This window comes from Rhodococcus sp. NPDC056960 (assembly GCF_042674125.1).
GTDB lineage: Bacteria > Actinomycetota > Actinomycetes > Mycobacteriales > Mycobacteriaceae > Rhodococcus_F.
The window spans coordinates 305,670-361,938 of sequence record NZ_JBHURF010000006.1; the positions used below are offsets into that span (position 1 = coordinate 305,670).

Genomic DNA, 56,269 nt, shown 5'->3' on the forward strand with positions numbered 1-56,269 from the left:
GCCGCCCCCCCCCGCCCCGACGACAACCCCGCCGGCGGCGCCCCTCCCGACCTGCCACCCGCGGGGCCCTGCCGTGGTTGCTCGGGGGGGCCGCGCGCGGACTCCACGAGTCCGCGCGCGTCCCGTTGGGTGGGCTCAGCCGCCCACGACGGTCGAGCAGGCGAACGTGATGTCGAACTTCGACGCATTCGGCGCGGTCGGGTTGCTCATGTCGGGGGCGCCCACCCCTTCACCGGTGACCGTGTACGTGTCGCCGTCCTTCACGACCTTTGCGGAACCGCCCGGCATCCCCTGCCCGAAGCCCAGCGCGTACGGCAGGCCGTTCGACCCGCCCTTGCTGCCCGCGATCTCGACCGCCTGCACGGTGTCGGTACCGGTGATGGTGGCGGAGACGGCCAGGTCGCCGTACGTCACGTTGCCGGTGTCGGCCAGCGCCAACGCCAGGGTGTCGCCCTGCTTGGCGCAGGTTGCGTCGAAGTCGGCGTCCAGGGGCGTGCCGTCGACCGACGCCGAGGACGCGCCCGCCGGAGCCGCGGAGGCCGGCGACTGCTCGGAGCCTCCCCCGCCGGAACCGTTGTCGCTGCAGCCCGAGACGAGCAGGGCGACCGCGGCGGCCGCGACGATGCCGCCGGTGTAGATGCGCTTGCGAGTCCGAATGACCTTGTTCATGATCCGTCCTTCACGTTTCGTGAGGGGCGCTCGGCGCCCGTCGTCGATTCCTTCGGCTCGCGTTCCGGAGCCGATGTGAGAAAGGTAGGAACTCCTCGCGCCCTACCGATCCCAGACTTCTCGTCGCGTCGACGCGGCGTCACTGCGGTAGCCTGCTCGAATGCAGACGGGAGCGGCGGGGGCGGAGGCTGCTCGGCGACCCCGCGCCATGGTTCTCGACGAGGTCTGGCGACAGCTCGACGGCGTGGAACCGCTCAGCGGGCGCGACGGCGGTCCACTGAGCCGCACCGTGAAACTGATCCTCGATCCGCTGGTCATCCGTCCGGTGCAGAACCCACTGTGCGCCGGACCGCTCGTCACGGCCGACGGCGCGCAGCTGCTCGCCGCCCGCGTGTACGCCTGCGCCGACGTGCTCCGGGCCACCGCGGCCTGGTTCACTCTGCTCAAGCGGGTTCGCCGGACGCTGCGCATCACCGACGGCAACCCGCAGGATCTCTACTTCCAGCGATGCTACGAACTCGCGACCGGGTCCGGCCTGCCCGATCCACTCCGCGACGAGTCCGTCGCCGAGGACACCCTGCGCGACGTGCACGAATTCGCGGCCGGTCGCACCACGCAGGCACTGAAGGCCCACGTCACCGACCCGGCGCGGGCACGGGAACTGACCGCCCTGATCGCCGTCGCGTGGGGACGGCGACCGTTGTCGGCCGGGTCCGCGGGCACCCACGCCGGTGCGATCGGCGAAGTCCTCGACGCCTGCCCCGGCGCACGCCTCGCGCAGGACGGCGACGGCGGACAGTCGGCGCTCGGCAGTCTGATCGCCGGGCACGCGGGAACGCACCACGGAATCGCGCTCTGGACCACCGAGGTGTCGGCCCGCAGCCTCGGCCTGACGGCGCATCCGGTGCCCGGACCGCCGCCTCTGGGGGCGTCGGCATCCACCACGGCCCTCGGGCTGCCGTTCGACCGGTCCGTCCACGAACGCGTCTTCACGGTGCTCCGCGCGTCCACCGACCGTGCGGAACTGTCGCCGATTCACGAACTGGTCACCACGGAGATAGCCCGAAGTTGCTCGCCCTGGGCCCTTCTCGACGAATCGCTCCGGGTCGCGGCGACGACGGGTGCCGCGCTCGCGACCGGTCTCCGTCCGATCGGGGTGGCTGCCGCGCCCGCGGACACGGACACGGCCGCCGCCCGGGTGATCAACGGCCGCTGGCAACGTGAGGCGTACGTCCTGCAGGCACGCCGCCTCACGGTGAGCCCCGACGCGGCGTCCCTGCCCGGAACGAATCCGCTGGCGGTCCTCGCCGCCGAACTCGTCGAGCCGTGGCGGCCGTATCTCCGCCGCCTGTGGGTCCGCCTGCACGGCCGGGACGTGCGCGAGTTCTCCGTGCACGAACCGGACGAACTCTGGGACCTTCTCGACGGAGTGGCACGGTCGGTCATCCTCGACCACCGGATGCGGGTCAAGCAGGCGCTCAGCACGATTCCGCTCGTGGACGCGTCGGATGCTCCCGAATCGAGGGCAAGTTGACGACCGGCACGGTGCGGATTCAGCGCGCGCCCGACGGGGTGTGGATCATCGCCCCCGACAGCGCACCGAGCGTTCTCGACGCCGCGGCGGGGATCGACGTCGCGGTGCTCGAGGTCGTCGGTGGGCATCTGTCGTGGAGTGTGCTCGCGGACTCGGCGGTTCCGGCGGCCGTGATCGACGACGTCGACTCCGCGCAGAACTGGGTGTGGGCGGTGTTCGGCGAGGAGGTGGCCCTCGCCCTGGCCTCCGGTTCCGGGCGCGACGTCACGCCGGCACCGGCGCGGCCGCGGATCGCCGCCGCTGCTCGTCGGCTTGCGTTCGCGCAGTGGGCGACGCGGTGGTGGCCGGCCTCCGCGGTCGATGCCATCCCGGCACTCGACGCCGGATTGCTGAACCGCGAGATCGGTACGCTCGCCGAGGACTGCGACCTCCTCGTCGACGGCGACGACGCACTCGTCCCGGCCGGCCTCCCGGTCTCCGGCCTGCCCGCACGGGCGGACGACTACGCCCTCGCGGCCGGCGCCGCGACCGCGGCCGTGCCGAGCAGGCTCGTGCTGGCGCGCGGTACCGGCGGAACCGACTGGCGCCGGTACCCTCCCGGGCTCGTCGACGCGTCCGAGCGTGCGGTGTTCTGGGAGGTGGTGCGCGCTGCCGGGATCACCACCGTGCGGGTGAGTGTCGTTGCGGCACCCGGTCTCTCCGCGCCCGTTCCGGACCATCTGCAACCACGGGCGACGATCGGCGCCGCGACCGGGACCGTCGACGTCGCGCTGGAATTGTCGGGCGACGTGTGGTCCGGCGAGGCGGCCGCGCCGCAGGGCTCGGAAGCGGGGGTGTCCGTGCGCGTGTATGTGCCCGGGTTCGGCGTGAACGGTTCCCCGGACGGCGGCGACCCGGAGGCCCGCGAGCGGGTTCGGAACCTGGTCCGGCAGCGGCTCCGCCGGGCCGCGGAGCCGACGCCGGACGGGCCCGATGCGCCGCTGCTCGCGGAGATCGACGCCGCTGCCTCGGATTCGGATTTCTGAGGTGGACGATCAGAAGGCGCGTGACCTCCTCGCGGCCGGCGCGGCGGCCTATGCCCGCGGAGACGTCGCCGGGGCGCTCGGCGTGTTCGAACAGGCCGCCCGGGAGGCCACCGGTGACGTCCGGACGAGCGCGATCATCAACGCGGCGAGCATGTCCGACGAACTGGGCGATCACACGCGGGCCATCGGCCTCTACCGCGACGCTCTCGCGCTGCTACCCGCCGACGCGGTGCGGATGCGTCCCGCCGCCCTGGTCAATCTGTCGCAGGCGTTGCAACATCTCGGCGACCTCGACGGCGCCCAGGACGCGCTCGAGCAGGCCCGGGAACTGCTCGCGGGCCGCGACGAGCACGGCGACGTGGCGGTGGCGTGCCTGGCGTCGCTGACGGCGGTCGCGATGCACCGGCAGCAGTGGGCGCACGCGGCCGTCGTCGCCACCGAGTCGCTCGACGCGGCGGTGCGTTTCGCGCCGTCGCTGGCCGGTCACCCGTTGATGAATCTCGCTGCCATCCATTTCGAGACCGGGAGATTCGATCTCTCGGACGATTTCGCCGGGCAGGCGCTCGCCGCGTTCGAGAGTGCAGGCGACATCAACGCGGTCGCCGAAACGCAGCAGAACCTGGGGATCATGCACGTCCGCTCGAACCGGCTCGACGCGGCCGAACCGCTGCTGCTGTCCAGTCAGGCGTATTTCGAGCGCGCAGGCATCGGCCACCGGGCGGGCATCGGATCGAAGGTGCTCGCGTTCCTCGCCGAGGGCCGGGGCGACACCGAGCGCGCGGGAGTCCTCTACCGCCGCAGCCTCGACTACTTCCGGCAGTCCGGCGCGGTGCTCGACGTCGCGGATGTCGAGACCCGTCTCGCCACCGTCGCCTTCGCCGACGGGCGGTCCGACGAGGGCGAAAGCCTCCTCGGCGCCGCTTTCGCCACGTACCGCGACCTGGGGCTCGGCCTGCAGTGCGCGCAGGTCGACTTCTGGCACGCGACACTCCTCGACTCCACGCTCACCTCCGCCGACCCACCCGACAGCGCGGTGCGGGTACGCGCCACCACGCTCGCGGTGCCCGCGGCCGTCGCCATCGACGCCGTCCGCTACACGCTCCCGAACGGGCGGCAACGCGAGCAGTGGAATCGCGAAATTGCCGACCCGGCCATGCACTTGGCGTTCCGTCTCGCCTACTCGACCGGCGACGCGCGGCTGGTGGCCGATCTCGTCGAGACGCGGTGTGCGGGAACCGCGGTGGACGTCGGCCGCGCCGGACACGGCACCCCGGCGCGCCTGCCCCTGCAGTTGCCCGACCCTCCCCCGGCGGGCGCGTCCGACACTCCGGGCTCGTTCCACCTCGGCGCCGCACTGGCCGGAATCGCGGCCGGCGCCGGTCTGCCGGTACCCCTGCCGCCGCGGCTCGCCGTGACGACGGACGGCCGGATCGTCCTGGGCGCGTCGATCACGGCCGCCGAGCAACGCTATGGGCGCGAGGTCCGCGACACCCGCACGGTGCCGGCATGGTGAGCGCACCCGAGCAGCCGACCGCGATCGTGCGGATGGCCGACGCCGGCGACCTGTACACGTCGTGGCGGTGGACCCACGACGTCCTGCCCGGCGGAGTGGGCACGGCACCCGCGGCGCAGGTCGACGAGGCCGTGGCCGCGTTGGGGCGGTCCCTGCCCGACCTCACGGATCCGCAGGGTCTGCCCCGCGCACTGACGACGGGCGGATTCTCCTCCTACGAGTCCGAACACGAACTGGCGCAGCATCTGTCGCGCACGCTTCTGCCGTTCGGCCTGGCGCGGCAATTACACGGCCTGTTCACCCGCGGTGTGCGCCCGCATCTGCGGATACAGCCGTCGCCCCGGGTTGCGCAGGTGCCGTGGGAGTTGATCGCACCCGACCCGGGACTGCGGCTCGTCGACATCGCGGACGTCAGCCTGCTCGCGCCCCTCGGCATCGTCCATGCGCCCGACCGCGAGGCCCGGACCTGGGCTCAATCCCGGCACCTGCCCGTCGTCGCGGTGCTCGACCCCCGGGTGCCGGGGTTCCGGGCGGACTCGGCACTCGGTTCCGTCCTGGGGCGGATGAGCGCGGACAGTCCGCTGTCGCAGCGGGTCGCCGCGTACGCCGACGAGGGCAGGTTGCTTCCGGCAGTGGGCGGACCGACGGACTGTTTCCGCCGCGACGACCTCGACCGGGAGTGGCTCGGCACCGCGCTGCGGGCGGGAGCCGGCCGGCTGGTGTACGTCGGGCACGTCACCGCGGCCGCACCCGAATCCGGTGAGAGCGAGCATGCCGAACTGCACCTCGCCTGCACCGCGGAGTCCATCGGGTTCGCGGAGCCCACGCGTGCGCACCGGCCGTTGTCCGCGAAGGACCTGCTGCTCGGAACGCACACGCTGACCGCCGAACCGGTCCGCGGGTCGCAGCTGTGGCCGATCCCGAGCAGGGTGGCGCTGATCGCCTGCGAGAGCGGCGGTGACCTGCGGTTCAGCGAGGCACTCGGGCTGGTCTCCGCGATGATCGCGGGCGGCGCAGAACTCGTCACGGCCGGCCGGTGGGCGCTGCCCACCGATCTCGCGTTCCAGCGATTCGCCGGCGCCGCAGCGGACGCGCGTCCGCTGCAGGATGCGATCTGCTCGATCGACGCGGCACACGAACAGCCCGACGCGGTCGGTGCGCTGTGCGACTGGCAGCGACAACGGGTGGCCGCGTGGCGGGACGAGCGGACCATCGAGCAGTCACCGGTGCTGTGGGCGGCGTTCGCGACCGTCGCGGCCCACTGATCCGCCTCGCGTTCGACGTTCCCCCCATCGTGTCGGTCGGTCGTTGTACCGTCGTTCCTGTCGGTTCCGGCACGAAGAAGGAGCATGTCTCATGACCTCTCGTCTCAACCCTTACATCAGCTTCGACGGCAACGCGCGGCAGGCAATGGAGTTCTACAAGGACGTCTTCGGTGGCACCCTGGCGGTGAGCACGTTCGGCGAATTCGGCGCCCCGGATGCCGAGGGTTCCGACAAGATCATGCATGCCATGCTCGAATCCGACAACGGATTCACCCTCATGGCCGCCGACACACCGCCCGGGATGGAACACAACCCGGGAACCAATATCGCCGTGAGCCTGAGCGGGGACGACGGCGACGACCTCCGCGGCTACTGGGCCAAACTGTCGGACGGCGGCACCGTGTCGGTGCCCCTGGAGAAGCAGATGTGGGGAGACGAATTCGGTGCCTGTACAGACCGGTTCGGCATTTCATGGATGGTCAACATTGCCGGGACGCCGAGCTGACAACAGCGCCGGGTAGTCCTGCAGGTCGATGTCGGTGGCGAAGGAGTCGGTCAGCTTCATCATCAGACCGAACAGGATCCTTTTCTTGAACGTCGCGTTGCGCAACCTGATTCGAGCACGCGACTTCGGCGCGAGAAAAGGTCCGGCGTTGCCCTTGCGCGCGATCTTCGCGTACCGGTGCATCTGCTCGTTGTAGCGTCCGAACGCCACCCGGTGGTCGCCGTCGGCGGCGGCGAGTTCGCCCGCCAGCACGTACGCACCGACGAGGGCGAGTCCAGTCCCGAAGCCGCCCAGCGTGTTTCCGTACGCGGCATCGCCGAGTAGGGCCACGCGGCCGGCGGTGTAGGTGCCGGTCTCGACCCTCGCGATCGAGTCGAGGTAGAAGTCGGCCGCGTGGTCCAGGCCTGCGAGCAACCCGGGCACACGCCACCCCGCATCGGCGTACGCGGCGGTCAGGATTCGTTTCTGCCGGGTGGTGTCGGCGCGGTCGTACTCGATCTTGCCGGAGGCGAAGACGAACAACTCCGGCGCCTTCGGTCCCCCGACCACGGCCATCCGCCCAGGTTCGTTGTACATCAGCCCCGTCGCGCGTGCCCTGTCCGTCGAGGCGTCGGTCGCCGAGTCGGTGGTCCCGACGACGGCGTAGTAATACCCGAGGAAGCGGACGAACTCCTCCTCCGGCCCGAACCGGTGGCGGCGCACGGCCGAGTGGATGCCGTCGGCGCCGAACACCAGGTCGAAGCGGCGTGCGTCCGATTTCTCGAACGTGACGTCGACACCCGACTCCGTGTCGACCAGCGCGGCGACGGAATCCCCGAAGAGGTACTCGCACGACTCCGCGGTCCGCTCGTACAGGATCTCGGTGAGGTCGCCGCGCAGGATCTCGACGTCGCCGCCGATGAATTCGCCGGGGATCGTCGCCAGGTGCCTGTCGCGTTCGTCGACGATCAGGAGGTCGGTCTTCCCCGTCTGCCTGCGGTACACCTCGTCGAGGATTCCCATCCGCTCCAGTACTTTTCGGTGCACCTGCCCCTTGAAGTCGACGGCCTGGCCGCCGAGCCGGAGGTCCGGTGCGCGCTCGACGACGGTGACGGCGTAGCCGCAGCGATCGAGCCAGTACGCCAGGGCGGGCCCGGCGATGCTTGCACCCGAGATCAGGACGGTTCTGTTCGGCACGATGACCTCCGCGATTCGAATTGTATCCGCCGGACACAGTTCAGTGTATGGTAGACACTGTTCCGGAGCAAGAGTCGTCCGGAGGAGCGCAGATGGTCACCCAGCCCCGTACCGCCGAACTGTTGTGGGGGTCGTCGGCGAGACCGAAGCGGGGGCCGAAACCGGCCCTGAGTCTCGAGCAGATCGTCGCGACCGCGATCGCGATGGCGGATGCCGACGGCCTCGCCACGTTGTCGATGCAGCGCCTCGCGGAAGATCTCGGGTTCACCAAGATGTCGCTGTACCGCTACACCCCAGGCAAGACCGAACTCGTCGCCCTGATGCTCGACGCCGCGCTCGGACCCGCGCCCGACCTGTCCGACGTCGACGAGAACTGGCGTGCCGCACTTCACGAGTGGGCTCTCCGCATGTCGGCCGGCCTCCGACGTCACCCGTGGGTCGTGGATGTCGCCGTCGGTCCGCGGGTGCTGGGCCCGAACGAATTGGGCTGGCTCGAAACCGGCCTCGCGGCACTGAGCGGCACGGGACTGACCGGTGGAGAGCGTCTGGACGCGATCGTCCTGATCACCGGCCACGTGCGCAGCCTCGCTCAGCAGACGACCGCACCCGGCGCCGCCACCGACACACCCGAGAAGTTCCTGAACGACATCATGACCGGAATCCTCACCGCCCACGCCGACCGCTACCCCGAGGCGGCGGCCGCCTTCGCCTCGGCCAGTTCCACGTCCGGGCAGGACGACGCACTGGAATTCGGGCTGGCCCGGATCTTCGACGGCCTGGCGGCGCTCGTCGCCGCGCGAACTGCGAGCTGATCACCCCGCACTGAGCACGGGTCAGATGGCGCTCGTCTGGGCTGCGTGACCGGTCACGTGTTCGGAGTGACCGGCGCCGAGAGGGTCGGGCCATTGCGTCCACGCGTCAGAGCCGAGCTCGATTTCCTCGGTGGTGAGTAGACAGGCGTCGAGTTGGTTCCGGAGTGTGCCGGCGTCGATCCCCTGGCCGATGAACACGAGTTCCTGCCGGCAGTCACCGACCGGTTCTTCCCATTTGTCGAGAATGCCCTGACGGCGGTAATCGTCCTCCGGCCAATAGCCGTCGGGAAGGAACTTCCACCATCGACCGACGTACCCGTGCCGGATCACGTGACCGGCCTGCGAGATACTGCCGATCTCGGTGAACCGGCCGGCATTCCAGAAGTAGCCCTTGGCGCGGAGAAGCCGGCCGTTCGTCCACTCGCTGGTGAGGAACTGATGTAGCCGTCGGGGATGGAAGGGTGCCCGTTCTCGGTAGACGACCGACCCGATTCCGTATTCCTCGGTCTCGGGGGTGTGCTCTCCCTGGAGTTCCTGCAGCCAGCCGGGTGCCTGGGCGGCCCGTTCGAGGGAGAACAGGCCGGTGTCCATGATGGTGTCGAGCGGAACGTGTCCGTGAGATACCGGGAGAATGCGCGCGGTCTTGTTGAGTGATCGAATCAGCTCGGTGAGTTCGGTGAGTTGCCCGGTGGAGACGAGGTCGGCCTTGCTGATCAGGATGACGTCGGCGAACTCGATTTGATCGACGAGCAGATCGGAGAGGTCGCGTTCGTCCTCGGGCGCGTCGGCTTCGACGGGGCCACCGGACCGATAGTCGCGCAGGAAGCTGTGGCCGTCGACGACGGTCACCATGGTGTCCAGCCGGGCCAGGTCGGACAGCGCGTGTCCGTCGCTGTCGATGAAGGTGAACGTTTCGGCGACGGGCAGGGGTTCGGAGATGCCGGACGATTCGATCAGGAGGTAGTCGAATCGACCGTCCGCTGCCAGGGTCCTGATCTCGTCGAGAAGATCCTCCCGCAGGGTGCAGCAGATGCAGCCGTTGGTCATCTCGACCAGCTTTTCCTGCGACCGGCTCAGCGTGACCTCTCGTTCGACTTCGGCACTGTCGATGTTGATCTCGCTCATGTCGTTGACGATCACCGCCACGCGCCGGCCCTCGCGGTTGCGCAGGATCTGATTCAGGAGTGTCGTCTTTCCTGCACCGAGAAATCCCGACAGCACGGTGACAGGCAGGCGCATGTCGTTCATGGGTCAATTCCTTCCAGGAAATCTGTGCGTACTCGGCAGCAGACCGGCGGCGGCCGCACGGCAACTCCGGGCGAGATGCCCGCCGCCGGTCTGTGTTCATCGTGTCGGAATCGTTCAGACGGCTGCTTTTTCGAGGTATCCCTCGAACAGGTCGACCACGACGCTGCGGGCGTCGGTGTCGTCACCGAAGAGTTCCTCTGCCGCGAATTCGACGTGATAGGTCGGTTCCTCGCCGGCGTCGTTGCGCCCGTGGCCTATCGCGTCGGGAAACGGCCACTTTTCGGTGGTGCGATGGGTGATCGTTCCGACACGACCGCGGCAGTATGCCGGCACGCGGATGTGTCCGGGCACGCGCTCGTCGCGAACCCGGACACGCTGCCCGACCTCGAAGGTGACGTGATCGCTGCGCGCCGGCCGGCCTTCCGACTCGGCAGGAAGCGACAACGGGAACGGGCCTCCGGCGAGCGTCTCGAGTTCGTCGTGGGTGAGAATTCCCTTCTCTACCATGAGGGTTGCGACGCCGATCACGTATCTCTCGTAGTACGGCGTCATCATGTAGTGACGGGGTTCCATGCGTTCGACGACGTGCCGGACTTCATCGACGCTGAACGCCCCCAGGTCCGCGGCGCCGAGGAACAGCAGACTGTAGGGCAGGTGTTCCCACTCTGCGTGGAACGGCCCGCCGACGTCGGCGTCGACGGTGTGAGGGACCTTACCGAACCCCTGTACGCCGGCGAGATCGTGTACTCCATCCATGGATCTGATTCCTTTCTCGGGGTGGTCAGACGGTCGGAACCTGCGGGATCGCAACCCCGATCAGGCAGTCTTTGGTCACGAGCTGCTGGAGCTGCTCGCGGCTCCATCCTTCGGTGCCCGCCGGCCGCTGGGGAAGCACGATGTAGCGCGTTTCCGCGGTGGTGTCGTAGACGCGGATATCGACGCCCTCGGGAACATCGGTGCCCATCTCGGACAACACCTTTCTCGGTTCGCGAACGACACGGGCGCGGTACTCGAAGCTCTTGTACCACGTCGGCGGCAGGCCCAGGATGGGCCAGGCGGTGCACGAGCACAGAGAGCACACGATCACGTTCTTGAGCGTGGGGGTGTCCTCGAGCGCCACGATGTACTCGCCCTGCGGTCCCAGGTAACCGTATCGGCCGACGGCCGCAGTACCGTCGGTGAGCAGAAGTTCCCGGAACTCGTCGTCGGTCCAGGCCCGGGCGACCAGTTCCGCGCCGCGGCGGGGGCTGAAGTCCTCTTCGAAAGTCTTCTTCCAGCCTTCGGCGTATCCTTCGGGAACCAGTCCTTTTCCGTCCAGCGCCCGGAACAGCGCCCAGGCCCGGTCGGCGGCCGGGGCCTGTGCGGGCGCCGCGTTCTCCGGTGTGTGCTCGATCGCTATCGACATATCTTCACCTTTTCTGTGTGGGCTGAAAACTGCGAATAGATCTACTGCTGCGGCTGCGCGTCACGCAGCATGCCGGTCTGCGGATGACAATTGATGTACTCGTAATGCTGATCGCGGGCGTCGAAAACCGAGACCTCGTGGTAGAGCCGCAGCTTCGACAGGCTCTCGGCGACGCGGAAGAACGTGGTGAAAATCCGCAGATGGGTGGGATGAGACTCCGCCCAGCGTTCGAGCTTGTCCAGCGAACCCCAGTGTCCGATGTTGTAGCTCAGGTCGAGAAAGTTTCCGTCCAGATCGATGTTGCGGACAAATCTGTTGCTGTAGCAGCCGACGGACTGTCCGTTGTCCCGCAGGAAGTCCATGCCGCCCTGCAGGGTTGGCAGGATCTCGTCGAGGTACAAGCTCCGTTCGGACATGTCGGTGTCGGCCCAGTCCTGCCCGGAGCGAATCAGCGCGATGTTGTCGTGACCCTGTACCACTACGCGGCCACCCGCAGCGGGGTCGCCGCTGACCACCCGCAATTCACCCGATGGCTGTATCCAGTCGGTCTGGGAGACGGGAAAGCGCTCCCGCATCGAACCCCAGTAGCCGTGTTCGTTGATCTCGCCGCTGACACCGTCCATGACCGCACCGACACCCGGAAGGGCATCCCGGAAGGCGTACAGAGTTTCGAACTGCTCAGCCCGCGGGGCCACGATCTCACGGAAGTATCCCAGCCCCTCCGAGAGACGTTCATCCGATGCCCACCAGTCCGCCACCGCCGGCAGCCGGAGCCAACGGTCGTGGGCAGCGGAATCTTTCCAGTACCCCACGATCATCAGATTTTCGTGATCCCGATTGTCGACGTGATGGGTCACGTCGTAGTGCAGTGGGCCGTCGGGCAGGTCGAAACCAGCCACCATGTCGCGCATGGCCTTCAGCGCGACCGGGCGCTGCTCGTCACCACGGAACTGCACTCCGAGATATCCCATCACCACCTGCTGCACGTGTTCGTCGGCACGTCCCACCCACATGGGGAAGGGTGGTTGGTAGTTGTCCGGGACGCGACGGGTCAACGTGCGGGGGCAGGTGAGGTGGTCGCTGATTGCAGATTCCATGAGCGCTCCTGATCGTGGTTCAACTCGTGCGGGCTGCCTTGCCGGCAGAGGGAAGACCCGGCAAGAACGAAAGTTACCTCCCCGATCCGGGGCGAATCTGACCGAGAACGACAGGAATGTGGATGAGAGTGACAACTCGAATGGCGTGTCTACCGGAGGGGACGGTCAGGTCAGTGGCTGTACCGCCGACGCCCGGTACTGGCGCGGACTCATGCCGTACTCGTTCTTGAACGTTCGGCTGAACAACGAGGGATCGGCGAAACCCCAACGGCGAGAAATCTGGCCCACCGAGCGATCCCGAGTCGTGCTCTGCGACATCTCGCGGCGGCACTGCTCCAGGCGCCGCACGCGGATGGCGCGCGACACCGTCGTGTCCTGCTCGGCGAATACCCGGTGCAGCTGACGGGTAGAAATTCCGAGGGCTGCAGCGATGACAGACGGTGACAGCGAGGGATCTTCGAGATTCTCGTCGATCATCGTGACCGCGGTCCGGTAGGTGCTCGAGCGTGGAGTGCCGACCGGCCGGACAACGCTTCGCACGACCGCACCGACCAGGTCACCGACCTCGTCCACGATCGCGTTGCCTGCTCCGGCATCGGATGCGATCCGGCTCGTCACGATGTCGTGAAGAAACCGGCCCAGGAGCCCGCTGGCTCCGGCACGCCCGTCGAACGCTATTGCGGTGAGATCGTGAATCTCCGCCTCGGTGAACGAAAGTGAGGCTCTCGGCCATGTGAAGACCTCGAGCGCCCAGGAACCGTCGTCCGGATGTCCGTCGATCTGCCAATCGAACGGCCTCGTGGTGTCGTACAGGACGAAGTCGCCGTGGGTGAGCACACACTCTCGGTCGTCCTGGGTGACCACGGCCCGCCCGCGACGGATCCGCCCGATCTGGAGGTAGTCGGCGCGGTCGGCTCGGGCCAGGCTGCCGCTCCGGACAATTCGTTGATCGGTCGATTGGACTGTGGCGACCTTGAGATGAGCGAGTTCGGACGAGCGCACCGCACCGGTGAACCGGCGGCGGTCTTCGATGTCCGTGACGTCGAGGGCGACGAAGTGCTCGCGCAGCATGTCTTCCCAATCGCAGGCCCGTGTCGTCCGTGCGGGTAGCGCAAAACCTGATCTGACAAGCACGGGTACCTCACTTCGATCCGATGGTTCAGCGTTTCCCCGGGAACTGGGCGGCTACCTGCGCAGGTCCCGGTACTTGCTCGGGCTGACGCCGTATCTGGTCGCGAACGCTCGGCTGAACACCGACAGATCGATGAATCCGAACTCCGCGGCGATATCGGTCAGGGAACGGGAGGCGTTGCGCGGCGACAGCATCGCCTCACGGCAGACCTCGAGCCGGTGCGCCCGGATCGTGGCGGCCACAGTGTTTCCGAATCGAGCGAACACTCGGTGAACGGTTCTCGTGGAGACGAAGAAGGCGTGGGCGATGCGCTGCGGGGAGAGGTCGGGGTCGTCGAGATTCCGCTCGATGTACCGCAGCATGTTCGTGTAGAGCTCGCGTGCGGTCGCGTCGGGATCGTCCGGCTCAGCTTCCTCCTGTGCGGCCGTGACCGCCAGGTCGGCGATTCCGTCCGCCAGCCGCATCGCACCGCCCGGCGACGGTTCCTTCTCGACGGCGAGAAGTCCGGCCAGCATCGGCGAGAGCAGCTGCCCTACTGCAGAATTCGACCGAACGGTACGTGCCGTCAGTTTCCGAGACTCACCCTCTGTCAGTGAGACAGCGCTGCGCGGCCACGTGAAAACGCGGAGATGCCATTCCGGTCGCAGATTCCAGGTGAACGGGCGGGCGGTTTCGTAGATGGCGAAGTCTCCCGGCCTCAGAGAGCAGGTTCGCCCGTCTTGGACGAGTTGTCCCTCGCCGGCGACGACCAAGCCGATCTGCATCAAATCGAGCGGGTACCGGTCGGTGAGCTGCGCGGTCCGGTGAAAGCTTTGAGGTGTGGCCAGGACGTCGGCGGCCAGGAGATGCGCGAAACGCCGGGTGTGGACCGTTCCCGCGAAGAGATCGGAGTCGGCGGGGCTGATTTTCAACGCCACGAACGTGTCGCTGATAGCCTCCACCCAGTCGCCGAGGGCGGCTGTCCGGATCACTTCCTTGCGGTGGTGCTCGCGCGTATCCGCAGCGTTACGCACGGCCGGAGACTCGCCGTCGCGCGGAGTCGATCGATCGTCACCCGGTGCGAGAAACAACGGCATGAACAGCACCTTTCCCTCGCGTGCACACCACGCTATGAGCAGTCCGACATGCCTGTCAACGACGGCAGGCGTCAGCGGTGAGATTGGCGCGGAGCGCAAAGCGGGCTGTCGCTCCGAGACAAACGCCACGCGCCGGCTGCTCCTACGGTTCGTAGAACACCGGGAAAATTCCGGCTGGTCCTGTGCCGTTTCCGGCCCCGACCGCCGACCCTCGACCAGGTGCCCACGGGCGCCACATCACAGCTGAGGAGCGCACCTTCATGACGTCGTTGCCTGCACCCGATTCCGCCCGATTGGCGGCGTTGAACGAGCACTTCCGCTTCGGGCTGTCCGCTGCGGACCTCGAGGAGTTCGCTCCCGCCGTCGAGGCCACCCTCACCGCGTCGATCGCGGTCGAGCAGCTCTATCAGCGTGCGGTCCCGCCCGTCCCCGAACGGTCCTGGGCACCGCCGGCACCGGAACACGATCGCCTGGGAGCGTGGTACGTCACCACCGACATCGCCGGATCCACGGAGGGACCGCTGGCCGGCCGCACGGTGGCGGTCAAGGACAACGTCGCGGTCGCGGGTGTTCCGATGATGAACGGCTCACGCACAGTGGAGGGGTTCGTCCCGCGTCACGATGCGACGGTGGTCAGCAGACTGCTCGATGCCGGCGCCACGATCGCCGGAAAATCCGTCTGTGAGGATCTGTGCTTCTCGGGCGGGAGCTTCACTTCGCAGCCGGGACCGGTACGCAATCCGTGGGACCTCGCCCGCAATTCGGGTGGGTCGTCCAGTGGTTCCGGCGCCCTGGTCGCCGGCGGCGAGGTCGATCTGGCCGTCGGCGGAGATCAGGGTGGTTCCATCCGCATTCCCGCCGCGTTCTGCGGCATCGTCGGGCACAAACCGACACATGGCCTGGTCCCGTACACCGGGGCTTTTCCGATCGAGAGGACCATCGACCATCTCGGCCCGATGACCCGCACCGTCGCCGACGCGGCCACCATGCTGTCGGTGCTCGCGGGCACCGACGGGGCCGATCCGCGGCAATCGCACCCGGTCGAGCCGGTGGACTATGCGGCGGCGCTCGCCGAACCGGCGTCGGGGCTCCGGGTCGGTGTCGTCTCCGAAGGCTTCGGCACTGCAGTGTCCGATCCGGAGGTCGATGCAGCCGTCCGCGCCTCGGTCGAGGTTCTTCGGGGTGCCGGGCTCGCGGCCGAGCCGGTGTCGATTCCATGGCATCGCGACGCGATGCACGTGTGGAACGTGATCGCGACCGAGGGTGCCGCGTACCAGATGCTCGACGGCAACGCCTACGGCATGAACACCGACGGCTTCTACGACCCGGAACTGATCGCCCACTTCGCGCGCCGGCGTCTCGAGCGGGGTCACGAGTTGTCGAAGACGGTCAAGCTGGTGGGGCTGTCGGGCCGGTACACGTTCGAGGTCGGCGGCGGGAAGTACTACGCCATGGCGCGCCAACTCGTCCCCGAACTCCGCGCGGCCTACGACGCCGCGCTCGCCGACTTCGACGTGCTGGTCATGCCTACGGTCCCCTACACCGCGCGGCAGATCCCCCCGGCCGATGTGGCATTGGGCGACTACCTCGACGTCGCACTGTCGATGGTCGGCAACACCGCCCCGTTCGATGTCACCGGTCACCCCGCCTGCTCGGTTCCCGCCGGGCTGGTCGACGGCCTGCCGACCGGAATGATGATCATCGGCAAGCGTTTCGACGACGCGACGGTCCTGCGCGTGGCACACACCTATGAACTGGCCGTCGGCGGCTTCCCCACCCCACCGGTCACCGCGGCCGCCGGGAGTACCGCATGATCGGGGCGTTCGACTCGACGGTGCGCTCGATGCCACCGGCACGCATGTCCCTGAACGACGAGATCCTCGATCTCGCCGTCAGGTGGCTTCCCATCGGAGACCCACCCGCCCATAAGATCAAGCGAGACTTTGGAATCGAACCGCCCGAATACCGCATGCGCCTGGCCCATGCCATCGACCGCTACCTGAAATCATCCCCCGGAACAACCGCGCAGCCCGACCGATTCTTCGAGACGTCGCTACTGACCACTCTGCGAACGAAGAGGCGGTGACAACGGTGGCGCGTCAGCCATTCCGCTCGCGGCTCGACGCTCGTAGCGTCAGAGGTGATCGACGCCGGATTTCGATGAGGAGGAGACATCATGACGATCGACCGAGGGATTCTGGCACTGCTCGAGGCGAAGCCGGGCAAGGGCGAAGAACTGGCCGCGTTCCTGGAGCAGGGTCGCGCCCTGGCGGCGGCGGAGGGAGGCACCGTCACCTGGTATGCGTTCAAGGTCAGCGACACCACCTACGGCATCTTCGACACGTTTGCGAACGAGGACGGCCGGCAGGCGCACCTGAACGGAGCCATCCCGGCCGCCCTGGGCGAGGTCGCCCCCGACCTCCTCGCCGCGGACCCCGACATTCGGCCGGTGGACGTCATCGCGGTCAAGTAGGACGTCCGCGGATTTTCTACCGTACGGTCAGTCGAATACTGCCCGTAAACCTACCCGAACGGGTAGGTCCCCCGACGCTCGCGCCGCGGCATACTTGCCCGGCTCGGGGGTTTCCGCGAAACGATACGGAGAAACTGATGCTCGACCGGCTGTACGCCGCTGTTCTCGCCGTCGCCGGCCTCGGCTACGGGGGATACATCCTCCTCGACGAGCTGACCGGGCACTCCGACACCCCCGGCGAGGACGAACATCTCCGCGGAGACACCTTGGATCGGGTGTCGGCGCTGTAGCCCGACGGAGGTCAGGGAACAGTCCCCACGCCTCGTGCGCCTCCGCCTCCTGCCCGAGACCGATGACGTGGGCGGCGCGAGGATGTGGCCCTACCGGCCCGCGAGTGCGGTCGCCGCCGCCTCGATGGTCTCCTCGGACAGCAGGACCTCGAGTGCCGCGTCGCCGAGCGGGATGAAGCTGTCGTCGCTGGTCACCCGCGCGAGTCGTCCGGAAAACCCGTTGTCGACCAGTGCGGCGACGACACCCTCGGAGACACCGCCGGACTTCCGGGTCTCGTCGACGACGAGAACCCGGCCGGTGGCGTTCGCTTCACGCAGGATGTCGGGCACGGGTAGCGGTGCGAGCCACCGCATGTCCACCACCCGCACCGTGATGCGCGCCTGTTCCAGTCTGCGCGCCACGCGCAGGCTCATCCGCACGCCGTTGCCGAACGTGACGATGGTCAGGTCGGTGCCGTCGCCGTACGTGCGGGCCGAGCCGATCGGCACGTGGTGGTCGGGATCCGGGTAGGCGGTCAACCACTGCTCATCGCCGTCGTCGTACAGATCTCTGGTGTGGTACAACGCAATCGGCTCGAGATACACACACAGCGCACCCGCGGTGCGGGCGGCCGCGGCGCACGTCTGCATCATCGCCGCGGCGTCGTCGGGGCGCGCGGGCGACGCCACGACGATGCCGGGGATGTCGCGCAGTGCGGCGACGGCGTTGTCGTTGTGGAAGTGCCCGCCGAAGCCCTTCTGGTACCCGTAACCCGCGACCCGCACCACCATGGGGTTGCGGTACTGCCGGTCGGAGAAGAACTGCAGGGTCGCGCCCTCCCCGCGGATCTGGTCGGCGGCATTGTGCAGATAGGCCAGGTACTGGATCTCCGGGATCGGCAGCAGGCCGGACACCCCGGCGCCCAGCGCGAGGCCGAGGATCGCCTGCTCGTCGAGGAGTGTGTCGAAGACGCGCGCCGACCCGGCCTTCTTCATCAGACCCCGGGTCACCCCGTACACCCCGCCCTTGCGGGCGACGTCCTCACCGAACACCAGCGCCGCGGGGTATCGGGCGAGCACGTCGAGCAGGGCCCGGTTGATCGCGAGGCCGAGGGTCAGCCGGCCCTCCTGCTCGGGGAGCGGGGATCCGACCACCTGCGCGCGACGGTCCGGGTCGACGCGCTCGGGGACGAGGGCGGCGGCCTGCTCGGCGGTGTCGGTGAGCGGCCGCATCACCGCTGCGGAACTGTCCAGTTGGGGCAGCGCGCTGACCTGCTCGGCCAGCGCGAGGACCTCGGCGCGCGTCGTTTCGTACCGGTCGAGTGCCTCGCCCGGGCTGAGGTGACCACCGGCGACCAGCAGTTTTGCGGTACACAGCACGGGGTCGCGGTCGAAGTCGGCGACGATCTCGGCAGACGTCCGGTACGCGGACTCGACGTCGGACCCGGCGTGACCCATCAACCGGACCGTACGCAGATGCAGGAACGCGGGCTTACGGTTCCTGCGGACCCAGTCGGCGGCGCGTGTCGCGGTGGCGTATGTCGCAGGAAGGTCGGAGCCGTCCGCCTCGAAGTACTCGAGCCCCGCCCGGTTCCCGAAATTCGCGGCGATCCATCCCGCCGGCGTTTTCGTGCTGATGCCGATCCCGTTGTCCTCGCACACCAGCAGCAGCGGCAGCGGCAAACCCTGGAAGGCCGAGTGGATGGCCGTGTTGATCGCACCGACGGCCGTCGAATGGTTCGCGGACGCGTCCCCGAAACTGCACACCGCGACGGCGTCGGCCGGCCACGGCGAGTCGACGTGCACCTTCGCCGCCCTGGCGATCGAGAACGCGACACCGACCGCGCGCGGGAGATGTGAGGCGACGGTGGAGGTTTGGGGAATGATGTCGAGGTCGTGGCGACCGAACACCTTGTGACGGCCGCCCGCGATCGGTTCCTCCGTTGCCGCCACGAGTCCGAGCAGGACGTCGCGCAACGGATCACTGCCGTCGACCTGCCGTGCCCGCGCCAGAAAGAATCCGCCGGAACGGTAATGCAGCAGAGCGGGATCGGTGGGTCGCAGCGCCGCCGCGACCGCCGCGTTGCCCTCGTGCCCGGAGGAGCCGATCGTGTAGAACCCCTTGCCCCGCGACCGCAACCAGCGGGCCGCCAGATCGAGATGACGGCTGCCGAGCTGGGCGTCGAACAGGTCCAGCGCGCGCTGCACCGACAACGGCGACGGTGGCCGGATCGGATCCGCCGGCAGCCCTCCGGGGCGGCGCTCACCGGGCACCAGCGACGACACCACCGAGGTGAAGTAGTCGTCGATCTGCTCGGCCATCGGCCCCACCTCCTGACGTGCTGGCGATGTTAGTCGCCGGTCACGCCCCCCACTGGACGAACGGGACGCCCGTTCGATCTGACGCAACGAGCGTCCCGTTCGTCCGGGGGCCGCCCGCTGCCACTTCGCAGGAAACTCACAGCCGTCTCGATCCAGGCATTCAGGTCGGCCGCTGATCCTGGGTATTCGGGCGTGCAGGCCGCCGCGCTCTTGCTCACCCCACACCTCCGAGGACGCCCATGCGAACCGAACCGATTCCCCTCCACTCGCCCGCGGGGGCGGACACGAGGTACGCCTATCGGGAGGCCCCGAACAGTCGTCCCGCTGACCTCTTCACCGCGTCACGGTTCGACGCCGGCGTCCGATACGGCGCCGGCGTCGCGCTCTGGCTCAGCCTCCTGGTGGTCGGCTACTGGTGGGTCGCCGGCGGGGGCATCCAGGACCTCGTGGTACCCGAGACCGCGCTGATGTCCGCCGGTCGCCTCGCCGGGCTCGTGGCCGCCGACCTTCTACTCGTGCAGATCGTCCTCGTCGCGCGTGTCCCGGCGCTCGAGCGCGCCTTCGGCCAGGACCGGCTGATCGGGATACATCGCATCGTCGGATCGACGTCGTTCGGACTCATGGTCGGGCATATCGGCATCATCACCTGGGGATACGCCGACGGTTCCCTCGCCCGGACCCCGGCGATGCTGTGGGAACTGACCGTCGACTACCCCGGCATACTGCTGGCCGTCGCCGGCACCGCTGTCCTGCTGATGGTCGTGGTCACCAGCATCCGGCCGGTACGCGACCGGTTGCGTTACGAAAGTTGGCACCTGCTGCACCTCTACGCCTACCTCGGTGCGGGTCTGGCGTTGCCGCACCAACTCTGGACCGGTCAGGAGTTCCTGACGTCGCCGGCGGCGACGGTCTACTGGTGGACCCTGTGGGCACTGGCCGCTGCAGCCGTGCTCGTCTGGCGGATCGGTCTGCCCCTGTGGCGTACTGCCCGGCACCGACTCCGGGTCGCGGCGGTCGTTCCCGAAGGCGACGGAGTCGTCTCGATCCACCTGTCCGGGCGCAGACTCGACCGTTTGCCCGCAGCCGCGGGCCAGTTCTTTCACTGGCGTTTCCTGGACGGTCCCGGTTGGACCCGGGCCAATCCCTACTCGCTCTCCGCCGCCCCCGACGGACGCACTCTCCGGATTTCCGTGAAGGCGCTCGGCGACGGCAGCACCCGCACCCACGCGCTGGCACCGGGCACTCCCGTGCTGTTCGAAGGACCGTACGGCCGGTTGACGCACCGCGCACGCAGCACACGGCGGGTGGTCCTGATCGGGGCCGGGGTCGGCGCGACCCCGCTGCGGGCCTTGGCCGAAGGACTCGACTACGACCCCGGGGAGGCGATCATGCTGATGCGCTACACCTCCGAGCCACTGTTCGTCCGGGAACTCCAGAGCCTGGCCGACCGGCGGGGCCTGCAGATCCTGTGGCTTCCCGGACCGCGTCGGTCGCCCGGGTCGTGGCTCGGCAGCGGGATGGGCGAGGTGGACGACCTCACCGCACTGACTCACTGGATTCCGGACATCGCTCACCGCGACGTCTACATCTGCGGACCGCAGCCGTGGACCGACGCAGTACACCGCACAGCCCGCGCGGCCGGGGTCCCCGACGGCCGCGTCCACACCGAAAACTTCAGGTGGTGACCTCCTCGATGAAACGCATCGTCACATGGCTCCTCGGCACCATCTCGGCCGGTGTGCTGCTGTTCGGCTATCACACCTCCACCGAGGGACCGATGGATGCCATCCCGGACACCGTCGTCGCGTCCACCTCGCTGTCCGGCGACCCCCAATCGGCGGGGTCGTCCGAGCCGCCGCAACCGACCGAACCGGCTGCCGCGGACGGCGGCATCGCGGCACAGGCTTCGTCCACTTTCACCGGCTCCACATCCCAAACCCGTTGGGGACCGGTGCAAGTGCAGATCGTGGTGTCGGGCGGCACGATCACCGACGTGACCGTTCCCCAATATCCGAACGGCAACGGCAAGGATCAGCAGATCAACGCCCGCGCCCTGCCGGTCCTGATCGATCGGACCCTTGCCGCACAGAGCGCGGACATCGACATGGTCAGCGGCGCCACCGTCACGAGCGACGGCTACGTGCAATCGCTGCAATCCGCTCTCGACGAGGCGGGACTGTGAGCGTCGATGCCCCGGCCGGGGCCACACCCGATCCGCGGTTCCGTGACAGCACGCAGCGCTACGTCGAACACGTGATGGGCATGCCCATCAGCCTGGCCATGCGCGGGCGGCACGCCGCCGACCGCCGCGGCCGCCAGGCCTGGGCCGATGCACTCACTTCACTGCGTGCGGCGGATCAGCTCTTCAGCACGTATCGACCGGACTCCTTCCTGTCCAGGATGATTCGCCAGGAGAAGGGGACCGAGCAACTGCCGCCCGACGTGGCCGAGGTCTTCGCGCTCGGCCACCGCGCCGAACGGGAATCCGGTGGCGCCTTCTCCATCCGTCGTCCCGGGCCCGGCGGCGACGTCGTGCTCGATCCGAACGGAGTCGTGAAAGGGTGGGCGGTCGAGCGGGCCGCCGAGCACCTCCGGGCACTGGACGCCACCGACTTCTGTCTCTCCGCGGGCGGCGACATGACCTGCCGCACCCTCGACCCCACCACCGCGCCGTGGCGCATCGGGATCGAAAATCCCTTCGACACCCGGACTCTCATTGCAGTCGTACCCGTACACACGGGCGCCGTCGCCACGTCCGGCACCGCGCACCGCGGCAGCCACCTCGTCGACGGCCGCACCGGACAACCGCCCACCGGCGTCGCCTCGGTCACCGTCATCGCCGACACATTGACGTGGGCAGACATCGACGCCACCGCCGCCTACGCGATGGGCGAACGTGCCGCCGAGTGGCTGGCGGCACGGCCCGTCCGCTCCAGCCTGGTGGTATGGGCCGACGGAACCACGAGCCTCGACGAGCCGGAGAAGCCCGAGCGCGCTGCCGCGCGATGTTAGAATCGCTTCGACGACTGCGACGTCGACCACCGGTACCGCTCATCGGCGCGGCGCCGGATGCTCGGGGCGAAGGCGGTGATCCCGACGATGAGAATTGTCCGGGCGGAGAAGAGATTTGGCGCGCGCTGCGCCGCACTCGTGGCGTGCCTTGCCCTCGTGATCGTGAGCTGCTCCACCACCTCCGAACCGACCACCGAAATCAGTACCACACCAACGCAGTCCGCGTTGAACTCCATCGATCCGGCCGCATTCCAGGACGCCGTGGAGGGTGCCGCCGAGGAGCTACTCGTCCCCGGCGCGGTGGTCCTGGTGCATACCCCCCAAGGGAGCTTCACGGCATCGGTCGGCACCACCCAGCTGGGCACGCAATCGCCGCCGGCCGCCGATACCCATTACCGGATCGCCTCGAACACCAAGACCTTGACGGCGGCCCTGACCGTACTGCTCGCCCAGGACGGCAAGCTCCGGTTCGACGACCCGGTGTCCGATTACGTCCCAGATGTGCCGAACGGCAACAACATCACCATCGACCAGCTGTTGAAGATGCGCAGCGGACTCTACAACTACACGAGCGCTCCCGAACTCGCGGCAACCATGGATGCCGACCCTGCGAAGGCCTGGACACCGCAGGAAGCACTGGCGATCGCGTTCAGTCATCCTCCGGACTTCCCACCCGGCACGTCCTACGAGTACAACAACACCAACTACGTGCTGCTGGGCCTGGTGGCCGAGAAGGTCGGCGGCCGCCCGCTGGCCGAACAGTTCCAGGATCGGCTGCTCGGCCCGCTCGGTCTGCAGCAGACCAGCCTTCCCGCCGCCGACGACACCGCCATCCCGGACCCGTACTCGCACGGCTACATGTATGGGGGGTCGGCCTACGCACTCGTCGACGAACCGTATCCTCCCGACATCCAGGCGGCAGCGCGTGCGGGAACGCTGCAACCCATCGACTACACCAACCAGAACCCCTCCTACGCCACCGCCGCCGGCGGGGCCATCTCGACTGCCGACGACATGGCCACCTGGATGCAGGCCCTGGTGTCGGGCAAGGTGTTGAACTCCGACTATCAGCAGCAGTGGCTCCAGAGCCTGCAAGCCGAGGACCCAAGTGCGCCGGACGGCCAGCAGTACGGTTACGGCATCAGCTATCAGCGTTTCGGCCCGAACGCGTCGATGTACTACCACGGCGGTGAACTGCCGGGTTTCAACTCGTTCATGGGCCATGACAGCGACAACGACGTGACACTCGTGATCTGGACGAACCTGACCCTGTCGCCCGAGGGCAAGACGACGGCGAATGCCTTGCTGCCCACAGTTCTCGACCAGATCTACGCCGGGCTGTCGCTCCAGCCTGCGGCGCCGACCACCACGCGGTAGCCGCCCCTCGCGGTCAGTCGGCGAGGTCGAGGGCGGCGCGGACGATGCTGTCGGTGTCGATGCCGTGGTACCGGTACACGTCGTCGAGGGACCCGACCTGCCCGAACCTACTGACCCCGAGCGCCGCACCGCGGACGTGGTTGATGCCGGTCAGGAACGCCAGGGTGTGCGGGTGCCCGTCCAGAACCGTCACCATCGGCGCCGCCCGCTCCGCCGGAAACACCTGATCCAGGATCCAGGACGGACCGTCCGCCAGCCCGCGGCGGGCCTGCACCGCCTCGAACAACAGTCCGGGGCTGGTGACGCACACGACGTCCGCGGCGATACCCTGCTCGGCCAACCGGTCCGCGGCCGCCAGGGTCTCGGGCATCATCGCCCCCATCCCCACCACCGTCACCGCCGGGCTGTCCGCGTGCCGCAACGTGTACGCCCCGGCGACCACCTGACGGCGCCGACGCTCCCGCGCCGCCGGATCCGACGGCACATTCGCGAGGGTTTGATCGACCGGGCGGGTCGAGAGCCGCAGATACGACGACGACCCGTCCGGGCGACCCAACCGGGAAATGCTGTCCAGCAGGGCCCACTCCACGTCGATCGCGAACGCGGGTTCGAAACTCACACACCCGGGCTGCTCCAGCCCGATCGACGGCGTCTTGATCGACTGATGCGCCCCACCCTCCGCGGCCAGCGTCACCCCGGACGGGGTGCCGACCAGAATGGACTGCCCGCCCGCATAGATCCCGTACGACCACGGTTCCAGCGCCCGCTCGACGAACGGGTCGTACATCACCCCGATCGGGAACAGCGGCTGACCCCACCGACTCCACGTGGCCCCCAGCTCCCCCATCAACCCGACCAGGTTCGTCTCCGCGATCCCCAGTTCCATGTGCTGCCCGGTGGGCTTCTCCCGCCAGTGCATGATCGTCTCGGCGTCGTCGTCGAACCAGTTGCGGCGCTCGTGCGGCGACCACACCCCCACCTTGTTCAACCACCCCGCCAGGTTCGTCGTCGAGGACACGTCCGGCGACACGGTGACGACGCGTTTGGCGGCGTCCGGGGCCTGCCGGGACAGGTCCAGCAGCGCCCGGCCCAACGCGGCCTGCGTGGTCGACGTCCCCGACGGGGTGCGCCCGATGTCCGCGGGCACGGCGGGTGGGGTGGCCGGTTCGACCGGGTCACGCCGCAGCCACTCGGCGGAGGCGGCACAGACACGACCGGCGGTGCTATCGGCATCGAACCGCGCCCACGGATGATTCGGGTCCATCCCCAACTCCGCCGCCAACTGCTGATACTGCTCCACCGTGAGCAGCGAGGAGTGGTTCTGCGGATGCCCCTGCGTCGGCAGGCCGCGGCCCTTGATGGTGTAGGCGATGATCACCGTCGGCCGGGTGTCGTCGATCTGCGCATACGCCGCCCGCAGCGCGTCCAGGTCGTGACCGCCGAGGTTACGGATCGCCGCCAGCAACGTCTCGTCGTCCAACCCGGCGATCAGGGCCGCGATCGCCGCCGCATCGGGCCCGTCGCCGGGCAACCGGTCCCGGACCTGGGCGGCGGTACAGCGCAGCAGCCGCTGGTATTCGGGGTTGGGCATGTCCAGAATCCGCGACCGCAGCGCCGGTCCGCCCGCGCGGGTGAACAGCGACTCGAGCAAGGTCCCGAACTTCACCGTCAGCACCTGCCACCCGGCCGCGGAGAACATCGACTCGAGGCGGCCGGCGGCGATGTTCGGCACCACCCGGTCCAGGGACTGCCGGTTCAGGTCGACGATCCACACGATCTCCCCGAGTTCGGCGACGGAGTGATCGAGGATCGCCTCCCACACCGCGCCCTCGTCCAACTCCGCGTCCCCCACCAGGGAGTACTGCCGGCCCGTCCCCGCCGAACCGATCTGGGTGTTCACGTACCGGCGGGCGATCGCACCCCAGATCGGGGCCGTCGCCCCGATGCCGACCGACCCGGTCGAATAGTCCACCGGATCCGGGTCCTTGATCCGGGACGGGTACGACTGCAACCCACCGAACTCGCGCAGCGTCGTCAGGTACTTCTCGTCCAGTTCACCGAGCAGGTAGTTGATGCCGTGCAGCACCGGGGACGCGTGCGGTTTCACCGACACCCGATCCCCCGGGCGCAGCTGCTCGAACCACAGCGACGTCATGATCGACACCATCGACGCACACGACGCCTGATGCCCACCCACCTTCAGGCCCGACGGGTTCGGGCGAACCCGGTTGGCGTGGTGGATCATCGCGGTCGAGAGCCAGAGCACGCGCTGCTCGATCTCCACGAGCGTTTCCGGGGTGGTCGAACGCGGGGAGAGCTGTGTCGTGCGGGAGTCCGTCATCGTTCCGTCCTTGCCTGTGAATTCCTGGCACCGACTCGATCCTCCCCGGCCCAGGTCGTGGGCGGGGTGGATCGGCGGCGACGGGCAGGCGGACCTTCTGGAACCAGACCTACCGCGGGGTGGCGTCACTCCACCCTTCTATTGCGAGTTCTTGTGCAGATCTCTCGCACAGTCGACCACCGGCATACACTTCGAGCAATACCGGCCGCAGAATTTCAGCATTCTGCGAACCACCACGCCGTCGCCCCCGTTGGAGGTTGGCACAATGCCCAGCAGCAGCACCGTCGACTCGCTCGATGCCAAGATCCTCGGCGCGCTCACCGACGATCCACGCGCGACCGTGATCGCGCTCGCCGACAAGACCGGACTGTCCCGCAACACCGTGCAGGCCCGCCTCGGCAAGCTCGAGCGTCAGGGAGTGCTGCAGTCCTTCGAACGCCGCATCGACCCCGGTGCGCTGGGATATCCGCTGACCGCGTTCATCCTGACCAGCGTCACCCAGCGCAAACTGACCCCCGTCGCCGCCGCGCTCGACGGCATCCCCGAAGTGGTCGAGGTGCACGGACTCAGCGGCGCCACAGACCTTCTCATCCACGTCATCGCCCGCGATGCCGACGACCTCTATCGGATCGCCGGCCGCATCCTCGACATCGACGGCGTCGAGCAGACCACCACCTCACTGGTCATGCGCAAGCTGGTCGACTACCGCCTCACCCCGCTCCTGGATCGACTCGCCGACGGTGCCTGAACGTCGAGGTCAGGCACCGACATAGGTCGCGAGGTGCTCGGCAGTGAGGGTGGAGCGGGCGTCGACCAGATCTTCCGGTGTGCCCTCGAAGACGATCCGGCCACCGTCGTGACCGGCGCCGGGTCCGAGATCGATGATCCAGTCGGCGTGCGCCATGACGGCCTGGTGATGCTCGATGACGATGACCGACTTGCCGGAGTCGACGAGCCTGTCGAGCAGGCCGAGCAGCTGCTCGACGTCGGCGAGGTGCAGGCCGGTGGTCGGCTCGTCGAGGACGTAGACCTCACCCTTGTCGGCCATGGCCGTGGCCAGCTTGAGCCGCTGCCGCTCGCCGCCGGAGAGGGTGGTGAGCGGCTGACCGAGGCTGAGATACCCGATCCCGACGTCGGCGAGCCGCTGCAGAATCTTGTGCGCCGCCGGGATCCGCGCGTCGCCGTCGCCGAAGAACTCCTCCGCCTCCGTCACCGACATGGCGAGCACCTCGGCGATGTTCCGGCCACCGAGCGTGTACTCGAGCACAGACGCCTGGAACCGCTTGCCCTCGCACTCCTCGCACGGGGTTTCGACGGTGGCCATGACACCGAGGTCGGTGTAGATCACGCCGGCGCCGTTGCACGTGGGGCAGGCACCCTCGGAGTTGGAGCTGAAGAGTGCCGGCTTCACACCGTTGGCCTTCGCGAACGCCTTCCGGATCGGGTCGAGCAGTCCGGTGTACGTGGCCGGGTTGCTCCGCCGCGAGCCACGAATCGCGGTCTGATCGATCGACACCACTCCGTCGGTCCCGGAGATCGAGCCGTGAATCAGTGAGCTCTTGCCGGACCCGGCGACGCCGGTGACCACGCAGAGCACCCCGAGCGGGACATCGACGTCCACACCTTGGAGGTTGTGCGACGTCGCGCCCCGGATCTCCAGCGCCCCGGACGACGAACGCACCGACTCCTTCAGCGTGGCCCGGTCGTCGAAGTGGCGGCCGGTGATGGTGTCGCTGGCACGCAGTCCGTCGACGGTGCCCTCGAAGCAGACGGTGCCGCCCGCGGTGCCGGCACCGGGGCCGAGGTCGACGATGTGATCGGCGATCGCGATCGTCTCCGGCTTGTGCTCCACGACGAGCACCGTGTTGCCCTTGTCCCGCAGCCGCAGCAGCAGGTTGTTCATGCGCTGGATGTCATGGGGGTGGAGACCGATGGTGGGCTCGTCGAACACGTAGGTGACATCGGTGAGCGAGGAGCCGAGGTGTCGAATCATCTTGGTGCGCTGAGATTCACCGCCCGACAGTGTCCCGGACGGCCGGTCCAGGCTGAGGTAGCCGAGCCCGATCTCCACGAACGAGTCCAGGGTGTCGCCCAGCGACTCCAGCAGCGGCGCCGCCGACGGTTCCTTCAGGCCACGGACCCACACGGCGAGGTCGCTGATCTGCATCGCGCAGGCGTCGGCGATGTTGATGCCCTTGATCTTCGAGGACCGAGCGCCCTCGTTGAGCCGGGTGCCGTCGCAGTCGGGGCAGGTGGTGAACGTGATGGCCCGCTCCACGAACGCGCGGATGTGCGGCTGCATCGCGTCGACGTCCTTGGACAGGAACGACTTCTGGATCTGGGGGATCAGCCCGGTGTACGTCAGGTTGATGCCCTCGACCTTGATCTTGGTCGGCTCCCGGTAGAGGAGGTCGTCGAGTTCCTTCTTGGTGTACTTGCGGATCGGCTTGTCGGGGTCGAAGTAGCCGCAGCCGCGGTAGATGCGCCCGTACCAGCCGTCCATGCTGTAACCGGGGATCGTGAGCGCGCCCTCGTTGAGCGACTTGCTGTCGTCGTACAGCGCGGTGAGGTCGAAATCGGTGACCGAGCCCCGGCCCTCACAGCGCGGACACATGCCGCCGGTGATGCTGAAACTCCGCCGCTCCTTCGTCTGACGGCCACCCTTCTCGACGGTGACCGCGCCCGCGCCGGAAATCGACGCGACGTTGAAGGAGAACGCCTGGGGCGATCCGATGTGCGGCTTGCCGAGCCGGCTGAACAGGATGCGCAGCATCGCGTTGGCGTCGGTGGCGGTGCCGACGGTCGAACGCGGATCGGCGCCCATCCGCTGCTGGTCGACGATGATCGCGGTGGTCAGCCCGTCGAGCACGTCCACGTCGGGGCGGGCCAGCGTCGGCATGAAACCCTGCACGAAGGCGCTGTACGTCTCGTTGATCATCCGCTGCGATTCCGCGGCGATCGTGCTGAACACCAGAGAGCTCTTGCCCGAGCCGGAGACTCCGGTGAACACGGTCAGCCTGCGCTTCGGGAGCTCGACGCTGATGTTCTCGAGGTTGTTCACCCGCGCACCCCGCACGCGGATCAGATCGTGGCTGTCGGCGGCATGCAGTTCGGGCGACTGTATGTCCGTCCTCGTGGCCGTGCTCATCCTGTCTCCCTCTGTGTGCGGACCGCGATCGCGGTCTCCGTGGGTCGGTTGTCTACCGGCTGGGCGGAAGCTCAGCGCAGTTCTTGGATGCGGATCAGGTTGCCGGCGTGATCGCGGACGGCGCAGTCGCGGACCCCGTACGGCTGCTCGGTCGGCTCCTGGACGACGTCGGCGTCGCCGGCCTGCAGCCGCTCGAAGGTGCTGTCGAGATCCTTGGTGGCCAGGAGGATGCCGCCGTAGGTGCCCTTGGCCATCATCTCGACGATGGTGCGGCGCTCCTCCTCGGTGACGCCGGGGTCGACGGCCGGGGGGTGCAGAACGATGGAGACGTCGGGCTGGCCCACGGGGCCGACGGTGATCCAGTGCATCCCGTTGTAGCCGACGTCGTTGCGAACCTCGAAACCGAGGGTGTCGCGGTAGAAGGCCAGGGATTCGGCCGGGTCGTTGTGCGGGAGGAAGCTCGAATGAATGCTGATGTCCATGGTGGCCACGTTAGTTGCGGCCCGCGACCTGTGCTTCTCGATTCCTGATCGGTCTCGTCACCTGTTTCGCGAGGCACGACGGCATCCCCGCGGTGGCCCGCGCCGCCTCGCGCCGGTAGGTGCTGGGCGGCACACCGACCAGCTCGGTGAAGCGGGTACTGAACGTGCCCAGCGATGCGCAGCCGACCTCGAAACAGACCTCGGTGACCGTGCGGTCGCCCCGGCGCAGGAGGGCCATCGCCCGTTCGATGCGCCGCGTCATCAGATACGCGTACGGAGACTCGCCGTACGCGGCCCGGAACTGGCGGCTGAGGTGCCCGGCCGACATGTGCGCGTCGCGGGCCAGCGCCTCGACGTCCAGCGGTTGCGCGTACTCGCGGTCGATCCGGTCGCGGACGCGGCGCAGCCGCGCGAGGTCGCGCAGGTACTGCGGCTCGGCAGGTCTGCTGGTCACACACGCGATGGTGCCACGTCGCGCCGGAGTTGCCTAGCGTCGTCGGCGCCCTGCCGCCACTACCCTGACGAGGACGGCTCGACGCACACCGAACCAGGGGGACGACTTGACCAGCACACCCGATCGCGTCCGCACGGCATTCCCGGACATCAGCTCGCGCGCGTGGGAGCACCCCGCGGACCGCGCCGCACTCGTCACCCTGCGCACGCTGAAGGGTTTCGACACCGTTTTCCGCACCATCTCGGGTCTGCTCCAGGAGCGCCAGCACCGGCTGATGTACCTCGCCACGATCGGTGCGCGTCGACGAGAGGCAGTTCACCGACCTCCACGACCTCCGCAGCGACTGCGTGCGCATTCTGGGCGCCGACGAGACACCCGAACTGTTCGTGCTGCAGACCCCCGTCGTGAACGCCTTCACCATCGGCATGGACCGGCCGTTCATCGTCGTCACGACCGGGCTGCTCGACGTGATGAACTACGAGGAGCAGCGGTTCATCATCGGCCACGAACTCGGCCACGCGCTGTCCGGGCACGCGGTGTATCGCACGATCCTCATGCACCTGATGCGTCTGGCCGGGACCGTCGGCTGGATACCCGTAGGCGGGTGGGCGCTCCGGGCAATCATTGCCGCCCTCCTGGAATGGCAGCGTAAGTCGGAACTGTCCGGCGACCGTGCCGGATTGCTGTGCGGGCAGGACGTCCACACGGCGCTGCGTGTGCAGTTGAAGCTGGCGGGCGGCTCCCGGGTCAGCGAGATCGACACCGAAGCGTTCCTCGCCCAGGCCGCCGAGTACGACGCGAGCGGCGATCTGCGCGACGGCGTGCTCAAGCTCCTCAACATCGAACTGCTCACCCACCCCTTCTCGGTGCTGCGCGCCGCCGAGCTGAAGAAGTGGGTGGACAGCGGCGCCTACGCCGCGATCCTGCGCGGCGACTACCCACACCGCAGCGAGGACGACGCCGCCAAGATCGGCGACGAGTTCCGCAACGCCGCGAAGACGTACAAGCAGAACTTCGACGCGTCGAACGACCCGCTGATCCGCATGCTCCGTGAGATCGGCAGCGGGCTGGGCACGACCGTCGAGGCCGTCGGCAACGGCGTCGGCGACGTCGCAGCCGACATCAAGGAGCGCTTCACCCACTGGCGCCGGAACTCCGACGGGACGAAGGGTTCCGACGGGACGAAGGATTCCGACGGCTAGTCGGCCATCGCTTCGGCCAGCTCCTCGACCTCCCGGATCACCGGTTCGGGCACCCGCACGGGACCGGGGGTGTAGGTCACCGACCGCAGGAGGCCGGTGAATCGGAAGGTCCCGCGTCGTTCCCGCAGATCCCACACCACGGGACCGCGGGCGTCGACGCCCACCGAGATGCCGGTCCACGGCGCCATGCCGACCAGCTGGAACTGGTCGTCGAGGGTGGCCACGTCGGTGCTCACACCGGCCGAATCGGTGAGCGCGACGGTGAAGTTCCACCGAACCGATTCGGTGGCCGACGCCCGCACCTGCACACCCACCACATCCGCGCCGAGGGGCGCGGACGTCTGCGCCACCCGGCCGTAGCTGTTGACGGCGAAAACGATCCGGCCGTCCTCCACGTAGAGCACGTATCCGCCGTGCGGGTCGCCGTGCGCGACGAGCACCCCCTCGTCGCCGGCGGCGATCGCGTGGGTGGCGACGTCGACGGTGAAGTCGCGGTACTGGATCAGCACACCGGACCGATAGCGTTCCAGCGTCGGGGTGCCCGCGAGGATAGTCACCGGCTCGGCGAGCCGGCGCTCGTCGGGACGGCGCTGCACGGCCTTGCGATCGTCGAGCAGAGGGAACACCGTGTTGTGCCACGCCGCGCGGTCCCACGCCTCGGCGAGTTCCCGCACCTTCTCCGGGTGGCGGTCGGCCACGTCCGTCGTCTCGGCGGGGTCGGATTCGACGTCGAACAGCTGCCACCGCGGATCGTCGACCCGGGTCGGATCCGTGTGCAGCGACAGCAGTTTCCATCCGTCCCGGTAGAACCCGCGGTGACCGCCGAATTCGGCGTACTGCTCGGTGTGCGGCGTCGGCTCCGCGTCGTCGCGCAGGACCCGCGCGATGCTGACGCCGTCCCGCTCCTGGGCGGGAAGCCCGTTCCGGTGGCTCGGCGTGTGCAGTCCGGCGAGATCGAGCAGGGTCGGGGTGATGTCGGTGACGTACGAGTAGTGCTTGCGCAGCCCGGTGTCACCGTTCGCGCGCCGCAGTCCGGCCGGCCACGACAGCAGGAACGGCACCCGCACACCGCCGGCGAACGTCTGGCCCTTGTAGAACCGGAACGGGGTGTTCGACGCCTGCCCCCAGCCGCGCGGGTAATGCACCCCGATCTTCGCCGAGCCGATCAGTTCCTCGTCGTGCGGGACGTCGCGCACCCAGTCCGACGGGACCGGTCCGTGCACGAATTGACTGAAATACGACCGGGTCCCCGCCACACCGCCCTCGGCGGTGCCGCCGTTGTCGGACGTGAACACGATGATGGTGTTGTCGGTCTCGCCGAGTTCGTCGAGGGTGTCGAGCACCCGCCCGACGCTCTGGTCGATGCTGTCGACCATCGCGGCGTACACCTCCTGGTACCGGGCGAACCGCTGTCGTTCCTCGTCGGTGAGTTCGTCCCACGGCGGCGCGTCGAATCCCGGTTCGGTGTTGCGCTCGGCCATCCGCGTCCCGGGCGGGAAGAACCCGGCCTCGACCTGCGCGTCGAAACGTTTGCGTCGCAAAGCGTCCCAGCCCTCGCTGTAGCGGCCGCGGTACTTGTCCAGGTCTTCGGGCTTGGCCTGGTGCGGTCCGTGCATCGCGATGTGCGAGAAGTACAGGAAGAACGGCTTGTCGGCGTCGTGAGCCCGCAGGCTCTTGATGCGGGCGACGGCCTTGTCCGTGATGTCGCCGGTGACGTAGTAGTCCGACGGATACTCCTCGACGTCGACGACCGAATTGTCGGAGATCAGCTCGTTCGGGTAGTAGAACGAATTGAGACCCTCGAGCGATCCGTAATAACTGTCGAATCCGCGTTGCAGCGGCCAGGAGTCGCGGGTGCGCCCCGGCGCGAGGTTGGTGTCGCGGGCCAGATGCCACTTGCCCACCGCGTGGGTGGCGTACCCGTTCGCGCGCAGAATCTCCGCGAGGCTCAGTGCGTCGTCGGCGAGTTCCATCCGCAGTCCCGGGAAGCCGGGATCGACGTTGGCGACGCTGCCGTACCCGGCGCGGTGCGGGTTCAGTCCGGTGAGCAGCGCCGCACGGGCCGGTGAGCAGACCGAGGTGGTGTGATAGTTCGTCAGCCGGTACCCGTTGTCGGCGAGGCGGTCGAGGTTGGGGGTGTCGATCTCGGAGCCGAACGGTCCGATGTCCGAATAACCCATGTCGTCGATGAGGATCACCACGATGTTCGGCGCGCCCGCCGGAGCCTTCGTCTCCGGCTTCCACCACGGCGTCGACTGCGCACTGGTCCGCCCGATGTGTCCGCCGAACCCCTCGTATCCGCGTGCACCCGGCGGGAGCGTCTGCCCGTCGTCGAGACCGCCGGTTCCGTTACTTCCCACTTCGGGCACGCGCGCCATTCCCTTCACTCACGGAGAAGGTTTCCCCATGCATTCGGTGGAATAGTACGGTCGCCCGCGATGCCGTCGAGTGGTTTGAATCACGTGGATTGCAAAGCACGTTCGACACTCGGGTTGTGACCTGCATCGCCCGGATACGGCCGGTGAACGTGATCTGCGTAATGAAAGGGCCCACTTTTACACGGCCGTAAGAAATTCACGACAAGATTTGCGAAGGCCTGTCCACCGGCACCGTCCGGTATCGGCAGGCGATACGAGATTGTGCTCCTGCCCACGTGTGACCGTTCAGAAAGCCGTACCACTGTGCTCCAGCTCATTTCGATGCTCACGTCCCTCCGACGGGCCGGCGCCACCGCGGTGCCTGCCGTGCGCGCCGCATTGCTGCGGTTCGCCGGATACCTGGTGCCGATCGCGCAGACGGCGGTCACCGCCGGGGCGGCGTGGTGGGTGGCAGTGGAGGTGGCCGGTCACGAGCAACCGCTGCTGGCCCCGTTGGCGGCGGTCGTGTGCCTGAGCGTCGCGCGGGGTGCCCGCAGCCGCCGGGCCGGCGAACTGATCGCCGGTGTCACCATCGGAACGATCGTGTCGGACGTCGTCGTACGGTACATCGGCAACGGTCCGTGGCAGATCTGCCTCGTGGTGGCGGTGGCGATGTCGCTGGCCGTGCTCCTCGACGGTGGTTCCGTGATCGTCCTGCAGTCGGGGTCGTCGGCGGCGCTGGTCGCGGCGATGGCGTCCGCGACCGCCGCGCACCCGTTCGACCGCGTCGTGGACGCACTGATCGGAGGCGCGCTCAGTCTCGTGGCGCTGTCCGTGCTGCCCACCGATCCCGTGCGCCGGACCCGCCGGTGCGCCGCGGCCGTGCTGGACAGCGTCGGCGCCGCCCTCCGGCAGACGTCGAAGGGGCTGTCGGCCGGAGACATCTCCGCGCTGGAGGATGCTCTCGCCCTTGCCCGTTCGACGCAGTCGACCATCGACAGTATGCGCGTCGAACTCCGCTCCGGATCCGAGGTGGCGCGAATGTCACCGATCCACTGGCGGGCCCGTCGCCGGATCGGCCGGCTGGGATCGATCGCGGACCCGATCGACAACGCCGCCCGCAATACCCGAGTCCTCGTGCGGCGCGCCCTCATCGCCACGTACGACGGCGAGCAGATCGACCCGAAACTCGCCGAGGCCGTCTCCGAACTCGCGACGATCGCCGACCGGATGCGCCAGATGATCCTCGCGACTCCGGCGACGAAACCCAACGAGATCCAGATCGGCAACGAGCTCGAACGATTCGCGCGCGCACTGCCGCAACAGGAAGTCTCGGCGGGCTTCTCCTCGGCGGTCGTCTCTGCTCAGGTCCGGTCGATCGTCATCGACTTCTTCGAGGTGTGCGGCATCCCCCGCGCGGTCTGCAGGCCCATGCTGCCGCGTCCCGCCCAGTACGCGGACGCTGCGTAACCGTCGACGCCGTACCCCTCGGTGTCAGGGCATCTCGAGCCGGCACTGGTCCGGCGCGCGGGCGTTGTCGATGACGCAGAACCGGTTGCCCTCGGTGTCGGCGAGCACCACGAAGTCGGCGTTCTCGGGGTACCGGTCCCACGGCACCCGCTGGGCGCCGAGACCGATCAGTCGTTCGACCTCCGCGGCCTGATCGTCGCCGTCCCGGGCGTACAGGTCGAGGTGCAGCCGTGGCTCGGGTTCCGCGTCGTGTTCACTCTGCTGAATGGCCAGCAGCAGTCGGCCGTCGGGTCGGGTCAGGTTGGTGAAGTCGTTGGCACCGACCGGCGGGAGGGCGGTCAACCCGAGCGCCGCGGTCCAGAACCCGGTGGCACGCCCCACGTCGCGTGCGCCGATGACGGTCGTTCCCACGATGAGCATGAACCGAACTTATCCGCTGCGCGCGGCCGGGGTGGACGATGTGGGTGTGGAGTTCGAGAATGTGGTGTTGCGGCCACTCGCCGAGCGGTTGTGTCTCGTCGACGGCGTCGTCGGTGTCACCCTCGGCGGCAGCCGCGCCCGGGGAACGCACACGACGGACTCCGACTACGACGTGGGCATCTACTACCGCGGGGTTCTCGACACGGACGCGCTGACCGGCCTCGCGCAGGAATGCGCGGGTGCCGGGGCGTCGGCGACCCGCACCGGAGAGTGGGGACCGTGGGTCGACGGCGGGGCCTGGCTGTCGATCGACGGCACCGCGGTCGACTGGCTGTACCGCGACCTCGACCGGGTGACCGCGGTGTGGCAGGACACGCAGCGGGGTGTGTACGGGTTCCACGCCCAGACCGGTCACCCGTTCGGATTCGCCGACTTCGCGTACCCGGGCGAACTCGCGCCGGCGGTGATTCTCGCCGACCCGTCCGGACAGCTCGCGGCCCTGCGCACCGAGGTGCAGCACTACCCGGACCCGCTGCGCAACGCGCTCGTGCGGCGACTGTGGGAGGCGGAGTTCGTCACCGTGCTGGCCCGCAAGGCGATCTCCCGCGCCGATGCGACGTACGTCGCGGGTTGCCTGTTTCGCGCAATGTGCCTGTGCGCCCACGCTCTCCATGCGCACGCCCGGCGCTGGTTGGTCATCGAGAAGGGCGCCGTCGCCGCGGCCGGTGCGCTTCCGAACGCCCCCGCCGACTTCACCGCTCGCGCGCACGCCGTCCTCGGCCGGCTCGGAACGACACCGGAAGAACTGACCGCGGCCGTCACGCGAGCCGAGCAACTCGTCGAGGACACCCGCAGCGCGTGCCCGCTGAGCTGAGCGCCCGGACTGTCAGACGTTCTCGCCGAACCGCCCGCGCGCCTCGACCGGAATCAGCGGCTTCTCCGCGCGCGCCCGGATCTGCTGGACGGCCCATGTGTTGCCGTCGGGATCGGCGAAACCGAAGAACGTTCCCCCGTCACGTTCGTCGAACACCGTGATCTCACTGACCTCGACACCGCGGTCGAGCAACTCCCGGCGGGCCGCCGCGGCGTCGGCGACCACCAACTGCAGTCCCCTCATCGACCCCGCTGCCATCTCCGTGTGCGACGGGAGATCGCCGATCACGATCGAGCACCCCGACCCGGTCGGGGTCAGCTGCACGACGTGCATGTGCTCGTTGGTGGTGTCGTGATCGAGGTGGAACCCGAGTTTGTCGCGGTAGAACGCGACGGATCGATCGATGTCACCGACGGGCAGAACGACCACTTCGAGTGTCCAGTCCATGTTGCGACGTCCTCCGTGTTGTGTGGGGGAAACTGCTCCGCGTCAGACAGTATTTCGTCACCCGTGCGTGTGCAGCGGCTTCCCCGACAACGCGAGCATCGCCTCGCCCAGTGCCTCGTTCTGCGTGGGATGCGCGTGGACGAAGCGCGCGACGTCGGAGGGCAGGGCCTCCCATGCCACGGTGAGTTGCGCTTCGCCGATGAGTTCACCGACGCGGTCGCCGACCATGTGCACTCCGACGACGGGGCCGCTGTCGCCGGCGCGCACCACCTTGATTCCTCCCGCGGTTTTCAGGATCTGGCTCTTGCCGTTGCCGGCGAGGTCGTAGACGAGGGACGTCACGTCGCCGTACCGGTCACGGGCGGCGTCCTCGGTGTACCCGACGGACGCCACCTCGGGGTGCGAGTACGTCACCCGCGGAACGAGGTGCTCCGCGACGGGGACGGGGGCGAGACCGGCGATCTCCTCGGCGACGAAGACACCGTGCTGGAAACCGCGGTGCGCCAGCTGAAGTCCCGCCACCACGTCCCCGACGGCATACACGCCGTCGACGCCGGTGCGCAGACGCTCGTCGGTGACGACGAACCCGCGGTCGAGAGCTATTCCGTGGTCGGCGAATCCGCTGTCGGCGGTGCGGGGCCCGCGCCCGACGGCAATGAGCAGGACATCCGTGTGGAGGGTCTCGCCGCTGCCGAGTTCGACGAGGACGCCGTCCGCGGATTCCTTCGCCGACTCGACCTGCACACCCGTGCGGACGGAGATGCGGCGCTTGCGGAATGCCCGCTCGAGTTGTTTCGAGCACCACGGATCCTCCGCCGCGACCAGCCGGGGCAGCGCCTCGACGACGGTCACGTCGGCGCCGAACGATGCCCAGACACTCGCGAACTCGACCCCGATCACCCCACCGCCGAGAACCACGGCCGTCTTGGGGACGAACCCGAGATTCAGTGCGTCGTCGCTGGTGACGATGCGGTCACCGAGTTCGATGGACGGCACCGTGCGGGCGTACGACCCGGTGGCCAGCACCACGGACGTCCCCGTGTAGCGGACACCGTCCGCCTCGATCGTCCGGTCGCCGACAAACCGTCCGTGCGCGGACACGACGGTGATCCGGTGGTGCGCGACGAGACCCTGCAATCCCCGGTACAACCGGTCGATCGTGCCGTCCTTGTACGCGTGCACCGCGGCGACGTCGATGCCGTCGAACGTCGTGCGGACGCCGAATTCCGCGCCGGTGCGGGCAGTGTCGGCGACCTCGGCGCAATGGAGCAGCGCCTTGGTGGGGATGCAGCCTCGGTGCAGGCACGTTCCGCCGACCTTGTCGGCCTCGATCAGCGTGACCGACAGTCCGAGTTGCGCGGCGCGGAAGGCGCAGGCGTAGCCACCGGAACCGCCGCCGAGAATCAGGACGTCGCTGTGGTTCTCGGTCATCTACAGCCTCCCCAGGACGGCGATCGGGTTCTCGAGGTAGTCGGCGAACAGCCGGAGGAATCCTCCGGCGACGCCGCCGTCGCAGACGCGGTGATCGAAACTCAGCGACACCTGAGCGACCTTCCGGACCGCCAGTTGTCCGTCGACGACCCAGGGTTTGTCGATGATGCGGCCGACACCGAGGATCGCGGCCTCGGGGTGGTTGATGATCGGAGTGGATCCGTCCACCCCGAACACGCCGTAGTTGTTGAGGGTGAACGTGCCGCCCGACAGTCGCGCCGGCGGGAGGGTGCCCTCGCGGGCGAGATCCGTGGTGTCGCGCAGTTGCCGGGCCAGTTCGACGGTCGTGAGCCGATCGGCGTGATCGATCACCGGGACGACCAGTCCGCGCGGGGTCTGCGCCGCGATGCCGAGGTGCACATGGTTGTAGCGGACGATCTCGTTGCGTGCGGTGTCGACGGTCGAGTTCAGTTCGGGGTACTGCGTCAGCGCTGCGAGGGCCAGGCGCGCGAGCAACGCCATCAGGTTCACCCCGTCGTCGCCGAGGGTCTGGTTGACCGCCCGGCGCGCCGCCAGTAGATCGGTGGCGTCGACGTCCACCCACGTCGTCGCGTCGGGGATCTCCCGACGGCTCGTCGACAGCTTCTCGGCGACCGCCTTGCGCAGTCCCGTGATCGGAATCCGCTGCGTGTCGGCGGTCCCGTCGTCGGGGGTCGCCGTGAGGGCCCGTTCGACGTCGGCGCGGGTGACGACTCCACCGGGTCCGGTGGCGGACAGGGCGGTCAGGTCGACGTCGTTTTCCCGGGCCAGTTTTCGTACGATCGGTGAGATCACGCGCACGGCGCCCGTGGACTTCGGTGCAGGCGTGACCTCGGGTTGCCGCACACGCCGGCGACGCTGCCGGGTGTCCTCGCTGGTGCCGTAGCCGATGAGCACATTGCCCGATCCGGAACCCTGGGTCGCGCCGCGGGCGCTGCTGACGGTGATCAGGGGTGTGCCCACCGCGAGCGTCGCGCCTTCGCCGCCGTGCAGGGAAATCACGGTGCCCTCGAAGGGAATCGGCACCTCGACGGCGGCCTTCGCGGTCTCGACCTCCACCACCACCTGATCGACGGTGACGGTGTCGCCGACCTTCACTTTCCACTCGGCGATGTCGGCCTCGGTGAGCCCCTCGCCGAGGTCGGGAAGCAGAAACACCTGGTCGCTCATGCGGTCACCGCCCAGCGGGTGTCGGCGGAATCGTTCCACTGCAACCGGTCGACGCTGTCGAGGACGCGATCGACGCTCGGCAGGTGCAGGCGTTCGAGCTTCGGCGCCGGGTACGGGATGTCGAATCCGCTGACCCGCAACACCGGGGCGTGCAGGTGATGGAAGCAGCGTTCCTGGACGCGGGCGGCGATCTCGGCACCGACCCCGGCGAATCCCTGCGCCTCCTGAACGACGATGCAGCGTCCCGTCTTCCGGACCGATGCCATCACCGTCTCGTCGTCGAAGGGCACGATCGACCGCAGGTCGATCACCTCGAGGTCGTGGCCCTCCGCCGCGGCGGCCTCGGCGGATTCGAGCGCGACGCTCACCGACGGCCCGTACGCGACGACGGTCGCGTCCCGGCCGGGACGACGCACCGCGGCCTGCCCGATCGGCGCGCCCACCGCCAGGTCGACGTCGGCACGCGAGAAATACAGGCGTTTCGGTTCGAGGAAGATCACCGGATCCGGGTCCTCGATCGCCGCACGCAGCAGGGTGTAGGCGTCCTCGACGGTGGACGGGGCCACCACCTTCAGCCCGGGGGTGTGGGCGTAATAGCCCTCGCTGGAATCGCAGTGGTGCTCGACCCCGCCGATGCCGCCCGCGAACGGGATGCGGATGACGATCGGCACCGACAACGCACCCTTGGTGCGATTCCGGATCTTCGCGACGTGGGAGACGATCTGCTCGAAAGCCGGATACGCGAACGCGTCGAACTGCATTTCGACGACCGGCCGGAACCCGGCCATCGCCATGCCGATGGAGAAGCCGATGATGCCGGATTCGGCGAGCGGGGTGTCGAAGCAGCGGTCGTCGCCGAAGTCGCGGGTGAGTCCGTCGGTGACCCGGAAGACGCCGCCGAGGGTGCCGACGTCCTCCCCGAAGACGACGACGTTCTCATCCGCGGCGAGCGCGTCGCGCAACGCGGCGTTCAGGGCCTGGGCCATGGTGATCGTGGGCACGATGTCAGTTCTCCTCGGACTCGGCGGCCAGTTCGGCTTCCGCCTGCGCTTGCTGCTCTCTCAATTGCGGTGTCTGCTCGGCGAAGACGTACCGGAACAGATCCATCGGGTCGGCGACGCGGTCGACGTTCATGCCCGCCCGCAGTTCGGCGGCGGCGGTCTCGGCCTCCGCCGTGAGGGCGTCCGCGGACGCGTCGTCGAGAAGTCCCCTGCCCCGCAGGTACTTGTCGAGCCGGGCCAGCGGGTCGCGCCCGAGCCACTGCTCGACCTCGGCGGAATCGCGGTAGCGCGTGGCGTCGTCGGCGTTGGTGTGCGCGTCGATCCGATACGTGTGGGCCTCGACGATGACCGGGCCGTTGCCGGCCCGGACGAAGTTCGCGGCCTCGTCCATCACGGCCAGCATGGCCACCGGGTCGTTGCCGTCCACCTGCTCGCTGCCGATTCCGTAGCCGACTCCCTTGTGCGCCAACGTGGGAGCGACGCTCTGCCGGGCGAGCGGCACGCTGATCGCGAAACCGTTGTTCTGCACCAGGAACACCACCGGAGCCTTGAACACGGCCGCGAAGTTCAGGGCCTCGTGGAAATCGCCCTCGCTGGTCGCGCCGTCGCCGCAGAACGCCAGGGCAATGGTGTCCCGGCCCTTGCGGTTCTCGCCGTAGGCGACACCGGTCGCGTGCAGGAGCTGGGTCGCGAGCGGGGTGCACTGCGGCGCGCTGCGGTGGCGGGCGGGATCGTAGCCGCAGTGCCAGTTGCCGGCGAGCATGCTCAGGATCTCCACCGGGTCGATGCCGCGGGCGGCGAGCGCCACCGAATCGCGATAGGTCGGGAACATCCAGTCCGAGGGCCGCAGACTCATCGCGGCCGCGATCTGGCAGGCCTCCTGCCCCCGCGAAGACGGGTAGACCGCCAGCCGGCCCTGCTTCGTCAGCGCGGTCGCCTGCTGATCGAACCGCCTGCCCAGCACCATGTTCCGGTACATCTCTCCCAGGCGGTCGTCGCTCGGCCTCGGGTACCGCGCCTCGCTCCCGGTGAGCTCGCCCGCCGCGTCCAGGTACTGCACCGCACGCTCGGCGGGAAGGAACTTCTGATACGGCGTCGCCTGGGTCGGCTCTACGAGCGTCACGTCTACCTCCAGATGCATTGTGTTCACCAATGCTCGCAACTGAATGACGGATAGACAACGACAAACGGAAACTGGCGACAATTGGTCTAAACTCGGCCTGCCGGGAGCAGAATGTCTCTCCGGAGTGTGAGCGACCACGGCGGGGATGGACAGATGGCAGACGACACGGAAGACACGTATCGGCTCGACGCGATCGACCGTCGCATCATCAAGGAACTCGTCGCCGACAGCCGCATCTCGATGCGAGCGTTGGCGGAGAAGGCCCACATCTCCCGGGCACACGCCTACGTCCGGATCGAGCGGCTGCAGGACGCGGGGATCATCGAAGGGTTCACCACCCAGATCTCCCACTCGAAGGCCGGCCTCGGATCCTCCGCGTTCATCGCCCTCTCGATCAGGCAGGACTCGTGGCGCGGGATCTCCACCCAACTCCGGACGCTGCCCTTCGTCGAGCACTTCTCACTGCTGGGTGGCGATTTCGACGTTCTCGTCCTCGTCCGCGCACCGGACAACAGCGCACTGCGCCACGTCGTCCTCGAGCGTCTGCAGAGTCTCGAGGGCGTGCAGGCGACCAAGACGTGGCTGATCTTCGAAGAGGCCAACGGGCCCGGCCCGGACTGGGTCGGCTGAAGGAGCGAGCTACGGCGGGAACCGAAGGGACACTTCGGTTCCCGCACCGCGACCCGTTCAGACGGTGGTCACCCGAGTTCGCCGGCTCCGCGCCTCGACCGCACCCGGGCGGCTGCACCGACCGCGACATCCACGACAACGAACGCGAGCAGGCTGAGACCGAGGAGCGGCACGAACCAGCCGATTAGGACGACGCCGGCGACCCCGAGGACCGCCGTCGCCGGGTGGATGCGGCGCCAGGCGCCCCGCACGGGCGGCCTGCCCATCGCCCGCGCGGAGCCGCGGGTGGGCCTGCGCCTCCACCACAGCAGGTAGCCGCGGACGATCACCGCGAGCAACGCCACCGCGAGGGCGGCAAGAACCAGCTGGTTGAGCAGGCCGAACAGCAGTCCCATGTGCAGGGCGATGCCCCAGGACGTCAGCTTCGCGGCCAGCGGCCAGTCACCGAATCGCGACACGTCGGTCACCGTGCCCGTCGCTCCGTCGACGGCGATCGAGTCGGTCGAGAACTGCCACGGCTGACGGGTCTCGGTGACCGTGAACGCGGTGGCGGCGTCGGCGGGGACCGTTGCCTCGACGGCACCGGTGACCCCGTTGCTGCGCGCCACGTCGAGGACGGTGTCGAGTTCGCCGACGTGGCGGTCGAGGACTCCCGGATCCGGCGCCGGGGTGTGCGCCGCGCCGTGCCCGTCGTGACCGGAAGATGCTGCGGCGCCGTCGCCGGCGGGGGCCGACTCCAGCTTCTTGTCGAGCGTCGGGGTGGTCCAGCTCAGCGCGGAGCGGAGGTCGCCGACGTTCTCGCCCGCATACTTCGACCACGTCAGACCGGTGGCCGAGAGGAACACCAGACCGGCCGCGATCCAGATGCCGACCACGCCGTGCCAGCTCAGGATCCGATTGCGGCCGCGGCTGGACCGGTCGAGGGTCCATAGCCGCGCGGCGCCGGCGCTGCGTGCACGGGTGGTGCGGTAGCGCTGCACCCACAGGTACACGCCGCCGAGCGCGATGACCCACAGCCACGACGCGGCGAGCTCACTGTAGATCCGGCCGGGCTCACCCAAATGCAGGTGCCGGTGAAATTGCGAGATCCACGTCCGCATCGGCAGGGCACCGCTGCTGCCGTACACCACCAGTTCGCCCACCGACCGCGCGTCGACCGGGTCGACGAACACAGCCAGACGTTCCGACTCCCCCAGCGTGGGGTCGGTGAACATCACCCGCGTCGTCTCACCCGGCTCGCTCGCCGGGCGTACTGCGGCGACGGCGAGGTCGGGGCGGACCTGCTGCGCGGCCCGCAACTGCTCGGACATCGGCGCTTCGGGACCGGTCGAGTCGACGTGCAGGTAGTCGCGGTAGACCAGCTGTTCGACGGACGGCGCCAGGGCGTACAGGCCGCCGCTGACCGCGGCGATCACCAGGAACGGGGCAACGAGGATTCCCGCATAGAAATGCAGACGCAGGATCAGCGGGCGAAGACTGCGCGGCGGCGAGGAATCCTTCGGCGCCGGTGAGGACGGTGCGGACGCGACCGGGGTATCTGTTTCGAGTTCGGGGATGGACATGACGCTCTCATTCGGATCGAGGTGAGACCGGCACCCGGCGCCCTCGAGCCCGCGCGCACATCAGGTGCACGCTCGTCGACTCGCGGGGACGCATCACGGTGCGCCGACTCGGGAGATGATCGGCACCGGGTCCCGGCCGGGAATCTGCCGGTGCCGTACGCGGACACGCCGGACCGGCGAGTCACACGTCGAGCGTGTGCGCCGGGCGGCGGTGTGAAGGTTCGATCAGACGAGAGCGGGTGGTCCGCGGGTGCCGGCGCCGGCCGCGACCAGCAGCCACAACGACAACTTCGCGCGGTAGACCGGGATGGCCGTCCACGTGCCGGTATCGACCTGCAGCGGGGCCAGGACGGCGAGCACGATGCGCGACAGCGCGGCCAGCGCGCGCAGGCAGGCCCGCTCGGCGGACCGCACCAGCACCGCGGACGCGGCGATCGCGGCGAGGTGCGCGGCGATCATCGGGGTGGACAGTCCCAGACCGTGCCCGTGGCCGGACGCCAACGCCAGCGTGGTGTGGCCGATCAACTGGCCCGCCGCGAGCACCGACAGCACGAACATCCATTCACGGCCGGCGATCCGGACTGCGGCGACCGAGGCGCCCACTGCCGCGCAGGCCGCGAGAAGCAGCACCACCGAGCCCTCACTCGGCGGCATTCCACCCCCGGCGACACCGTGCGCGGCGATGCTGACCGCCCCGGACAGTGAACCCACGAAGGAGCCGCGCACCCGCGCGACCACATCCAACCGTGAATTCACCCCGCGAGGATACCGTTCGACGGGTCAGGCGGAAATCGCGGTCGCCGGGTGCAGGCGGCCGAGGACGTCCGTCAGCGTGACCACGCCGACCAGCTGTTCGTCGTCGGTGACGACGGCCAGGTGACTGCGGGTCTCGCGCATGACGCGCAGCGCTTCGTACACCGCGGCGCCCGCGTTGAGCGTGAGCACCGGGCGCATCAGGTCGGCGGCGGTCACTCCCCGGCCGGCCTGCAGGCTGTCCCGGACGTGCACCACCCCACGGATCCCGCTGTCGTCGCGGACGAGCAGCCGGAGGTGGCCGCTGCGGTCCGCGGCCGCCCTGATCGCCGCCGCGGTGGCGTCCGGGGCGACGCTGCTCGGCGACGTGTTCGGCCGCACCATGTCTCGCACCGCGAGCGATTCGAGTTCCAAGGCGCTCGTCAGCTGTCCGTGGTAGCGCTCGTCGAGCGTGCCGACGGTCGCCGAGTGCGCGACGAGGTGACGCAGCGCGTCCGGGTCCTGGCCCGCTCCCACCTGATCGACCGGTTCCACGCCGAACCTCCGCAGGCACCGGTTGGCCATGCGATTCAGGACCACCAGCGCGGGGCGGGTCGCCCACATGAAACCGCGCATCGGGATCGCCAGCAGAGTCGCGGACTTCTCCGGGTGCGCGATCGCCCACGACTTCGGGGCCATCTCGCCGACGACAAGGTGCAGGAACGTGACGATGATCAGGGCGATCACGAATCCGAGCACGTCCGCCAGCCACAGCGGCGCACCCCAGCCCGCGAACGCCGGGGTCAGCCAGTGATGCACGGCCGGCTTCGTGACGGCGCCGAGCGCGAGGGTGCAGACGGTAATGCCCAGCTGCGATCCGGCGAGCAGCACCGACAATTCCGAGGCGCTGCGCAGGGCAGCGCGGGCCGCCCGGCTGGTGGGCGCCGCATCCTCGAGCCGGTGCCTGCGAGCGGCGATCAGGGCGAACTCGATCGCCACGAAGAACGCGCTGGCCGCGATCAGCCCGACGGTGACCACCACGACGATCCACGGATTACTCATCGGCCGATTCACTTTCCAGCACGCGGAGCCTCACGAACAGCGAGGACGGCACGTGCTTGTCGACCGTCCGAACCTCGACGTCGAGGCTGCGGACGGGCGGATCTGCGTCGTCGATCAGGTCGGCCGGATCCGGATTCAGCCGGATCGTCACGACATCCCCCGCGGCGGGAAGAGCTCCGAACTCCGCGATAACAGCGCCCGCGAGCGTCTCGAAGTCGCCGGACGGCAGGTCGTGGCCGAGTATCCGTTCGACCTCGTCGATGTGCAGATCTCCCGGCATCACCCAGCCGTCGGACGCCGAGCCCGTCACCGCGACGTCGAGTTCGGGGTCGTGTTCGTCGGCGATCTCACCGACGAGTTCCTCGGCGAGGTCCTCGATCGTGACGACACCGGCGAACCCGCCGTACTCGTCGACGACGAGGGCCATCTCGTCGCCCGCCGCCGTCAGATTCTTCAGCACGTCGGGCAGCGGCAGCGACGTCGGCACGACGACGGCCGCACGGGCGCGGGAACCGGCGGCACCGTGGGCCTGCTCGCCGAGCAGGTCGTGCAGGTGGATGACGCCGCGGAGGTCGTCGGTGGACGTCCCGACCACGGGATAGCGGGTGTGACCGGCGCCCATCTTCGCGAGAACGCTGCTCAGGGGTTCGTCGGCGTGAACGGTGTCGACGTGGGCGCGCGGGATCATCGCGTGCCCCGCGGTACGGGTGGGGAAGTCGAGGATTCGGTCGAGCAGGGTGGACAACTCCTGCGGCAACTCGCCGGCGTCGCGCGATTCGGCGACGATGTGTTCGAGGTCGCGCGGGGTCGCCGAGTGCTCCACGTCGTGGACCGGCTCGATCCGCAGTACCCGCAGCAGCAGATTCGACGACTGGTCGAACAGCCGGATCAACCAGCCGAAGAGTTTCAGATAGAGGGTGGTCGAGAGCGCGAGCCCGCGGGCCACCGGCTCGGGCCGGGCGATCGCCAGGTTCTTCGGGAAGAGCTCCCCGAACAGCATCTGGACGAAGGTGGAGAACAGCACGGCGAGGACGGCGCCGATGCCGATCCCGACAGCGGTCGGGATGCCGACACCGCCGAGGAGTTCCCCGAGGCCGCGGCCGATCAGCGGTTCGGCGACGTAGCCGACGAGCAGGCCGGTGACGGTGATGCCGAGCTGGGCACCGGACAGCATGAACGACGTGCGGCGAGTGACGGCGAGGGCGCGGGCCGCTCCGGCGTCTCCCGCCTCGGCCCGGGCTTTGAGCCGCGAGCGGTCGACCGACATGTACGCGAATTCCTGGGCGACGAAATAGCCGGTCAGGGCCGTGATGAGCAATACGACGACGACGCCGAAGAAGATGCTCAGGAGGGTCATCGTGCGGTCACCCGCGACGTGCGTCGGGTGCCACGGGGGTCACGCTGGGGCTGGCTGGGTCTTCGGGGGCGCGAGGCGCTGGTCATGGCTCTCTCTGTTTGCGGAGGATGAACCACCCATAGTAAAGGACTCTTTACCCTCACGGACGCGGGGTGCGCGGCGTCACAGCGCACGACGGCAGGCCCGCCCCCGCTCAGTCGACGCTCTTGATCGTCTTCATCGTGATCAGCGACGTCACCCGCGACACCGCCGGCAGCCCACTGAGCTTCGTGGCCATGAAGTTCTCGTACGTCGCGAGGTCGCGGACCGCGACCCGGATGAAGTAGTCGGGGATCCCGAACAGTCGCCGGCATTCGATCACCTCGTCGAAGGCGGCCACCCGCGACTCGAACTGCTCGATCGTCGCCTGGTCGTTGACGCCGATCTCGGCGGTGACGATCACCTGGAAGCCCCGATCGAGCGCCTCCTGGCTGACGATGGCGCGGTAGCCGGTGATGATGCCGTCCGCCTCGAGCTTCTTGACCCGGCGCAGACACGGGGACGGCGTCAGACCCACCAGATCCGCCAATTCCGTGTTGGTCAGACTGGCATCTGCTCGCAGGTGGTCCAAAATTGCTTCATCGATCGCATCCATCGCACTATTATTGCGCACGATGCCGCAATCCGGCATTTGCCCGCAATCGCGCACCGCGATGATTGCTATAGATTTGCGTGGTGATCGATCCAGCAACCCTCCCGACGGCCGCCGCAGTCGACTCCGAACCCCGGCACACCCCGGAATGGCGACGCGCCCTGCAGGCGTCGCTCCCCGTCGGAATCGGGCTCATCCCACTGGGAATCGCCCTCGGCGTGCTCGTCGTCCAACAGGGTCTCAACCCCTGGTGGGCGATGGTGTTCACCTCACTGATCTATGCCGGGTCTCTCGAATTCATCGCGGTCGGCATGGTGGCCTCGATGACGCCACTCCCCTACATCGCGCTGACGGCGCTGCTGGTGAACTTCCGGCACGTGTTCTACGCCTTGAGTTTTCCCCTCGATGCCGTCAAGGGTCGAGCGGCCCGCCTCTACAGCATGTTCGCCCTCACCGACGAGGCCTACGCCATGACCGTCACCGGCGACCGCAAGTCGATGTCCGGTCGGGTCATCGTGTACTCGCAACTGTTCCTCCACGCGTACTGGATCGGCGGAGCAATCCTGGGAGCGACCGCGGCGCAATGGATCCCGGAGAACATCGTCGGACTCGACTTCGCATTGACCGCGCTTTTCGTCGTGCTGTCCATCGAGGCCATCCGGGCGCAACGCGGCTACGCCGTCCCGGCAGCGGCTGTGCTGTGCGCACTGATCGCGCGACTCGTCGACCCCGAACACATGCTGCCGATCGCGATGGGATCGTTCGTGGCCCTGCTCGTCGTCCGCTATCTCCTGACCCGAAACAAGGTGACCACCCGTGCCTGACGCCGGTTACATCATCACCGCCGTGGCGATCATGGCGGTCGTCACGTTCGCCCTGCGCGCGGTCCCCTTCGCGATCGTCATGCCGTTGCGCTCGTCCGCCCTGGTCGGCTACCTCGGCGTCTACCTGCCCGCGGGAATCATGCTGATTCTGGTGGCGTATTCGCTGAAGAATGTGTCCGTCACCGCGCCGTCGCACGGCATCCCCGAACTGATCGCGGTGGCGGCGACGGCGGCCGTGCACCTGTGGCGTAAGAACGCGGTGCTCTCGATCGTCGCCGGGACGGCGCTGTACGTCATCCTGATGAACTGGGTATTCGCCTGAGCCGGGCGCGCTTCACGTTCTACCATGCAACCACACGGGTAGGCAGGAACCACAAGACAGTCGGCCGTTTCTCGGGAAGGACGCACTGATGAGTGAACAAGATGCACGTTCGGTGACGGGTATTCGGGACAAGGACTACAACCTGATCTGGTTCGTCGAAGCGTCACTGAGCAACGCCCTGCGTCTCGAGGGCTACATCTCCGATGCCGACATGGACGGCGATGCCGAGTTGGCCGACTTCTTCCGCCGTGCCCAAGCCGTCAGCAGGAAGGGTGGCGATCTGGGCAAGGCGATGCTGGCCGCCCGCCTGAAGAAGGAAGAGTAGACGCCCGCTTCTGGCTTCGGCCCGGATCGGGACCCGTCCGCATCTCGGCCGACCGCCACCGTGTGCCCGGGTGGCCGGTGAAAACCGGTCTACCCGGGTTCGCTGCTCGGCGGGGGCCAGGGACCGCCCCGGACAGGCCTGCCCGCGGCGGTCCTCTTCTCGTTGTCGCGGAACCGCGGTTCGTAGTGCTGGAAGAACACCTTGCCGACCAGGTCCCGTCGGCTGTGCACGCCGGTCTTGTCGAAGATGCTCTTCAGGTGTTGCTGCACGGTGTGCGCCGACACGTGCAGTTCGGCGGAGATCTGCGACGTCGACGCCCCCTGCAACACCCTCGACGTGACCTCCTTCTCGCGTTCGGTCAGCCCGTAAGCCGACATCAGCAGCGGATACAGCCGACTCGGATGTGCCGGCTCCACGATCACGGCGATGCGCCGCGTGCCCGTCGACGTGAGGCATGCGCCGTGCAGCACCAACCACGCACCCGACTGCGACAGCACTCGGGAGACGGCCACGTCGCCCAGCCGGTCGCGGTCTTCCACACAACGCAACACCCGACCGGCGAGCGTGATCACCGCCGCAGGCAACTCACCCCGGTCCCAGTCGCCACCCGGCAGATCCGTCATCCACCGGTCGACCCCGGGGGTCGCGGATTCGATGTTCCAGTTCTCGTCGAGGACGAGCAGACCCGGCGAATCGGCATATTCCGGTTCCTCGGCCTGTCCGTACAGCAGTGCGCGGCGGGCACCGCCGGCGAGGACCGGCGCGATCTCCTGCACGAACGACTTCTCGGTTTCCGAGAACATCGGCATCCCGTCGTCGCGATAGAGACTCAGCGCTCCCCACGTTTCTCCCGACCGCGTGCGTAACCGTGCGATCAACTCCTGGTCGCCGCCGAGCGTTCGGTTCCGGCGCCATCGCGGGCTTGCCGACGGATCTCCCTGCGCGGCTTCGTGCAACGTGGAAATCCCTTTGGCGGACCGCATCACGTCGGGGACGGTCTGGACGTCGTCCTCGTAGTACTCGGCGGCCAGCCAGTCCCCGGGGAACTCGTCCATGCCGAAGTGATAGTGACTGGTCATCAGCAAGGACACGGGGTCGAGGGTGAACCAGCACGGCGTCCAGTAGTACGGGACGACCCCGGCGACGACGTCCGACGCCTCCTGCCACAGCGAGACCAGGCCCCGTGGGGCCGCGCACAATCGTTCGAGCTTCGCTGCTGCGCATTGCGCGGAATCCACGCTCACGAGTCAATCGTACGAGCGCGGATCGGCGGCGGAAATACCAGAATTGTGGAATGGTGCGCCGCCTCCACCGCTCATAACGTCGATGACGAGCCAGACCGCGACAGCCACGAAGAGCGAAAGGCAATGTCATGCGTATCAACAAAATCCGACGCGACATTACGGTACTCGCCGACGAACTGGAGGTGCCGGGCATCGGGCACCTACCAGCGAACGCGTATGTTCTCCAGGCCGCCGAACCTGTCGTCGTCGACACCGGACTCAGCTTGCCCGGGCGCGGCTTCATGGAGGCCCTGGGATCGGTGCTCGACCCCGCGGACGTCGAGTGGATCTGGCTGACGCATCCGGACCGCGATCACACCGGCGCACTGTTCGACCTGCTCGACGCGGCGCCGCGTGCCCGCCTGATCACGACCTTCGCGGGCGTCGGCATCCTGTCGTGCGCACGGCCCGTCCCCATGGACCGGGTCTACCTGCTCAATCCGGGCCAATCCCTCGACGTCGGCGATCGGACGCTGACCGCCCTGCGTCCGCCGCTGTTCGACAATCCCAGCACCGTCGGCTTCTACGACGACCGCAGCGAGGCCTGCTTCTCCTCGGATTGCTTCGGAGCGCCGATGGAGACCGCCGAACTCGCCACCGCCGACGACGTCGGGTATTCCGCACCCGGCGCCATCCGTGCCGCGCAGCACCTGTGGGCCACCGTCGACAGTCCCTGGGTGCACCTGGTGGACGAGGCGAAGTTCCTGCAGACCGTCGCCGGGCTCCGAACGCTCGACCCGCGATGGATCCTCAGCACCCATCTCCCGCCGGCGGACGGACACACGGCCGAGTTCCTGGACATGCTCGCCGAGGCACCGAAGTCGGACCCATTCATCGGGCCCGACCAGGCCGCACTCGAGCAGATGCTGGCCGGTTTCGAGCCAGTCGGGTGAGGTCCGGGGCAGAAAAAACCGCCGGCACCTAGTGGTGCCGGCGGCTTCTCTGCGACGGTGCCGTCATATCGCCTCTCGGCAAGTGGTCGCTCTCGGCGACGAATTTAATGTGGTACCCGGGGTATGTCCGACACCGTCGACGCGTACAACTGTACCGCCCTCGGAGATATTCCGCCCCTCTGGTCGAAGATGGGAGCATGGCGGGCGAAGCCTTTGGCCGTTCCGATGAATTTTCCGCGGGCGTGCTGTCTGTACTGGACGAGAGGTGCCGCGTGTCCCGGGCCGGGCCACGCCCGACCGCTGGACACGCCAGGAAGAGGAGCGAACCATGGTCATCGTCGCAGGACACATCACCGTCGAACCGCAGCAGCGCGAGTCCTACCTCGCGGGCTGCGTAAGTGTCGTCGAACAGGCACGCGCCGCCGCGGGCTGCCTCGACTTCGCCATCACCGCCGACCTGATCGACCCCGGCCGCATCAACGTCTTCGAGCGTTGGGAGTCTCGGGCGGCAGTCGAGACCTTCCGCGGTAGCGGCCCCAGCGACGAGCAGGGCGCGGCCATCCTCTCGGCGTCGGTCGCGGAATACGACATCGCCGATTCACGGCCCTTGGCCGGGGACGACGCAGCCTGAACGCCGTCGTGAGGCCGGACCAACGCCGAGCCGACGAAGTGGTCGAAGATGGGAGGATGGCGGGAGAAACGAGCGAGATCGTTCTGAGCACGCAGGAGCTTCGCGAGGTCACCGCGTTCGCCGCGGCGTGCGCGGAGGTAGTGCTCGGGATATTCGAGGCCGATCAACTGGACGACCCACGGGCGCGAGACGCGATCGGTGCCGCGTGGGAGTTCGCGCGGGGTGGCGAGCGTGGGAAATCTCTGCGGGACACAGCGTGGGCGACGCTCACGGCAGCCAAGGGCGCGCACACCGCGGCCGCGCGCGAGGCGGCGTGGGCCGCGATGTCCGCGGCGGGCGCCGCCTACCTGCATCCGCTGGCCAAGGCCACCCAGGTCAAGCACATTCTCGGAGCGGGTGCTCATGCGGCCAGAGCAGCCGAGCTCGTCGCCGGTGACGATCGTACCGTCGGCGCCGAACAGATCGAGCAAGCGGTCCGTCGTGCGACACCGCTCGTCGTCGACGTGCTCGGACGTTTCCCGGTGGCACCGGGTGGCGGCGGACGGGTCGGTGAGTTGGTCCGCATGCTGGACGCGAACCTCCGCGGCTGATCGTTGCTCATGGATCGGCCGCGACCCTCGGTTCACCGGAGGCGGATCTACGACGATCTCCGGCGTGACCGGTGCGATATCGACCCGCTTGTTCGGATGTCCAGACACCTTGATGCGCGGCACATTCAGCATGCCCGCGATGGCGCGATTGTGCGCTCCCCTGCGTCGTACTCCCGCCGGAACTCCGCCAGCACCGACCGCATCCCGACATGGCGCAGCCTTCGGCGGTCGCGGTGTCGATGCCCTGCCCGAGCACGTTGAGGCCGATACCGCGCAGCTCGGCGCCGAGCGTGATAAGAAGCAGCATCGTCCGTCCGAGCCGGTCCAGCCGGATGATCGACGTGGATGGTCGGGGTTCTCGACTGCGCTGGAGAAGCGCGCATAGCCGATCATCATGTGTCGACATGACCCCTGGGTGGGGGCTTTTCGATATAGTTTTTCGAAATGGGTTGTCGACGAATATTTCTCGGCAAATCTGTTGTTTAGGTCTGTGTCGGATAAGGATCGATTCTCAACAGGCAGTCAGCGTCAGCGCGGTGTCTGGTTCAGGAGTCACGTCCGAGCCGTACAGCATCCCAGCAGTGAGAACTGAGTTTGCGTATATCGGGCCCGCATGTTGGTCACGTCGGCCCGCTGGTCGAGCACGGTAGCGGCGTACCGCCTCATCGAGTCGTAGCTTGTAGTCGGCGGAGGCGATGCCGAAGGCTGTGTGGATGTGCTGGTCTGAAGGGCCACCGATCGGCGCCCACAGAACGGCGAAGTCGAGGATGTCATAGTCGGTGGCAGCGCTGTCGACGGCCCAGGGTCTCGCTGAACCTTGACGGGGTGTCGATCTCGCGAACGAATTGTGTCTACTCATGCAATGTATCTCGGTAGATGGTTGGTTGATTGGGCGCTTACCCTGACGCCGGAACAAAGGATGGCCGCGTGGGCTCCGAGTTCTAGGATCAGGACCGCAGGTAGGGGGCGCTGACCGTCGGGTGCATACGGGAGCAATCTCAGATGTTGAGCACACCTGCCGCCATCAGTCCGCCATCCACTGGGAGTGTGTGTCCGTTGATAAACCCGGCGTCGTCCGAGGCTAGGAAGGCGACGGTGTCGGCGATTGATTCTGGCCTGCCGTAGTGGCCTGCGGGGACGAGTCGGCACAACTCCCGCCGTGTGGCTTCCGTGTGGAGCTTCTGCGCCAACGCTGTTTCGATGGGACCGGGCGCAACGGAGTTCGCCGTAATACCGTAGGACGCGAGTTCGATCGCTATCTGCCGGGTGAGCCCATCGATGCCCGCCTTGGACGTTCCGTAGGCGGTCCTGCCGACTCCCGCCCGCATTCCGCTGATCGAGCTGATATTCACGACCCGACCCCAGCGGTGCAGCAACATCAGTTGTGTCGCGCGCTGGCTGCAGCGGAACGCCCCGGTCAGGTTGATGCTGAGGGTTGTCTGCCACTCGTCATCGGGGAAGTCCAGAAAGCTGTGAGTCTTCGCAACTCCTGCGTTGTTGACGAGGATGTCGCAACGCCCGTGATCTCGCGCCACAGCGCCAAACGTTTCGTCGATCGAGGCCAGCTGACCGACGTCCATTTGCAGCGCCTGGGCGCTGAATCCCAGCGCCTGGATCTTGGCGGTAGCTTCCTCCGCCGCGTGCAGATCGCGATCGGTCAGGACGACATGGTGACCGTCTTGGCTGAGCCGTTCGGCAATGGCGGAGCCGATCCCGGCGCCGGCGCCGGTGACAACTGCGAGTCGCTGTTCCATTGAGAGTCCTATCTGGTTGTGACTCCGCGGTTTCGAGCCATTGCGGTCCGATTCCATATGGTGTCTTTGGTTTTTTCATGGGCTGTAGAAACAGTCGGGTGGAGGTCCCCAGGGCACCGCCTTCGGATCGAATGCACTCTCGACCGTTCTGAGCACAGAGGTCGAGCCCTGGATGTGCAGCGCTGGTGGCCCTGCCGCCTGTCCGACGCAGTGTTCGCCGGTGATCGTTTCCCTGAGTTCGAGCCTGTCGGCGAGGACGACTTCGAGTATCGATCCGAGAAAGTTGCACGACACCCGCGTACCGTCGCAAGGTTGAGCGGGCGATTCCACGTTATGTAGAAAAGAGCAGGAGAACCCCATCGATGAGCACCGCGATGTCTGTCGGCAAGGAAGTACAGGCGATGGTCGAGTCTCTTGCGGACCAGCTGGGGAGGTCGGTCGTGATCGTCGACCCTTCGATCCGGCCCCTCTACATCAGTCGGCACTTTGGTGACGAGGATCCTGCTCGAGTCCGCTCCATGCTCCAGCGTGGTCCCAGCACTGAAGTTCGCGATCACATCCTCGCGCAGGGAGTGGCAAGGTGGCACGAACCGAGGACGATCGAAGGCAACGCCGCACTCGGACTGAAGCCACGACTGTGTGTACCCCTGCACGGACCGGGGTGGCTGTTGGGCCTGATGATGGTGATCGATGCCAACCAGTCGTTGACCCACTCCGAGATCGACCACATGGCCAGGGTGAGCCGGGATGTGGCGGCGCAGATCTACTCGGATTCCCTCGCGGCGGATCCACAACAGTTCGAGCGGCGGAGGGCCCTTCGCAGCCTGCTCGGCGCTGAGGTGACCGACCGTCAGTCGGCTCTTCAGCACTTCGGCGAGCACCGCGAGTGGCACGACGCGGAGCAATCCACAGTGGTGGTCATGCAGGTCAGCGCATCTGCGCAGACGATCATTCCGGTCGAGGTTGCGCTTCAAATTGCGGTCGAGACCGTGTGCCGGGGATCGCAACCCTGCGCCTACTACCTCGACAGCAACCATGCCACCCTCTTGCATCTGACGGACCAACCGTTGCGGACGGCGGAGCTTCGCGAGCGGGTCGAGCGAGTCAAAGCGGACCTTCAACGGCTGCTGGGAGCCGGCGCCACAGTGGCGATCGGAATCGGCTCCGGCGCCGGCGGCAGAAGCAATGCCTGGCACACGCGACATCGGGCGACGATCGCTCTTCGGGCGGCTACGCGGTTGAGCAGGTTCGAAGACGGGATCGCATTCTGGAACGAACTCGGAGTCGACGCCGTACTGCTCGAACTACCCGACGATGCGCTGGCATGGTCGATACTTCCCACGCCAGTTCGCGCGCTCGTCGACCATGGCCCCAGTGGAAAATTGATCGACACACTGAGGGCATACCTCGAGCACGGAGGCTCCGTCTCACGCACCGCTGCGGCTCTTCACTTGCATCGAACATCGCTGTACTACCGACTCGACCAGATTCGAAGCCTCACCGAGCTCGACCTCGAGGACGGGGAAGACAGGTTGCTGTTGCATGTAGGTCTCCACCTACTCGACATGCTTGCCCGGCCGGATCACTAAACCCTTTTCGACAAAATGTCGGAAATTCTGAGGGAAGGTTCCTCCGGTTCGTGGTGGTTCAGCTCACGTTGGTGGCAGCAAGCTTGGTACGTGAGATCGCGTGCAGTCCCCAGACCTGGACACAGCTAGGCCAGCCTCGCTCCGCTCCGGCTTCACTGCATAAGCAACGCGGCACCGGGGCCGAGCAAATTTCCGTTGCACTCCTCCCCAAACGG

The 56,269-nt window shown here is 68.0% G+C and carries 52 protein-coding genes and 1 pseudogene; 26 read left to right on the forward strand and 27 right to left on the reverse strand.

All coding sequences use genetic code 11. The features are described 5' to 3' along the window. Positions 1-135 precede the first annotated feature (135 nt). Entirely contained in the window at positions 136-669 is a 534-nt protein-coding gene (locus ACFTWF_RS12065) for a lipoprotein LpqH (protein WP_378461433.1), read from the reverse strand. 208 nt (positions 670-877) lie between these two features. Here ACFTWF_RS12065 and ACFTWF_RS12070 point away from each other — a divergent pair, with 208 nt between their 5' ends. From ACFTWF_RS12070 to ACFTWF_RS12090, 5 genes are all read left to right on the forward strand, one after another. After that, the gene (locus ACFTWF_RS12070) at positions 878-2,203 is read left to right on the forward strand and encodes a hypothetical protein (RefSeq protein WP_378461494.1); all 1,326 of its coding nucleotides are present in this window, start codon (positions 878-880) and stop codon (positions 2,201-2,203) included. After that, positions 2,200-3,228 carry a hypothetical protein gene (locus ACFTWF_RS12075; RefSeq protein WP_378461434.1) on the forward strand — a complete coding sequence of 343 codons (1,029 nt, stop codon included), beginning with the start codon at positions 2,200-2,202 and terminating at the stop codon, positions 3,226-3,228. The genes ACFTWF_RS12070 and ACFTWF_RS12075 overlap by 4 nt, the downstream gene beginning before the upstream one ends. Position 3,229: 1 nt before the next feature. Further along, complete coding sequence (locus ACFTWF_RS12080) at positions 3,230-4,741, forward strand: tetratricopeptide repeat protein (protein WP_378461435.1); 1,512 nt, start codon at positions 3,230-3,232, stop codon at positions 4,739-4,741. Further along, positions 4,735-6,006 (forward strand): CHAT domain-containing protein, encoded by a 1,272-nt coding sequence (locus ACFTWF_RS12085; RefSeq protein WP_378461436.1) that lies wholly within the window; start codon positions 4,735-4,737, stop codon positions 6,004-6,006. The genes ACFTWF_RS12080 and ACFTWF_RS12085 overlap by 7 nt, the downstream gene beginning before the upstream one ends. A gap of 91 nt (positions 6,007-6,097) precedes the next feature. Next, the gene (locus tag ACFTWF_RS12090; protein ID WP_378461437.1) at positions 6,098-6,511 is read left to right on the forward strand and encodes a VOC family protein; all 414 of its coding nucleotides are present in this window, start codon (positions 6,098-6,100) and stop codon (positions 6,509-6,511) included. Here the strand turns inward: ACFTWF_RS12090 and ACFTWF_RS12095 are convergent. Beyond that, positions 6,476-7,687 carry an FAD-dependent monooxygenase gene (locus ACFTWF_RS12095; protein ID WP_378461438.1) on the reverse strand — a complete coding sequence of 404 codons (1,212 nt, stop codon included), beginning with the start codon at positions 7,685-7,687 and terminating at the stop codon, positions 6,476-6,478. The two genes, ACFTWF_RS12090 and ACFTWF_RS12095, sit on opposite strands and share 36 nt — an antisense overlap. A 92-nt stretch (positions 7,688-7,779) precedes the next feature. Between ACFTWF_RS12095 and ACFTWF_RS12100 the strand changes: the two genes are divergently transcribed. Next, positions 7,780-8,499 (forward strand): TetR/AcrR family transcriptional regulator, encoded by a 720-nt coding sequence (locus tag ACFTWF_RS12100; protein ID WP_378461439.1) that lies wholly within the window; start codon positions 7,780-7,782, stop codon positions 8,497-8,499. A gap of 21 nt (positions 8,500-8,520) precedes the next feature. Here the strand turns inward: ACFTWF_RS12100 and ACFTWF_RS12105 are convergent, their stop codons facing one another. The 6 genes from ACFTWF_RS12105 to ACFTWF_RS12130 form a co-directional block, all read right to left on the reverse strand. Further along, the gene (locus ACFTWF_RS12105; RefSeq protein WP_378461440.1) at positions 8,521-9,747 is read right to left on the reverse strand and encodes a GTP-binding protein; all 1,227 of its coding nucleotides are present in this window, start codon (positions 9,745-9,747) and stop codon (positions 8,521-8,523) included. 114 nt (positions 9,748-9,861) lie between these two features. Then, on the reverse strand, positions 9,862-10,503 hold the full coding sequence (gene nthB / locus ACFTWF_RS12110) for a nitrile hydratase subunit beta (protein WP_378461441.1): 642 nt from the start codon (positions 10,501-10,503) through the stop codon (positions 9,862-9,864). Between the two features lie 25 nt (positions 10,504-10,528). Continuing rightward, positions 10,529-11,152, reverse strand: coding sequence for a nitrile hydratase subunit alpha (gene nthA / locus ACFTWF_RS12115; protein WP_378461442.1), 624 nt, complete (start codon positions 11,150-11,152; stop codon positions 10,529-10,531). Between the two features lie 41 nt (positions 11,153-11,193). Next, complete coding sequence (locus tag ACFTWF_RS12120; protein ID WP_378461443.1) at positions 11,194-12,249, reverse strand: phenylacetaldoxime dehydratase family protein; 1,056 nt, start codon at positions 12,247-12,249, stop codon at positions 11,194-11,196. 165 nt (positions 12,250-12,414) lie between these two features. Continuing rightward, positions 12,415-13,320 carry a helix-turn-helix domain-containing protein gene (locus ACFTWF_RS12125; RefSeq protein WP_378461444.1) on the reverse strand — a complete coding sequence of 302 codons (906 nt, stop codon included), beginning with the start codon at positions 13,318-13,320 and terminating at the stop codon, positions 12,415-12,417. Positions 13,321-13,434: 114 nt separating this feature from the next. Beyond that, a complete protein-coding gene (locus ACFTWF_RS12130; RefSeq protein WP_378461445.1) occupies positions 13,435-14,457 on the reverse strand; it encodes a helix-turn-helix domain-containing protein in 1,023 nt (340 codons plus the stop codon). 260 nt (positions 14,458-14,717) lie between these two features. Between ACFTWF_RS12130 and ACFTWF_RS12135 the strand changes: the two genes are divergently transcribed. The 4 genes from ACFTWF_RS12135 (at position 14,718) to ACFTWF_RS12150 (ending at position 17,220) form a co-directional block, all read left to right on the forward strand. Further along, positions 14,718-16,271, forward strand: coding sequence for an amidase (locus ACFTWF_RS12135; RefSeq protein ID WP_378461446.1), 1,554 nt, complete (start codon positions 14,718-14,720; stop codon positions 16,269-16,271). After that, complete coding sequence (locus ACFTWF_RS12140) at positions 16,268-16,543, forward strand: hypothetical protein (RefSeq protein ID WP_378461447.1); 276 nt, start codon at positions 16,268-16,270, stop codon at positions 16,541-16,543. The genes ACFTWF_RS12135 and ACFTWF_RS12140 overlap by 4 nt, the downstream gene beginning before the upstream one ends. 90 nt (positions 16,544-16,633) lie before the next feature. Beyond that, on the forward strand, positions 16,634-16,930 hold the full coding sequence (locus ACFTWF_RS12145; protein WP_378461448.1) for a putative quinol monooxygenase: 297 nt from the start codon (positions 16,634-16,636) through the stop codon (positions 16,928-16,930). A 137-nt stretch (positions 16,931-17,067) separates the two neighbouring features. Continuing rightward, positions 17,068-17,220: a hypothetical protein gene (locus tag ACFTWF_RS12150; RefSeq protein WP_378461449.1), complete on the forward strand. Its 153-nt coding sequence runs from the start codon at positions 17,068-17,070 to the stop codon at positions 17,218-17,220. A gap of 90 nt (positions 17,221-17,310) precedes the next feature. Here ACFTWF_RS12150 and ACFTWF_RS12155 read toward each other — a convergent pair whose 3' ends face one another. Continuing rightward, positions 17,311-19,521 carry a thiamine pyrophosphate-dependent enzyme gene (locus ACFTWF_RS12155; RefSeq protein ID WP_378461450.1) on the reverse strand — a complete coding sequence of 737 codons (2,211 nt, stop codon included), beginning with the start codon at positions 19,519-19,521 and terminating at the stop codon, positions 17,311-17,313. A gap of 239 nt (positions 19,522-19,760) precedes the next feature. On the opposite strand from ACFTWF_RS12155, the gene ACFTWF_RS12160 reads away from it, so the two are divergent. From ACFTWF_RS12160 to ACFTWF_RS12175, 4 genes are all read left to right on the forward strand, one after another. Then, positions 19,761-21,206 carry a ferric reductase-like transmembrane domain-containing protein gene (locus ACFTWF_RS12160; RefSeq protein ID WP_378461451.1) on the forward strand — a complete coding sequence of 482 codons (1,446 nt, stop codon included), beginning with the start codon at positions 19,761-19,763 and terminating at the stop codon, positions 21,204-21,206. 8 nt (positions 21,207-21,214) lie between these two features. Next, complete coding sequence (locus ACFTWF_RS12165) at positions 21,215-21,703, forward strand: FMN-binding protein (protein WP_378461452.1); 489 nt, start codon at positions 21,215-21,217, stop codon at positions 21,701-21,703. Beyond that, positions 21,700-22,533 (forward strand): FAD:protein FMN transferase, encoded by an 834-nt coding sequence (locus tag ACFTWF_RS12170; protein ID WP_378461453.1) that lies wholly within the window; start codon positions 21,700-21,702, stop codon positions 22,531-22,533. The genes ACFTWF_RS12165 and ACFTWF_RS12170 overlap by 4 nt, the downstream gene beginning before the upstream one ends. Positions 22,534-22,620: 87 nt before the next feature. Further along, positions 22,621-23,910, forward strand: a complete 1,290-nt coding sequence (locus ACFTWF_RS12175) for a serine hydrolase domain-containing protein (RefSeq protein WP_378461454.1) — start codon at positions 22,621-22,623, stop codon at positions 23,908-23,910. A gap of 13 nt (positions 23,911-23,923) precedes the next feature. On the opposite strand, the gene ACFTWF_RS12180 is transcribed toward ACFTWF_RS12175, so the two are convergent. Beyond that, the gene (locus tag ACFTWF_RS12180; protein WP_378461455.1) at positions 23,924-26,251 is read right to left on the reverse strand and encodes a transketolase C-terminal domain-containing protein; all 2,328 of its coding nucleotides are present in this window, start codon (positions 26,249-26,251) and stop codon (positions 23,924-23,926) included. 265 nt (positions 26,252-26,516) lie between these two features. On the opposite strand from ACFTWF_RS12180, the gene ACFTWF_RS12185 reads away from it, so the two are divergent. Continuing rightward, positions 26,517-26,999 carry an Lrp/AsnC family transcriptional regulator gene (locus tag ACFTWF_RS12185; RefSeq protein WP_378461456.1) on the forward strand — a complete coding sequence of 161 codons (483 nt, stop codon included), beginning with the start codon at positions 26,517-26,519 and terminating at the stop codon, positions 26,997-26,999. Positions 27,000-27,008: 9 nt separating this feature from the next. On the opposite strand, the gene ACFTWF_RS12190 is transcribed toward ACFTWF_RS12185, so the two are convergent. From ACFTWF_RS12190 to ACFTWF_RS12200, 3 genes are all read right to left on the reverse strand, one after another. Then, a complete protein-coding gene (locus ACFTWF_RS12190; RefSeq protein ID WP_378461457.1) occupies positions 27,009-29,399 on the reverse strand; it encodes an ATP-binding cassette domain-containing protein in 2,391 nt (796 codons plus the stop codon). Between the two features lie 71 nt (positions 29,400-29,470). Next, positions 29,471-29,881, reverse strand: a complete 411-nt coding sequence (locus ACFTWF_RS12195) for a VOC family protein (protein ID WP_378461458.1) — start codon at positions 29,879-29,881, stop codon at positions 29,471-29,473. A gap of 10 nt (positions 29,882-29,891) precedes the next feature. Next, entirely contained in the window at positions 29,892-30,335 is a 444-nt protein-coding gene (locus ACFTWF_RS12200) for a helix-turn-helix transcriptional regulator (RefSeq protein WP_378461459.1), read from the reverse strand. A 106-nt stretch (positions 30,336-30,441) separates the two neighbouring features. On the opposite strand from ACFTWF_RS12200, the pseudogene ACFTWF_RS12205 reads away from it, so the two are divergent. Then, positions 30,442-31,537, forward strand: a pseudogene (locus ACFTWF_RS12205) (M48 family metallopeptidase). Here ACFTWF_RS12205 and ACFTWF_RS12210 read toward each other — a convergent pair. Further along, positions 31,534-33,897, reverse strand: coding sequence for an arylsulfatase (locus tag ACFTWF_RS12210; protein WP_378461495.1), 2,364 nt, complete (start codon positions 33,895-33,897; stop codon positions 31,534-31,536). The pseudogene ACFTWF_RS12205 and the gene ACFTWF_RS12210 sit on opposite strands and share 4 nt — an antisense overlap. 321 nt (positions 33,898-34,218) lie before the next feature. Here ACFTWF_RS12210 and ACFTWF_RS12215 point away from each other — a divergent pair, with 321 nt between their 5' ends. Next, the gene (locus tag ACFTWF_RS12215) at positions 34,219-35,364 is read left to right on the forward strand and encodes an aromatic acid exporter family protein (protein WP_378461460.1); all 1,146 of its coding nucleotides are present in this window, start codon (positions 34,219-34,221) and stop codon (positions 35,362-35,364) included. A 24-nt stretch (positions 35,365-35,388) separates the two neighbouring features. On the opposite strand, the gene ACFTWF_RS12220 is transcribed toward ACFTWF_RS12215, so the two are convergent. Beyond that, a complete protein-coding gene (locus ACFTWF_RS12220) occupies positions 35,389-35,784 on the reverse strand; it encodes a VOC family protein (protein WP_378461461.1) in 396 nt (131 codons plus the stop codon). On the opposite strand from ACFTWF_RS12220, the gene ACFTWF_RS12225 reads away from it, so the two are divergent. Then, positions 35,783-36,658 carry a nucleotidyltransferase domain-containing protein gene (locus ACFTWF_RS12225; RefSeq protein WP_378461462.1) on the forward strand — a complete coding sequence of 292 codons (876 nt, stop codon included), beginning with the start codon at positions 35,783-35,785 and terminating at the stop codon, positions 36,656-36,658. The two genes, ACFTWF_RS12220 and ACFTWF_RS12225, sit on opposite strands and share 2 nt — an antisense overlap. Before the next feature lie 12 nt (positions 36,659-36,670). On the opposite strand, the gene ACFTWF_RS12230 is transcribed toward ACFTWF_RS12225, so the two are convergent. Genes ACFTWF_RS12230 through pdhA form a run of 5 tightly spaced genes read right to left on the reverse strand, consistent with a single transcriptional unit; the run spans position 36,671 to position 41,887 of the window. Next, positions 36,671-37,105, reverse strand: a complete 435-nt coding sequence (locus tag ACFTWF_RS12230) for a VOC family protein (protein WP_378461463.1) — start codon at positions 37,103-37,105, stop codon at positions 36,671-36,673. Between the two features lie 57 nt (positions 37,106-37,162). After that, positions 37,163-38,536, reverse strand: coding sequence for a dihydrolipoyl dehydrogenase (lpdA, locus tag ACFTWF_RS12235; protein WP_378461464.1), 1,374 nt, complete (start codon positions 38,534-38,536; stop codon positions 37,163-37,165). Next, positions 38,537-39,745, reverse strand: a complete 1,209-nt coding sequence (locus tag ACFTWF_RS12240) for a dihydrolipoamide acetyltransferase family protein (RefSeq protein WP_378461465.1) — start codon at positions 39,743-39,745, stop codon at positions 38,537-38,539. After that, positions 39,742-40,746, reverse strand: coding sequence for an alpha-ketoacid dehydrogenase subunit beta (locus ACFTWF_RS12245; protein ID WP_378461466.1), 1,005 nt, complete (start codon positions 40,744-40,746; stop codon positions 39,742-39,744). Before ACFTWF_RS12245 ends, ACFTWF_RS12240 begins: the two co-directional genes overlap by 4 nt. A 4-nt stretch (positions 40,747-40,750) precedes the next feature. Further along, positions 40,751-41,887, reverse strand: coding sequence for a pyruvate dehydrogenase (acetyl-transferring) E1 component subunit alpha (gene pdhA, locus ACFTWF_RS12250; RefSeq protein WP_378461467.1), 1,137 nt, complete (start codon positions 41,885-41,887; stop codon positions 40,751-40,753). A gap of 135 nt (positions 41,888-42,022) precedes the next feature. Here pdhA and ACFTWF_RS12255 point away from each other — a divergent pair, with 135 nt between their 5' ends. Beyond that, positions 42,023-42,499: an Lrp/AsnC family transcriptional regulator gene (locus tag ACFTWF_RS12255; protein ID WP_378461468.1), complete on the forward strand. Its 477-nt coding sequence runs from the start codon at positions 42,023-42,025 to the stop codon at positions 42,497-42,499. A 68-nt stretch (positions 42,500-42,567) separates the two neighbouring features. Here the strand turns inward: ACFTWF_RS12255 and ACFTWF_RS12260 are convergent, their stop codons facing one another. The 5 genes from ACFTWF_RS12260 to ACFTWF_RS12280 all read right to left on the reverse strand — a co-directional run bounded on the left by ACFTWF_RS12260 (position 42,568) and on the right by ACFTWF_RS12280 (position 47,846). After that, positions 42,568-44,061, reverse strand: coding sequence for a PepSY-associated TM helix domain-containing protein (locus tag ACFTWF_RS12260; RefSeq protein WP_378461469.1), 1,494 nt, complete (start codon positions 44,059-44,061; stop codon positions 42,568-42,570). A gap of 225 nt (positions 44,062-44,286) precedes the next feature. Then, positions 44,287-44,817, reverse strand: a complete 531-nt coding sequence (locus ACFTWF_RS12265) for a hypothetical protein (protein ID WP_378461470.1) — start codon at positions 44,815-44,817, stop codon at positions 44,287-44,289. 24 nt (positions 44,818-44,841) lie between these two features. Then, positions 44,842-45,855: a CNNM domain-containing protein gene (locus ACFTWF_RS12270; RefSeq protein ID WP_378461471.1), complete on the reverse strand. Its 1,014-nt coding sequence runs from the start codon at positions 45,853-45,855 to the stop codon at positions 44,842-44,844. Continuing rightward, positions 45,848-47,212 (reverse strand): hemolysin family protein, encoded by a 1,365-nt coding sequence (locus ACFTWF_RS12275; RefSeq protein ID WP_378461472.1) that lies wholly within the window; start codon positions 47,210-47,212, stop codon positions 45,848-45,850. The genes ACFTWF_RS12270 and ACFTWF_RS12275 overlap by 8 nt, the downstream gene beginning before the upstream one ends. A gap of 193 nt (positions 47,213-47,405) precedes the next feature. Next, positions 47,406-47,846, reverse strand: coding sequence for an Lrp/AsnC family transcriptional regulator (locus ACFTWF_RS12280; RefSeq protein WP_073361703.1), 441 nt, complete (start codon positions 47,844-47,846; stop codon positions 47,406-47,408). Between the two features lie 77 nt (positions 47,847-47,923). On the opposite strand from ACFTWF_RS12280, the gene ACFTWF_RS12285 reads away from it, so the two are divergent. The 3 genes from ACFTWF_RS12285 to ACFTWF_RS12295 all read left to right on the forward strand — a co-directional run bounded on the left by ACFTWF_RS12285 (position 47,924) and on the right by ACFTWF_RS12295 (position 49,314). Further along, the gene (locus tag ACFTWF_RS12285; protein WP_378461473.1) at positions 47,924-48,667 is read left to right on the forward strand and encodes an AzlC family ABC transporter permease; all 744 of its coding nucleotides are present in this window, start codon (positions 47,924-47,926) and stop codon (positions 48,665-48,667) included. Continuing rightward, entirely contained in the window at positions 48,660-48,989 is a 330-nt protein-coding gene (locus ACFTWF_RS12290; protein WP_378461474.1) for a branched-chain amino acid transporter permease, read from the forward strand. Before ACFTWF_RS12285 ends, ACFTWF_RS12290 begins: the two co-directional genes overlap by 8 nt. 88 nt (positions 48,990-49,077) lie before the next feature. Further along, positions 49,078-49,314 (forward strand): hypothetical protein, encoded by a 237-nt coding sequence (locus tag ACFTWF_RS12295; RefSeq protein ID WP_378461475.1) that lies wholly within the window; start codon positions 49,078-49,080, stop codon positions 49,312-49,314. An 89-nt stretch (positions 49,315-49,403) separates the two neighbouring features. On the opposite strand, the gene ACFTWF_RS12300 is transcribed toward ACFTWF_RS12295, so the two are convergent. After that, complete coding sequence (locus tag ACFTWF_RS12300; protein ID WP_378461476.1) at positions 49,404-50,558, reverse strand: LuxR C-terminal-related transcriptional regulator; 1,155 nt, start codon at positions 50,556-50,558, stop codon at positions 49,404-49,406. Between the two features lie 128 nt (positions 50,559-50,686). Here ACFTWF_RS12300 and ACFTWF_RS12305 point away from each other — a divergent pair, with 128 nt between their 5' ends. From ACFTWF_RS12305 to ACFTWF_RS12315, 3 genes are all read left to right on the forward strand, one after another. After that, positions 50,687-51,490 (forward strand): MBL fold metallo-hydrolase, encoded by an 804-nt coding sequence (locus tag ACFTWF_RS12305; protein WP_378461477.1) that lies wholly within the window; start codon positions 50,687-50,689, stop codon positions 51,488-51,490. 328 nt (positions 51,491-51,818) lie between these two features. Then, positions 51,819-52,121 (forward strand): putative quinol monooxygenase, encoded by a 303-nt coding sequence (locus ACFTWF_RS12310; RefSeq protein WP_378461478.1) that lies wholly within the window; start codon positions 51,819-51,821, stop codon positions 52,119-52,121. Between the two features lie 56 nt (positions 52,122-52,177). Then, a complete protein-coding gene (locus ACFTWF_RS12315; RefSeq protein ID WP_378461479.1) occupies positions 52,178-52,711 on the forward strand; it encodes a putative immunity protein in 534 nt (177 codons plus the stop codon). A 998-nt stretch (positions 52,712-53,709) separates the two neighbouring features. Here the strand turns inward: ACFTWF_RS12315 and ACFTWF_RS12320 are convergent. Beyond that, positions 53,710-54,465: an SDR family NAD(P)-dependent oxidoreductase gene (locus ACFTWF_RS12320; protein WP_378461480.1), complete on the reverse strand. Its 756-nt coding sequence runs from the start codon at positions 54,463-54,465 to the stop codon at positions 53,710-53,712. A gap of 362 nt (positions 54,466-54,827) precedes the next feature. Here ACFTWF_RS12320 and ACFTWF_RS12325 point away from each other — a divergent pair, with 362 nt between their 5' ends. Further along, complete coding sequence (locus ACFTWF_RS12325; protein ID WP_378461481.1) at positions 54,828-56,054, forward strand: PucR family transcriptional regulator; 1,227 nt, start codon at positions 54,828-54,830, stop codon at positions 56,052-56,054. The last annotated feature ends 215 nt before the right edge of the window (positions 56,055-56,269 follow it).

Coding starts and splice junctions, on each gene's coding strand:
- nthB (WP_378461441.1), bottom strand. CDS start 10,503: ATGGATGGAGTACACGATCTCGCCGGCGTACAGGGGTTCGGTAAGGTC.
- ACFTWF_RS12150 (WP_378461449.1), top strand. CDS start 17,068: ATGCTCGACCGGCTGTACGCCGCTGTTCTCGCCGTCGCCGGCCTCGGC.
- ACFTWF_RS12315 (WP_378461479.1), top strand. CDS start 52,178: ATGGCGGGAGAAACGAGCGAGATCGTTCTGAGCACGCAGGAGCTTCGC.
- ACFTWF_RS12100 (WP_378461439.1), top strand. CDS start 7,780: ATGGTCACCCAGCCCCGTACCGCCGAACTGTTGTGGGGGTCGTCGGCG.
- ACFTWF_RS12275 (WP_378461472.1), bottom strand. CDS start 47,212: ATGACCCTCCTGAGCATCTTCTTCGGCGTCGTCGTCGTATTGCTCATC.
- ACFTWF_RS12070 (WP_378461494.1), top strand. CDS start 878: ATGGTTCTCGACGAGGTCTGGCGACAGCTCGACGGCGTGGAACCGCTC.
- ACFTWF_RS12240 (WP_378461465.1), bottom strand. CDS start 39,745: ATGAGCGACCAGGTGTTTCTGCTTCCCGACCTCGGCGAGGGGCTCACC.
- ACFTWF_RS12305 (WP_378461477.1), top strand. CDS start 50,687: ATGCGTATCAACAAAATCCGACGCGACATTACGGTACTCGCCGACGAA.
- ACFTWF_RS12185 (WP_378461456.1), top strand. CDS start 26,517: ATGCCCAGCAGCAGCACCGTCGACTCGCTCGATGCCAAGATCCTCGGC.
- ACFTWF_RS12320 (WP_378461480.1), bottom strand. CDS start 54,465: ATGGAACAGCGACTCGCAGTTGTCACCGGCGCCGGCGCCGGGATCGGC.
- ACFTWF_RS12135 (WP_378461446.1), top strand. CDS start 14,718: ATGACGTCGTTGCCTGCACCCGATTCCGCCCGATTGGCGGCGTTGAAC.
- ACFTWF_RS12310 (WP_378461478.1), top strand. CDS start 51,819: ATGGTCATCGTCGCAGGACACATCACCGTCGAACCGCAGCAGCGCGAG.
- ACFTWF_RS12065 (WP_378461433.1), bottom strand. CDS start 669: ATGAACAAGGTCATTCGGACTCGCAAGCGCATCTACACCGGCGGCATC.
- ACFTWF_RS12140 (WP_378461447.1), top strand. CDS start 16,268: ATGATCGGGGCGTTCGACTCGACGGTGCGCTCGATGCCACCGGCACGC.
- ACFTWF_RS12225 (WP_378461462.1), top strand. CDS start 35,783: ATGAACCGAACTTATCCGCTGCGCGCGGCCGGGGTGGACGATGTGGGT.
- ACFTWF_RS12125 (WP_378461444.1), bottom strand. CDS start 13,320: ATGCTGCGCGAGCACTTCGTCGCCCTCGACGTCACGGACATCGAAGAC.
- ACFTWF_RS12190 (WP_378461457.1), bottom strand. CDS start 29,399: ATGAGCACGGCCACGAGGACGGACATACAGTCGCCCGAACTGCATGCC.
- ACFTWF_RS12230 (WP_378461463.1), bottom strand. CDS start 37,105: ATGGACTGGACACTCGAAGTGGTCGTTCTGCCCGTCGGTGACATCGAT.
- nthA (WP_378461442.1), bottom strand. CDS start 11,152: ATGTCGATAGCGATCGAGCACACACCGGAGAACGCGGCGCCCGCACAG.
- ACFTWF_RS12295 (WP_378461475.1), top strand. CDS start 49,078: ATGAGTGAACAAGATGCACGTTCGGTGACGGGTATTCGGGACAAGGAC.
- ACFTWF_RS12175 (WP_378461454.1), top strand. CDS start 22,621: ATGAGAATTGTCCGGGCGGAGAAGAGATTTGGCGCGCGCTGCGCCGCA.
- lpdA (WP_378461464.1), bottom strand. CDS start 38,536: ATGACCGAGAACCACAGCGACGTCCTGATTCTCGGCGGCGGTTCCGGT.
- ACFTWF_RS12255 (WP_378461468.1), top strand. CDS start 42,023: ATGGCAGACGACACGGAAGACACGTATCGGCTCGACGCGATCGACCGT.
- ACFTWF_RS12180 (WP_378461455.1), bottom strand. CDS start 26,251: ATGACGGACTCCCGCACGACACAGCTCTCCCCGCGTTCGACCACCCCG.
- ACFTWF_RS12145 (WP_378461448.1), top strand. CDS start 16,634: ATGACGATCGACCGAGGGATTCTGGCACTGCTCGAGGCGAAGCCGGGC.
- ACFTWF_RS12090 (WP_378461437.1), top strand. CDS start 6,098: ATGACCTCTCGTCTCAACCCTTACATCAGCTTCGACGGCAACGCGCGG.
- ACFTWF_RS12120 (WP_378461443.1), bottom strand. CDS start 12,249: ATGGAATCTGCAATCAGCGACCACCTCACCTGCCCCCGCACGTTGACC.
- ACFTWF_RS12165 (WP_378461452.1), top strand. CDS start 21,215: ATGAAACGCATCGTCACATGGCTCCTCGGCACCATCTCGGCCGGTGTG.
- ACFTWF_RS12155 (WP_378461450.1), bottom strand. CDS start 19,521: ATGGCCGAGCAGATCGACGACTACTTCACCTCGGTGGTGTCGTCGCTG.
- ACFTWF_RS12195 (WP_378461458.1), bottom strand. CDS start 29,881: ATGGACATCAGCATTCATTCGAGCTTCCTCCCGCACAACGACCCGGCC.
- ACFTWF_RS12085 (WP_378461436.1), top strand. CDS start 4,735: ATGGTGAGCGCACCCGAGCAGCCGACCGCGATCGTGCGGATGGCCGAC.
- ACFTWF_RS12220 (WP_378461461.1), bottom strand. CDS start 35,784: ATGCTCATCGTGGGAACGACCGTCATCGGCGCACGCGACGTGGGGCGT.
- ACFTWF_RS12270 (WP_378461471.1), bottom strand. CDS start 45,855: ATGAGTAATCCGTGGATCGTCGTGGTGGTCACCGTCGGGCTGATCGCG.
- ACFTWF_RS12105 (WP_378461440.1), bottom strand. CDS start 9,747: ATGAACGACATGCGCCTGCCTGTCACCGTGCTGTCGGGATTTCTCGGT.
- ACFTWF_RS12160 (WP_378461451.1), top strand. CDS start 19,761: ATGCGAACCGAACCGATTCCCCTCCACTCGCCCGCGGGGGCGGACACG.
- pdhA (WP_378461467.1), bottom strand. CDS start 41,887: ATGCATCTGGAGGTAGACGTGACGCTCGTAGAGCCGACCCAGGCGACG.
- ACFTWF_RS12260 (WP_378461469.1), bottom strand. CDS start 44,061: ATGTCCATCCCCGAACTCGAAACAGATACCCCGGTCGCGTCCGCACCG.
- ACFTWF_RS12130 (WP_378461445.1), bottom strand. CDS start 14,457: ATGCCGTTGTTTCTCGCACCGGGTGACGATCGATCGACTCCGCGCGAC.
- ACFTWF_RS12325 (WP_378461481.1), top strand. CDS start 54,828: ATGAGCACCGCGATGTCTGTCGGCAAGGAAGTACAGGCGATGGTCGAG.
- ACFTWF_RS12280 (WP_073361703.1), bottom strand. CDS start 47,846: ATGGATGCGATCGATGAAGCAATTTTGGACCACCTGCGAGCAGATGCC.